Consider the following 57208-nt stretch of genomic DNA (forward strand, 5'->3'; position numbering starts at 1 on the left):
ACGGCGCGGCGGATGGCGCGGCCCAGGTTGAAGCAACGCTGGCCCGACGGCACGGGGTACTGCACCACGTTGACGGCAAACGGAATCACCGGGCAGGGCCAGGCGCCCGTGCGCGCGTCCTGCTCGCCGCACATCAGCGACAGCGGCACGGTCAGGCCGTGGTCCACGTCCATCTTGTTGACGATGGTCAGGTCGAAGTCCTGCTGGATCACCGACTGCGCAATGTGGCTGGCCAGCTCCGGATGGCCGACGACCTTGGGCACGGGGCGCGGGCCCCAGCCTTCGTCGGCGGGCTGGTATTCAGCGGCCGTGCCGATGGCAAACGTCGGAATGAAGTCCAGGCTGAACGCGGTCGCGTGGTCGTTGTAGACCAGGAAGATCACGTCGGGCCTGTTGTCCTTGAGCCATTGGCGCGAGTGCCCGAAGCCCTTGAACAGCGGCTGCCAATAGGGGTCGCCCGCCTTGCCCAGGTCCATGGCCGCGCCGATGGCGGGCACATGCGAGGTGTAGACGGATGCGGTGATGCGCGCCATGTCAGTTGCCTTTTTCCTGTCGTTCCTGCTCATGCAGGTAGCGGTTTCCATTGATGCTGCGTCCGCCGCCCAGCATCATCTGGCGGTAGTCCTCCTCGTTCATGCCACTCATGGTCGAGACCATGTTCTGCACGCTGACGCCGTCGGTGGCGCCGATCTTCACGAGGAAGTAGATGTTTCCGCCCAGCGCAATGCAGCGGTTCAGGTCGCGGTCCAGCACGGCCTGTCTTTGCTCGGCCGTCATGGCCCATTCGCCCAGATAGGCGCGCTCGTCAGCCCGAAAGCGCTCGCGGTTCTCGGCCTTCATCAGCGACATGCAGAACTGGTTGAGCCAGTAGCCCTGGCGGGATTGCTCGGCGTCGAAGACCGTGGTTCCCGGTACGTCGAGATAGGGTTTGTCCAATGCCATGGAAGTGTTTCTCCTGCGCTTGAGCGCTCGGGCGCTCGGGCGCTCGGGCGCGTGCTCACGGATAGGGGTTCAAGGATCAAGCACCAGGCGCTCGCAGCGCGCCACCCATCGGCGCCAGGGTGCGGCCGGCGCCAGTGGCCCACACGGCCAGCGCAGCGGCAATCAGCGGCAAGGCAAAGACGTAGTACAGCGAGGCGGGCTGCCAGCCACCGTCCAGCAGCAGGCCGGCCATGGTGGGCGCCACGATGGCGCCTATGCGCCCAATGCCTATGGCCCAGCCCATGCCGGTGGCGCGCACCTGGGCCGGATAGGTGGCCGGCACCAGCCCGTACAGCCCGGCCATGGAGGCGAACAGGAACACGCCCACGCCTACCGCCGCGGCAAACGCCCAGCCCAGGCTGGCCGAGGCCAGGCCGAACAGCGCGGTGAACAAGGCATTCAGCAGCAGGCTGCCCATGGCCAGATGCCGCAGCCTCACCTTCACTGCCAGCAGGCCGAACAGGCTGCCGCCGGCAATGCCTCCCAGGTTGAGCAGCACGCCGCCCGTCACGCCCTGCTGTGCCGACAGGCCGGCCTGCACCAGCAGCTTGGGCGTCCAGCTCAGCGAAAAATAGACGCTGAACATCAGCAGGAAGAAGCCGGCCCAGAGCATCAGCGTGGGGCGCGCCAGGCCGTTCCTGAACAGGGCAGCCACGGTGTTGCCCTGCCGGACTTCGCCGCCGGCCTGTACAGGCAGCTGCAGCAAGGCAGGATGGCCCATCAGCGCCATCAGCCGGTTGAGCTTTTCCAGCGCACGTGCCGGGCGGCGGCCCAACAGAAAGTCCACCGACTCCGGCAGCCGCCACAGCACGATGGGCACCATCAGCGCCGTGGCCAGGCCGCCGAACACGAAGACCGAGCGCCAGCCATGGTGTGCCAGCAGCCAGGCGGCCATGAGCCCGCCCAGCGTGGCGCCAATCGGATAACCCGTGGCCTGCAGCGCAATCGCCGTGCTGCGCCATTTGTTCGATGAATACTCCGAGGTGATCACCCCCACGCTGGCCAGCATGCCGCCAATGCCCACGCCCGTCATGGCGCGCAGGGCTGCCAGCTCGACATGGCTGCGCGCTGCCGCAGACAGCAGCATGCCCACGGACACCAGCACCAGGCACAGCACGATGATGGGTTGCCGGCCGCGGCGGTCGGCCACGGGCGCCAGGAACAGCGAGCCCAGGGCCATGCCGATCAGACCGGCGCTGAACAGCACGCCCAGCTGCGCCCCGTTGAGCTTCCATTCGGCAGCGACGGCCGAGGCGGTGAAGGCCATCACCAGCACATCGAAGCCGTCCAGCATGATGAGCAGGGTGCAGATGGCCACGGCCAGCCACTGGAACGGCGCCATGGCGCCCTCGTCCATCGTCTTGCGGATATCTTTCATACAAGTCCTTGTCGGAGCAGGTTGTCTCTTTGCCCTGGCAGGCGCTTTGCGCCCAGGCCAGGTTCTTTTGTGGGAAAACTGGGGGCGGCCTGCATTCGGAGCGCACAGCGCCGACATTCCCCAGTGCAAAAAGTATCTCCACGCCAGCCTTTCCAGGCCAATGCCGACGGACGCGCAAGCTATGCGTTCTATTGATGGCCACATGCAAAAAGGCCGGCCACCCAGAGGTGACCGGCCTTCGTTCATCAAGAATCCAGGGCCTGAGCGGGCTGCCTCAGGTGCAGTCCCCTCTCATGCCAGCTTCCCCAGTCCTGCCAGCAGCTTGTCCAGCGTGATCGGGTAGTCGCGCACCCGCACGCCCGTGGCGTTGTGGATGGCGTTGGCAATGGCTGCGCTCACGCCGCAGATACCCAGCTCGCCCACACCTTTGGCTTTCATGGGCGAGGCCATGGGATCGACCTCGTCCAGAAAGATCACTTCCTGGTGCGGGATGTCGGCATGCACGGGCACCTCGTAGCCTGCCAGGTCATGGTTGACGAAATAGCCCAGTCGCGTGTCCACGGCCAGCTCTTCCATCAGGGCCGCTCCCACGCCCATGGTCATGGCGCCGATGACCTGGCTGCGGGCCGTCTTGGGATTGAGGATGCGGCCGGCCGCGCAAACGGCCAGCATGCGGCGCACGCGGACTTCGGCAGTGAATGCGTCCACGGCGACCTCCACGAAGTGCGCGCCAAAGGTGGACTGCTGCATCTTCTTGTCGAGCACGCCGAATTCGATGGCATCCTCGGCCGTCAGGTCGGCGTCGCCGGCAGCGCTGGCCAGGGCCCGGCGCTTGCCGCCCGCCTGCACATGCCCATCCGAGAATTCGGCCGTCGCCGGGTCCATGCCCAGCTTGCGCGCCACGGCCTCGCGCAGCTTCACGCAGGCGGCATAGACGCCGGAGGTGGCACTGGCCGCACCCCATTGCCCGCCCGAACCGGCCGAGACGGGATAGCCGGAATCGCCCAGCCGCACGCGCACCTGCTGCAGCGGCAGGCCCAGCATCTCGGCCGCCGTCTGGGCAATGATGGTGTAGCTGCCCGTGCCGATGTCGGTCATGTCGGTTTCCACGGTGAGCATGCCCTGCCTGTCCAGGCGCACGCGGGCGGCGGACTTCATGACAGGCGCGCCACGGTAGGCGCCGGCCATGCCCAGGCCGATCAGCCAGCGCCCTTCGCGTCGTTGGGCCGGCTGGGGATTGCGCTGGCTCCATCCGAAGCGCTCGGCGCCCGTGCGCAGGCACTGCACGAATTCACGCCGGGAAAACGGCTTGTGCTCCTGGGCAGGGGTGCCTTCCTTCGCCTTGGCTTGCGGCTTCTTGCCGCTGTCCGGCACCACCTGGGTGTCGTTGCGGATGCGCAGCTCCACGGGATCGATGCCGAGCTTTTCCGCCAGCTCGTCCATGGCAACCTCCAGTGCCATGTGCCCCGTGGCCTCGCCCGGGGCACGCATGGCATTGGCCTCGGGCAGGTCCAGCACGGCCAGGCGCGTGGCGGTCATGCGATGGGTGCCGGCATACATGCGGCGGGTCTGGTCCACGGCACCGTCCGCCGATCCTCCGGTCTGGTCTCCCGACCAGCTTTCATGGCCGATGGCGGTGATCCTGCCGTCCCGCCCTGCCGCGATGCGCACACGCTGGATGGTGGCCGGGCGGTGCGTGGTGTTGTTGGCCATCAGCGGGCGCTGCAGTGCGACCTTGACGGGCCGGCCTGCCGCGCGGGCCCCCAGCGCGGCCAGCAGCGCATCGGCCCGCAGGAACAGCTTGCCGCCAAAACCGCCGCCAATGAATGGCGAGACCAGGCGCACTTTGTCCTTGGGAATGCCCAGCGTCTTTGCCAGCTCGCCCTGGCCCCAGGCAATCATCTGGTTCGAGGTCCATACCGTGAGCTGGTCGCCCTTCCATGCGGCCAGCGTGGCATGGGGCTCCATCATGGCGTGCGACTGGTCGGGCGTGGTGTATGTGGCGTCCACCTTCACGGGGGCCGAAGCGAAGGCGCCCTCGAAATCGCCAATGGCCGTATCCGGCGCATCGCCATTGATGCTGTCGGGTGGCACGGCGGAGTCCTTGGCCTTGGCCAGGTCATAGGCGCCAGCCACGGGTTCGTAGTCCACACGGACCAGCTGCGCGGCAGCGCGCGCCTGCTCGAAGGTCTCCGCCACCACCAGGGCCACGGCCTGGTGGTAGTGGGCCACCTGGGGGCCTGCCAGCAGCGGCGCGGTATTCATCTTGCCCTGGCCCAGCTTGCCAGCGGTCTGTGCCGTGACGATGGCGAGCACGCCGGGCGCGCGGCTTGCCTGCGCCAGCCCGATGCTGCGGATGCGGCCCTTGGCGATGGCCGAACCCACCACATAGCCATAGGCCGGGTGCTGGACCACGTCATGCCGCTCATAGGCATACGGCGCCGTGCCGGTGGTCTTGAGCAGGCCGTCGATGCGGTTCATCGGCTGGCCGATGATCTTGAGCTGGTCAATGGGGTTGACCGTTGCGGGGGTGTCGAATTTCATGGCGTCAGTTCCTGGCCTGGTCCAGCACGGAGGCAAGCGTGCGCTCGGCCAGCGTGAGTTTGAAGGCGTTGTCGTGCGTGGGCCGGGCGCCTGCCAGCAGGCGGTCGGTGACGGCCTTGGCGCCCTGCGGCATCAACGCTTCGGCAGCCTCCAGACGCCACGGCTTGTGCGCCACGCCGCCCAGGGCCACGCGCCCGCTGCCGTCGCGCTGCACGATGGCGGCCACAGACACCAGCGCAAACGCATAGGAAGCGCGGTCACGCACCTTGTGATAGATGTGCGTGCCGCCCGGCGGCGGCGGCAGGGTGACGGAGGTGATCAGTTCGCCGGCCTGCAAGGCCGTCTCTACATGCGGCGTGCTGCCGGGCAGCCGGTGGAAGTCGGCAATGGGGATGACGCGGGCCTTGCCGTCGGCCTGGACGGTTTCCACCGTGGCGTCCAGCGCGCGCAGCGCCACGGCCATGTCGCTGGGATGGGTGGCAATGCAGGCCTCGCTGCCGCCGATCACCGCATGCTGGCGGCTCACGCCGGCAATGGCCGAACAGCCGCTGCCCGGCACGCGCTTGTTGCACGGCATATTGGTGTCGTAGAAATACGGGCAGCGCGTGCGCTGCAGCAGATTGCCGCCTGTGGTGGCCATGTTGCGCAGTTGGCCCGAGGCGCCGGCCACCAGGGCGCGCGTCAGCACGCCGTAGTCGCGGCGCACGCGCACATGGGCGGCCAGGTCGCTGTTGCGCACCAATGCGCCAATCCGCAGCCCGCCTTGCGCGGTGGACTCCACGGTATCCATGCCGGTGCCGTTCACATCGACCAGATGCACGGGGGTTTCTATCTGCAGCTTCATCAGGTCCAGCAGATTCGTGCCCCCGGCGATGAAGCGGGCGCCCGGCCGGGCCGCCACGGCGGCGGCAGCCTGCGCGGGGGATTGGGCGCGTTCGTAGGTGAAGGCAATCATGTGCGCCCCTCCCCCGCCACTTCGGTGATGGCATCGACGATGTTGGAATACGCCCCGCAGCGGCACAGGTTGCCGCTCATGCGTTCACGCAGTTCATGGGCCGACACCAGGGGCTGGGCCACGATGTCTTCGCTGGCATGGCTGGGCATGCCTTGCCGGATCTCGTCGAGCATGCCCACGGCCGAGCAGATCTGCCCCGGCGTGCAGTAGCCGCACTGGAAACCGTCGTGCCGCACGAAGGCGGCCTGCATGGCATGCGGGGATTGCGGCGTGCCAAGACCTTCGATGGTGGTCACGGCGGCGCCCTGGTTCATCACGGCCAGGCTCAGGCAGGACACCACGCGACGGCCATTGACCAGCACCGTGCAGGCCCCGCACTGGCCATGGTCGCAGCCTTTCTTGGTGCCGGTCAGGTGCAGATGCTCGCGCAGGGCGTCGAGCAGCGTGGTGCGGGTGTCCAGGTCCAGGCGGTGTTCCTTGCCGTTGACTTGCAGGGTGACGGGCAGCTGGACCCCTTCGGGGATGGAGGGAGGCTGCACTTGCGCGCCGGCCGATCGGGGCACGGCCGTTGCCGCAGCCGTGGAGGCACCTGCAATCAGCAGGTCCCTACGCGAAACGGAAAGCTGGGTGTTGTGTTCCATGGGGCGTCCATCGTGTTGGCTCTTCGTGGGGCGTGCGCACTGCTGCGGACACGCCACTCCAAGCATCGGTTCGGGACGCGCCCCGGGTTGTAGGTGATGGTCCAACGTCCGGGACATCGGGTTGTCCGATGACGGATCAGCGCATGCAGACGTGCGAGGGCCCCCGGCCCATGCAAAGGCAGCGCCAGCAAGGCGCCCCAGCCTTTGCCGATGTGCCCTGCCCCGGTTTTGCCCCGGCTTTGCCCCGGCGTAGCGCCTAGGCCGCAGGCGGCACGTCGCCGCGCTGCATGCGCTCGAAGGCCTTGTCGATTTCCTCGGAGCGTATGGCGCCCGCAGCCGGCACGGGGCGGCCCGCGCGCTGGGCATCGATCTGCTCCTGCATGCGCGTGGCCACCTGCATCAGCACGCGGTGCAGGCCCAGCTGCTGGCGGCGGGCCTGGTCCAGGTGCGTGACCACGGGCTCCAGGGACTGGGCCAGCGACCGGGTCAGCAGTTGGCCCAGCATGTGGACCAGGGCCTGACGGTCCTGGGCGGCCTGCACCTCTGACGGGGTGCCGGCCTGGGTGCTGGCGGGCTCGCTGGCCGCCCTTTGCGCCATCAGCTCGCGTATGCCGTGCAGCGAGTCGCCTGCGGCGCTTTGCGTCTGCAGCAGCCGGGCCAGCAGTGCCTGCAGCGCTTGCAGGAGCTGGGACTGTTCAGCGGCGCCTTCCTGCATCGCCTGCTGCTGGGGCTGGGCCACCGACTGGGCCACCTCGCGCGTGGCGGCGACCAGATCGACCAGCTGCGCCGTCACGCGCGTGGCGGCGTCGGCATTGGCGCCGCCTGCGGCCTGGCGGCGCAGGAACTGCTGGCGTATCTGCTGCCAGCGGGCGCTGTCCTCGTCGCTCATCTGCCCGCGCAGCTCGGCGAGCTTGAGCAGGTTCTCCTCGGCGCCCGTGGTCAGCATCTGCGCTTCGCCCTGGTAGTGGTCGGCCAGCATCTGCTGCATTTCCTGGTCGTTCATCACCGGGGTGATTTTTTCGGCCAGCTTGTTCATGTTGCGGTAGCTGCCCTGCAGCCTGAAGGCCGGCTCGGTGCGGTAGCCGTCGTCCTGCGCGGCGCTCTGGATGTACTGCTGGTTGACCTTGAACACCAGCTCGCGCACCTGCACCATGCGGGCCAGCACGGCCTCGATCTCGCGCAACTCGGCCGATGAATAGTCGTGCGACAGCGCGTTGCCCGAGACATCCCTGCCCTGCGCCTTGTCCAGCAGCAGGTACAGGTCCTGCAGGCTGCGCGTGGCCATCGGCGCCAGCACGGCGTTCGAGGTCATGCTGTTTTCGATATAGCTGAGCTTGAACACCTCCTGCATGCCGCCCAGCACATCGCCCAGGTTGTAGATGTCGGCACGGTTGGCCAGCATGTCGGGGATCTTGAAGACCTCGCCCGACTCGGTGTACGGATTGCCCGACATGACCACGCAAAAGCGCTTGCCGCGCATGTCGTGGGTGCGGGTCTGGCCCTTCCACACGCCCTCGATGCGGCGCGTGCCGTCCGACAGCGAGATGAATTTCTGCAGGAACTCGGGGTGCGTGTGCTGTATGTCGTCGATGTACAGCATCACGTTGTTAGCCATCTCCAGCGCCAGGTTGAGCTTTTCCAGCTCCTTGGCCGCCGTGGCGTCCGGCGCCTGGGCCGGGTCCAGCGAGCGCACGGAGTGGCCCAGCGCCGGGCCGTTGATCTTCATGAAGATCAGGCCCAGGCGGTTGGCCACGTACTCCATCAGCGTGGTCTTGCCGTAGCCGGGCGGCGAGATCATCATCAGCAGCCCCATCTGGTCGGTGCGCTTGTTCTCGCCAGCCACGCCGATCTGCTTGGCCAGGTTGTCGCCGATCACGGGCAGGTAGATCTCCTTGATGAGCCGGTTGCGCACAAAGGACGACAGCGGCCGGGCCTTGAATTCGTCCACCCGCACGCGCGAGCGCCAGTCCTGCAGCAGCTGCTGGCGCAGCGCCTGGTAGCGGCCGAATTCGGGGACAAAGCTGCGGAAATGGCGCGCGGCGCGCTGGCCCAGGTCGTCGATCTGCAGCCACATGCGGCCGTCCGCAATGCGCGGATGCTGGCCCAGCAGGCCCGGCACTTCATGGCGCAGGTCCACATTGCTGACCTTGCAGGGCAGTGGGCCGGCGCAGCACAGCCAGGCGGCGGCTTCGCCGCAATAGGCCAGCCAGGCCTGCCCTTGCCCGTCGTCCAGCGCGCGGCAGGCGGTCTGCAGCCAGTGCAGCGCGCTGCGCCAGCGCTGGTCCAGCGGCGCCAAAGGCTTGTCGTGCCGATCCTCGCCCTGCCAGTAGGCCTGCATTTCCTCCCAGCGCTGCAGCGGCTGGGCCTGCTGCTGCACGGCGGCCTGCAGTGTGGCAATGGCCGACTGGCTGTAGCTGGAGAAGGAAAAGCGCACGGCCTTTTGCGCCAGCTCGGCCTGCAGGTAGTCGGCGGCGCCGTGGATGAGGCTGTCGATATCGCTGTCTGCGGGCGCCGCCTGTCCTGGCAGCAGGTCGCGCAGCAGGCCCCGCTCGTCGGCATAGGCGCGCAGGCGCTCGGCAATGTCGGCGCGCAGGCTCAGCTGTTCGGCCTCGCTGCCGAACATCTGCTGCATGGCCTGGGCCTGCTGGGCGCGCAGCGGCCACTGCGCCATGGCGGCAGCCAGCTGCGGCTGCTGCACCTGGGCATGTGCGCTCCAGAACAGCAGGGCCAGCGCGCGGGCACCGGGCGCAAAGCGCAGCACGCCGGCGGCATCGCGCAGGGGCAGCAGTACCTGCAGGATGCGGGCCGCATCATGGTCGTGGATACCGCGCTCATAGCCTTCGCGGTAGCGCGGCGCGGAGAATTCGCGGATGGCCTGGGTCAGTGCCGCCTCGTCGGGCAGCAACTGGGCCAGCCGGGTCTCGCTCCAGCCGTCGCGGCGCTGGCGTGCGGCCTGCACCACTTCCAGGGCCAGGTATTCACCGCGATAGAAGTCTGTCGATTCGGCCGGCGTGGAGGCATCCCAGTAGGCCTGCAAAGCGGCCAGCTCGGGGTTGTCCACGGGCTCGAAATACTCGGTGCCGACCAGGTGCAGGAACAAAGCGCCGTTGCGCGGCAGCAGGGTCAGGTCCAGTTCCTGGTTGCCCACGCTGAAGCGGTGGCGGCCCAGGCGGATGATGGCGCCGCCGCCTTCGTACAGCTCGCTGCGGTCCTGCAGCGCGCGAAACGCCTGGTCGCGCAGGTTCTTGACGCGGCCGTCGATATCGTCGGCCTTGACCGGGTCGTGCAGCTGCTCTCGCAGGCGCTGGGACAACTCCTTGAGCTTGCCGATCAGCGGATCGCCTGCAAAGAACGCATGCAGCGCGTCGGCACTGGCCAGTTTCTCGGTGCGCTTGGGCAGGCTCTGCACGATGCGCAGGGCCGCGTCCAGCACGCCTTGCGCCTTGCGCTGGCGCTCGTCCTGCAGCGACTGGCGGCGCGCCTCGAAGCTCTCCAGCACCTCCTCGCGCTTGGCCATGATGTCGCCAAGGAACTGCTCGTGCTCGCCGAAGCGGCTTTCGATTTCCTCCAGCTGCACCAGCAGGCGCGCCAGCTGCTCGTCGCATTTCTCGGGCGTCTGCGCCAGGCCCAGGGCGCTGACGATGCTTTGCGAGAACAGCGCCAGCTGGGCCGCGAACTGGGCCACGTTCTCGGCGCCGCCCAGGCCCGACCTGCGCTGCTCGGCGCGTGCACGCACCTGGTTCAGGCGCGCATAGACGGCCGAGATGCGGTCCACCACCTGGGTGCGCTGCGTGGCGTCGTCGATGGACAGGCTGCCCATCAGCTCGGACAGCATGTCCAGCGCAGCCGCCATGTCGGCCATGCGCGCCAGCGGCTCGTTGATCTGCGCCACCGTGGCTGCCGCCTGCGCAGCCTGGTCCAGCGCCTGCAGCTGCTCGGCATAGGGCTGCATGGCCTCGTCGGTGGCAATGAAGGCGGCCGTGCGCTGGGAGACATCGGCCTGGGCCTCGTTGACGCCCTGCACCATGGTGTCGATGGCGACCTGGTCCACATAGCGCAGGTCGCGCGTGGCCATGAGCTGGCCGCGCAGCTGGCCCAGCTGGGTGAGCGCATCCACGTATTCGCCAATGCCTTTCCAGTCCGCCAGGCGCAACTGCTTGAGCAACCGGCCATGGCGGCCGGACACCTCGCCCATGGCCTTTGCCGAGGCATTGCGGATGCTCTCGACCTTTTCGTACTCGTCGATGACCGCATCACCCGTGGCGACGATGCCCAGCAGGGTCTCGTGCACCCCCTTGAGCTGCGGCGCGCCCAGCCAGTGGTAGCGCTCGAACAGGCGGCGCGCGGCGTCGATCAGGCGCTCGTAGCGCGGCAGCGAGACCTCGGTGGCCGCGATTTCCTTGCGCACGCTGTACAGGTCCGAGATGCCGCTGACCAGCTCGGCATTGCCTATGCGGCCCAGGAAGCTGTCGCGCTGCGGCTGGCGCGCCGCGTAGTCGTCCGAGGCAAAGGGCGTGCGCCAGACCTGCATGGGGTGCACGCGCGAGGCTTCGTTGCTCTCGGCCGCGAAGATGACGATGCGCCCGTCGTCCATGCGCGCATGGCCGTGGCCGATGATGGGCGGCTGCAGGGCGCGCTCGATCAGGTTGTACTTGAACAGCGCCATGCGTCCGCTCTCGGGCTCGTAGAACACGTAGAGCACGTCCTCGCCGTTGGGCGATCGGATGCTGCGCCGGTAGCGCATGCCCTGCATGTTCTGCTCGAACGAGCGGTTCTCCCCGCTTTGCAGGTAGTAGCCGCCCGGGAAGATGATGCCGTGGTCCTGCGGCAGCTGGATGCAGGCCGCGCCGATGGCATCCATGCGCAGCACCTGGCGGGAGACGGTGTTGAAGATCAGGTAGCGCCACTGCTCTTCGCGGTAGGGCAGGATCTTCAGCAGGATCAGGCTGCCGACGGCGGCGTACTCGAACACGGCGTCGTCCAGCGACTGGTTCTTCTCCTGCACGGGCTCGCTGTAGATGCCCAGTCCGTCGTTGGTGTTGTTCTCGACCTTGATGGTCAGCGTGCCGCCCAGGGTCTCGACGAAGACCTTGTCCAGCACGTTGATGTGCGGGTGGCGCCCCTGCACCAGTTGCTCGCGCCCGGCGCGCTGCCATTCGAAGTCATGGGGCGCAGGCAGTTCGATGTCGCGCTCGCCGCGGTTGTCTATGTAGCGTATGGGCTGGCCGTCCACGGGCACGGACCAGCGGAACACGCGCACATCGGACAGGCGCTCGCCGATCTGGAAGCTCGCCAGCAGCTTGCCGTCGCGCACGGCCAGCTGCATCAGCCGCGTGTTCTTGTAGTAGGCGTACAGCTCCTGGAAGTCCTGCACGAAGCTCTGTATGCCCAGGAAACTGTCCTTGAGGTCCACGGGAGTGACTTCGTAGCCCTGCTCTCCCTCGTGCAGGCGATACAGGCCGAACACGTCTTCCACGCGCGTGGACTGCTTCAGGCCCATGAAGACGTTGTAGCCGAACAGCAGGTAGCCGCCGACCTGGGCGATGTCGCGGCCCAGGCAGTTGTTTTCGGTGCGCACGCGCATGCGCCCGATGACTTCCATCTGGCTGCGGCCGAATTCCTCCAGCCGCTCCTCGTTGAGCTGGCGCACCAGCGCCTCCAGCGCCTGCCCCTGGCCGTCCAGGCGCTTGGCCAGCACTTCGTAGGAGCCGCCGCTGGCGACTGCCTGGTCCACGGCGGAGGCGGCAGTGTCGGGGGAGAGGGGCGGTGAGGACGGTGTGGACGATGGGGACGGTTGGGACATGGGCGTCACGGGCTTTCGCTTGTCAGGGACCATTCACGCCTTTCCCTGCCGGCCGGCAGACGGGCGGACAGGCGAAGACGAAGGCGGATGCGGATGCGGGAGGCTGGGCAGCCGGCGGAGGGAGCGGCCGGGCGGCCGCCCCGTTCAGTCGGCCGTTCAGTCGACCCTCTGCGTGGGCGGCAGGCCCTTGCCGTCGCCCAGCGCGTTGAGCAGCGATGCGCCGCCCTTGCCGCTGAGGAACTTGCCGATCAGGTCCTGCACGATGGGGCTCTTGCCCGCCACGCCTTCCACGGCCTTGCCCACGGACAGCGCCTTGGCGAAGTTGTCGAAGAAGGCGCCCTCGCCCCCCACGATGTCGATGTTGGCCTTGCTGAGCGCGGCCGACAGCACCTCGGACTGGTCCTTGGCCACGCTCTTGTTGGCTTCGATAGCGGCCAGCGCCTGCTCGAAATTCTTTTCCAACTGCATGCGGAACTCCTCATGCGAGCGCGCCTGGTCGGACAGCGAGGCCAGCGCGGTGAACTTCTCGGTCAGGCCCTTGGCCTCGGCGAAGAGCTTGTCGCGCAGCACATCGGCCTCGGACGTGCCCACGTCGCGCGTGACCAAGGCCTTGGTCGCGCCCACCTGGGCCTCGCCGCGCGCCTGGGCCAGCAGGCGTTCTTCCAGCACCTTGGCATCGGCCAGGCCCTGCTTTTCGTTGGCGTCGGCCGTGGCCTCGATGACGCGCGCCTCGGCCAGGCCCTTTTCCTGCTGGCCCTTGGCCTCGGCCATCATCTTCTCGGCGATCACCCTGGCCTGCGCCAGGCCTTCCTTTTCCAGGGCGGCGGCCGTGACTTCGCGCACCTTGGCATCGGCCAGGCCGGGCGCGGCGCGCTCGACCTCGATGGCCTCGGCCAGCTTCTTCTTGGCCTCGGCGGTCTTGCTGGCCGCCTCCAGCTCGGCCTGGGCCATGGTCGTGACTTCCACGGCCTTGTGGCGCGAGGCGGCCTCTTCGGCCTCCGCCTTCTTGACCTGGCGCACCAGGTCTTCCTCGGCCTGGGCCTGGGCAGTCAGCACGGTGACCTGCTTCATGCGCTCGGCCTCGGAGACCACGCGCACTTCCTTGATGCGTTCCTCTTCCTGGGCCACGGACTTTTCCACCACCACGCGCTCGCGCACCACGTTGGCGATGTTGGCCTTCTCGACCTCGATGGCCTTTTCCTTCTCGATGCGCTGCAGCTCCACCTCGCGCTGGCGGGCCACGATCTCCAGCTCCTTGGCGCGCGTGACCTTCTCGACCTCGATCACCACCGCACGCTCACGGTTTTGCTGGGCCACAGCCACTTCGCGCTGGCGATTTTCCTCGCGGATGTCCAGCTGCTCCTGGGTCTGGATGCGGGCCTGCTCGGCCTTCAGGCGCTCTTCTTCCTGCACCTTCTGGGTCTCGGCCTGCTCGCGCGCCTGGATGGTGGCGATCTCGCGCTTTTGGCGGGCCTCGGCGTCGGCCTGCTGGCGCTCCAGCGCCAGCATGGCTTCCTTGGTCTCCACGTTCTTCTTGGTGATGGCCAGGTCGGAGTTGCGCTCGAGCTCGTTGGTGACGATGTTCTGGTTGGCCGTCAGCTCGGTGATCTTGCGGATGCCTTCGGCATCCAGGATGTTGTTGGGGTCCAGCGAGGACTTGGGAGTCTGCTCCAGATAGTCGATGGCCACGTCCTCCAGCACATAGCCGTTGAGGTCGTTGCCGATGACATGGATGATCTGGTCGCGGAAATCCTGGCGGTTCTCGAACAGCTTCACGAACTCGATCTGCTTGCCCACGGTCTTGAGCGCCTCGGAGAACTTGGCGTTGAACAGGTCGTTGACGGCCGTCTTGTCCGAGGCCCGGTCCACGCCGATGGCCTTGGCCACCTTGAGCACGTCCTCGGCCGTTTCATTGACCCGCAGGTAGAAGGCCACGGTGATGTCGGCGCGCATGTTGTCGCGGCAGATCAGGCCTTCCTTGCCGCGCCGGTCGATCTCCAGCGTCAGCAGCGAGATCTGCATGAATTCCTTCTTGTGGATCACCGGCAGCACCAGGCCGCCCGTGAACTTGACCTTGGGCTGCGAGGTGGTGTCGTTGATGATCAGTGCCGTGCCCTGCGGGACCTTGATGTAGAAGGCCTTGACCAGGGCGAACAGCCCGAGGATGACGACGAAGACGGAACCGATCACCACCCCGGCGACGATGTACCACTCCATGTTGCTCATGTTCATGCGAATCTCCCCTGTGAATTGCTATCTGTGAAAACGCTGAAAAACGCAAAGGCCGCGCCCGCCGCACGGGCCAATGGGAATCAATGGGAACGAATAGGAAGGAATTCCTGGAAATTCCTGGAGCTAGCGCGGCAGCTCGGTGCCGTCGAACTCGGCCTTGCTGACCACGCGCCAGGCGTTGTGCTCGGGCAGGTGCTCGATGAGCACGATCTCGGTGCCCCGGCCCAGTGCGCGCTCGGGCGAGCGCATCTGCACGTTCAGGCCGGCGCCGCCGTCCTCCACGCTGCCGTAGCCCTGCGTGCCGTCCACCACGGCGCTGCGCACCAGGCCGGTGCGGCCCAGCAGCACCTTGGGCTCCTCTGCAGGCGCCACCTTGTTGACGATGCCCCGCAGCGGGCGCAGCACCAGCACCGTGGCGGCAAAGCCCAGCACGGCAGCCGCCACGGCCACCAAGGTGCCGGTCAGCAGGTTCACCAGGGTCCAGCCCTGGGGCATGGGCACGAAATGGCACAGCACATAGGAAGCCAGCCAGGACAGCAGGAACAGCGCGGTGAGGATGACCGTGAGCGGAATGCCGCCCAGGCCCACCTTGAGCAGCAGCCCGGCCAGCGCGCTGGCCGAGTGCTCCACGCCGTGCGCATGGTCGCTGCCGTCGAACAGCACCCAGTGGTCCAGCGAGTCCACCTCCAGCAGGCCCAGCATGGCGATCAGCCAGTACAGCAGCATGAACAGCAGCAAAGCGCCGAAGATGAAGGTCGGAAAGCCGAACGCGTATTGCAGGAATGCAGACATGTTTTATCTCCTCCCTTCAAACCCGGCAGCCAGGACGGCGGGCACGACGCGGCCTGCCCGGACCACGGCCGCGCATCAAGCGCTTTTTCCGCCAGCGGCTGCGCGCTGCGCCTTCAGGCGTTCCAGTACCGATTGCGCATTGCCCGCCTGGGGCGTGATGCCGGCGGCGCGCAGCTTGGCATCCAGCGCGTCTTCGCTGCTGTCGCGCGCCAGCTCGGCCGCGCTTTCCATGCGCGCACCGCGCTCTGCCTGCTTTTGCTTGATGCGTTCCAGCGAGTCCAGCGCGCTTTGCACGCGCGTCTGCGAGCCTGCATAGCGGCCGGCCACCGTGGCCTGGGCGCGCTGCACGCTTTCCGTGGCCTTGACGGTGTCGGCCTGCTGCTTGAGACGCTTGATATGCGTTTGCGCCGTCTGTATGGCCACGCGCAGCTGCTCCACGCTTTGCGTGTAGGCGTCCAGCTGGGATTGCTCCTCGTCGCGCTGCGTCTCCAGCACGGAGACCTTGCCGGCCACTTCCAGCGCCAGCGCCTCGTCACTGGTGTCCAGCGCCTTGACGGCATAGCCCTCGTACTCGGCAATGCGTTCCTGGGTCTGCTTGAGCTTGCCGGCCGCCAGCTTTTGCTTGGCCATGATGTCGGCCAGCGCTTCCTTGGACTTGTTCAGGTCGCTGTCGGCATCGCGGATTTCCTGGTCCAGGATGCGCAGGGCCTGGCTGTCGGTCACCGCCTCGCCGGCCTCGTGCGCTGCGCCGCGCAACGCGGTCACCAGCTTGTTCCAGATGGTCATGATGATCTCCTTGGGGCTCAGTGTCTTCAACGGGCAGGCTTCAGGCCTGCACTGGCGCGGGCACCGGCGCAGGGGTCAGATAGTGGGCCAGCGCCTCGGTGGCCTGGATGACGCTGTCGGCCAGGGTGAGGATTTCGGAAATGATGTCGCCCTCGCTGCTGCTGGCATGCAGGGCGGCGAACATCACATAGCCCTCGCCGCCATGGGCCTGGGGTTCCAGCGCCATGGTGGTGAAGGGAAACAGCTTTTGCAGGCGCAGCATCTGCTCGTTGAGGCCGGCGCGGTCGTGCACCTGGTCGGCGGGCCAGAGAAAGGCCTCCACCACCAGCTGGTCGCCCGACAGGGCCACGTGGACCGGCAGATCGCCGAATTCGGGCAGGCTGATGAGCAGACTGGCGTCCGCGCCTTCAAGCACCTCGATATGGAGCCGGCCGCCCTGCACCAGCGTTGATTGCTGCAGATCGCCCGCCAAGGCGTGAATATCCCGATATGCCTGTCTGCTGTTGTCCATGCTGCCCCCCTTGTGGATGAGAACCATTGAATCCGGTTGCAAGCCGGACACGCGCATTTGCTTTTCCAATTGCTGCAATGCAGCACCGTACTCTGGAAGAATCCAGACCTCCTTTTTCACCAGCCCCTGCTCGCGCAGCCGTTGCCGGTGCAGACGCTGGTAGTGGGCTGATGTCTTTTGTTCCATGCGGATACCATAGCGACCATTACATGTGATGTCTACATGTAATGAAGATCAATTTGTAAACGGATATGTAAAAGGAGTGCCGCAATGGAAGGCATTGCAGACGCACTGACCATGCCTTTGCGTTGCGGCAAATGCCCGTTCATTATTCATTTTTTCTACTGAAAATCATTTATCGACAATTTTTCCTATCACCCACGGGAGAGCTCCTGCACAGGGGGCGACAGCTGCCGCGAAAGGCTGCCGAGGCACTGCACAATGGCCGCTGTCGCAGGCAGACCCGGCCCTTGGCTGCCCGGCGCACGCTACGGAAACCTCTGCATGCCCGCCTTTCGGCTCTCACTTCGCACGGCAGTCACGGCCCCCTTCATTGCGGTGTTTGTGGTCACGGCCGGGCTATTGGCGGCTTGGCAGCAGCGCCAGGTGGACCAGCTCATCAATCGCGAAAGTCTGCGGCTGCTCGACTCCCTGTCCACCACCACGCGCCACCAATTAGCCGACTATCTGGAGACTCCGCTGCGCGTGCAGCAGGCCCTGGCCGAGACCGTGGCCCGGCAGGCGCTTTACACCCCCGGAGACCTGCGGCCCATCTATGGCTATCTGACACGCTCATTCACCGAGCTCTATGCCCAGCACCACCAGATCAGCCTGTTGAGCTTTGGAGGCGTGCAAGGCGAATACACGGGGGTGCGGCTGGAGCCCGATGGCCACTACCGCCTGATTCTTCAGGACCGCAGCACCCAGGGAACCTTGCAGATTTTCGAGGGACTGCAGCCGGGCCCGCCCATGTCCAGCCTTGCCGGCTACGACCCCCGCGTGCGTCCCTGGTACCAGCCCGCCATTCGCGAAGACGGCCCGCACTGGTCGCCCATCTACACGGTGACGGGGGACCGGGGTGATGCCACGATTTCCGCAGCCACTGCGGTGCGTGTGTCCGGCCAGTTGGCCGGCGTGCTGGCCGCCGATGTGCGGCTGAGCAGCATGAACCGCTTTCTGCGCGACGAGCCCCTGCGCGGCAATGGCCATATCGCCGTGGTCGATGCGCAGGGCTACATGGTGGCGCACTCCTCCGAGCTGTCGGTGCTGAAACGCCGCGAAGGCCCCTATGACCCGCCCGTGCGCCTGCGCCTGTCCGAAAGCCCCGACCTGGCGCTGCGCTCGCTGGCAGCCCGGCTTCCCGAGCACCTGCCCGGGCATGCGCGCGAGGGCTCGACGCCAGCCCGGACAGGCCCTGACCGTGTCATCAACCTGAGCTTCACGGAGCAGGGCCAGATCTACCACGGGCAGGTCACCCCCTTCCACGATGTGCGCGGCATCGACTGGCGGATCCTGGTGCTGCAGCCCGAGTCCGATCTGGTCAGCAGCATGCGGGAGGACAGCCGCCAGACCCTTTTCCTGGCTGTCGGCCTGGCCTTGCTGGGGCTGGCGCTGGGCCTGTGGTGCCTGCGCAGGGCGCTGCGCCCCCTGGCCGTGGCGGCCGACGCGGCCAACCGCCTGGCCCAGGGTGACTGGAGGGCGGTGAAGGCGCTGCCGGACACGTCCGTGGTGGAAACCTCGTCCCTGGTCTCGGCATTCCACAACATGGCGCAGCGGCTGCAGGAATCCTTCGAGCACATGCGCACCCTGCTGCAGTACGACAGCCTGACGCAGCTGCTCACGCGCGCCGGCCTGATCGAGCGGGCCGACGCGGCCGCCAACGCCGGCGCGCCCGTCCCTGCCGCGCTGTGCCTGCTGGAGCTGCAGAACTTCCGCAGCGTGCGCGACGATGTGGGCCATGGCACGGGCGAGCAGTTGCTGCGGGCCGTGGCAGAGAGGCTGCTCAACCACCATCTGCAATTTCCGGCCCTGCTGGCGCGCACGGCCAGCAATGAATTCGCCGTGCTGTGGCTGCACGAGTGCACGCCGCTGCAGGTACAGGACAAATGCCGCCATCTGCTGGAGATCTTCGACCAGCCATTTTCCGTGGGCAAGGACGACATCGTGCTGCGCGCCTGCGCGGGCGCCGTCAGCGGCGAGCTGCTGCCGGGCGCGCTGCCCGAGTGGCTGCGCAACGCCAGCATTGCGCTGGGTGAGGCGCAGCGCGGCTCGCACCCCTTCCTGCTGTTCGAGCCCAGCCTGGCGCAGAAAATGCTGGGCCGCACCCAATTGGCCATGGAATTGCGCCAGGCGCTGGAGCGCAACGAACTGCGCGTTTTCTACCAGCCCGTGGTGGATCTGGCCACGGGCCGCATGGTGGGTGCCGAGGCCCTGGTGCGCTGGGAAAGCCCGACGCGCGGCAGGGTGCCGCCGGGCGTGTTCATCCCGGTGGCCGAGGAGTCGGACCTGATCCTGAGCGTCGGCGAATGGGTGCTGCGCACGGCGGCGCACGATATTGCCCTGCACCTTGCGCACCTGCCGGCCGACTTCGAGCTGCACGTCAACATGTCGGCGCGCGAGCTGATCCAGTCCGACTTCGCCTGCACGCTGGAGCAGGCGCTGGCCACCAGCGGCCTGCCCGCCCGGGTGCTGACCCTGGAGCTGACGGAGTCCATGCTGCTGGACGACAGCGACGCCACGCTGCAGCGCATTGCCGCCATCCGCGCGCTGGGCGTGAAGATCGCCATCGACGACTTCGGCACCGGCTACTCGTCCCTGGCCTACCTGAGCCGCCTGCGCTTTGACTGCATCAAGATCGACCAGAGCTTTGTGGGCCAGTTGCCGGCCTCCGAGTCCGACAAGGCCATCGTGACCGCCGTGCTGCGCATTGCCCAGGGCTTTGGCGTCAAGGTGGTCGCCGAAGGTGTGGAAGAACAGGCCCAGGCGCAGCTGCTGCACGAGCTCGGCTGCGAGCATGCGCAGGGCTATCTGTTCGAGCGGCCCGTGCCGCTGGCGCAGATGCTGGACTACCGCGCCCCCTGGCGCGAGTGAGCCGGTACAGTCAGCAGCCCGCAGACTGTCGGCTTTGGCTGACGCGCACCGCTTGCATGATCCGGTGCACCGGCAGGTGCCATCCACGGAACAATCGGCGCCTGTTCCAGCCCGCTTCCTTCCATGACGCCCTCATCTTGCGACAACCAGCCGCCCAGGCTTGATCCCGCCGGCCCCATCCACCTGATCGTGCCGCTGCGCCCCGGCGCCGACCTGGAGCAGCTGCGCGCCCGCCTGACCGGCGTGCCGGCGCTGCAGCAGCGCAGCGTGCATTGGCATGTGCCGGGCGCAAGGGCCGACATCGTGCAGTTGGCCGCCAGCGCCGTGGACAGTGCACGCAGGGACGGCGGCCTGGTCGTGGCCGCCGGCGGTGACGGCACCATCAATGCCGTGGCCTCGGCTGCCTGGTCGCGTGGCGTGCCCATGGGCGTGGTGCCGCTGGGCACCTTCAACTACTTCGCCCGCGAGCAGGCGCTGTCACTGGAGCCCGCCCAGGCCGTGCAGGACATTCTCCAGGCGCTGCAGGCCGGCCAGATGCGGGCCGTGAACGTGGGCCTGGTCAACGAACGGCTTTTCCTGGTGAACGCCAGCCTGGGCCTGTACCCCCGCCTGCTCGACGAACGCGAACGCGCGTCCACCCGGTTCGGCCGCACCCGGCTGGTGGCCATTGCCGCCTCCATCTGGAGCATCCTGCGCGGCGGCAGCGTGCGCCGCTGGCGCGTGGCCCTGCGCCCCGACCGGGATGCGCCGTTGCAGCAGCAGGAGCACCTGGCCACCACCCTGTTCGTCGGCAACAACCCGCTGCAGCTGGAGCGCGTGGGGATTGACGAGGCCCGCGCCGTGGCCGATGGCCGGCATCTGGCCGCCGTGCTGCTGCTGCCCCAGGCCAGCGAGGCCCCGGCGCGCGTGGTCTGGAATGCGGTGATGGGACGGCTGGCCCAGGACGATGCCGTCGCCAGCCTGGCCTGTACCGAGCTGGTGGCGGAGCCAGCAGGACGGCGTCCTCGCCGCATGAAGGTGGCCTTCGATGGCGAACGCGAATGGATGGCGCCGCCCATCCGCTTTCGCCTGGGCGAGAAGCCGCTGTGGCTGGTGGTGCCTGCCCCGGCAGAGCCCGCCTCCTCCTGACCGCCGAGTGAGGAACAAGGAGCGCCCATGGCCTTGCTCATGCATTTGTCGGACCTGCATTTCGGCGCCCACGATCAGGCCGTGTGCGCCGCCGTGGCCAGACTGGCGGCCCGGCTGCCGGTAACGCTGCTGGTGGTCTCCGGCGACCTGACCCAGCGCGCCACGGCCGCGCAATTTGCCCAGGCGCGGGAGTTTCTCGACAGCCTTTCCGTGCCCCGGCGACTGGTGGTGCCCGGCAACCACGACCTGCCGCTGCTCGCCTGGTGGGAACGGCTGGGTGGCCACGCCCACGACCGCTATGTGCGCTGGATCGATTCCGAACTGCAGCCCTGGTGCGCCGTGCCAGGCTTTTGCGTGATCGGCGTGGACACCACACGCTGGTGGCGCCACCAGCGCGGCAGCCTGTCGGCCGGGCAGATCCTGCACGTGGCGCAGCGCCTGGAGCAGGCCAGCCCCGCCGACTGGCGCATCGTCGTCAGCCACCACCCGCTGGCTGCGGCCCACGAAGAGGACCGCAGCCACCGTCCTCACCGCGCCGCGCAGGCCCTGGCCCGCTGGCGCGATGCCGGAGCGCAACTGGTGCTCTCGGGCCATGGGCATGACCCCGGCCTGGTCCAGCCCCTGCCCGGGCTGTGGGCAGCGCAGGCGGGCACCGCGGTCTCGGTGCGGCTGCGCGCCCATGCGCCCAACAGCCTGTTCACCCTGGAGCATCGGGATGGCGCCACAGGCCAGGACTGGCGCCGGCAGCTCACGCGCTGGGACTATTCGCGGCAGGCCGGTGAATTCCTGCCCGTGCAAAGGCATGTGCTGGATCCCCTGCCCACTGCCCAGACTTGAGATCGCACAGGCCGTTCGTGGGACTTGCCTTTGTATTGCACAATCCATCGCCTGGCGCGCACAGAAGGCAACCGTCGACCAAGTTTGCATGCTGTCCTACGTGATGGAGGGCGGCGGGTGTGGATGATCAGCCCTCGTCCATGCTGCCTTTTTGATAGCAGCATGACGCACTGCAACAAAGAGATATGCGAATCCTGTACGTTGAAGACAATGCCGACCTGCGAGAAACCATTGGCCTGCTGATGGAGAGCGAATCCCGTTTCGTGACCAGTTGCGCCACTGCCGAGCAGGCCCTGGAACTGGATGCGGGCCAGCCTTTCGACGTGGTGGTCTCCGATGTCAGTCTGCCGGGCCTGTCCGGCACCGATCTGGCGCGGCAGCTGCTGCAGGCCGATGCGCAGCGCTGGATCATCCTGTGCTCCGGCTACGACCTGGGGCCCTACCCCGCCGCCTGGGGTCCCCAGGTGCGGACCTTGCTCAAGCCCTTCGAGATCGAGGACCTGGAAACGCTGCTGGACTCCATACAGGAAGCGCTGCACACCAGGCCCGTCCACTGAGCCCATTTTCCCGAGACCGGCCTGCCGGTCCATCGGCTCCCGCCGTCACAGCACGGCCTTGGAGCCTCCCGCTGCCATCTCGCGCGGCAACTCCACCCTGAAGCTGGTCACGCCATCGGCGGAGTGCACATCGATGCGCCCGTTGTGCGAACGCACGATCTGGTGCGCGATGAAAAGCCCCAGGCCCAGGCCCTGGTGCTGGCCCGGCTTGCGCTCTCCTCCGCGAAACGGGTTGAACAGGGTGGGCATCAGCTCCGCAGGAATGGTGCCGCCGTTGCGCACCGTGATGACCACGCAATGGTCCTGCCTGCCATCGGCCGTCACCTGCACAGGCTGCGCCGGATCGCCATGGTGCATGGCGTTGCCCACCAGATTGGTGAGCACCTGGCACAGGCGTTCGCCATCCCAGGTGCCATCGAGATTGCCCAGCATCTCGCTGTCCAGGCGCCGCTGCGGAAAACCCGTCTCCACTTCCTGCAGCGTGCGCTGCAGCAGCGCTTGCAAGCTGGTAGGCCGCGGTGACAGCGGCAGGCCTTCCGCCTGGCGGATGCGGGTGACGTCCAGCAGGTCCTCGATCATGCGCGACATGCGCTGGCTGCTGCTGAGCATGCGCTCGGCCATGCTGGCCACCTTGCCCGTATCGGGCTGGCGCGTGAGCAACGTGGCGGCGGCCTTGATGGATTGCAGCGGCGTGCGCAGGTCGTGGCTGAGCACGGCCATGAACATCTCGTTGATGCGCAGCGCCTCGGTGCGTTCCTGCAGTTGATGGGCCAGTGCCTGCTTGCGCTGGTGCAGCTCGAAGAACACATTGGCCTTGGTGGTCAGCATGTGGGGATCGATGGGCTTGTACAGGAAGTCCACGGCGCCGCTCTCATAGCCACGGAACTGCCAGTTGTGCTCGCGCGAGCCGGCCGTCATGAAGATGAGCGGGATATGGCGCGTGCGCTCGCTGCCGCGGATCAGCTCGGCCAGCTCGAAACCGTTCATCTCGGGCATCTGCACATCCAGCAGGGCCAGGGCCACGTCGCTGTGGTTGAGCAGCAGCTCCAGCGCCTCGGGGCCGGACTGGGCCTTGAGGAATTCGATGCCGTCGCGTTGCAGCAGCGCCTCGATGGCGATCAGGTTCTCGGCGATGTCATCGACGATCAAGCATTTGACGCGATCTGTATGGGGCATGGATTCTCTCTCGGTATTTAGTCTTGTGGGGGCGTGCCGGCTGGACATTCAAAGCCTTCCCTGGCGGTGCAGCGATGCAATGAGGGAGGCAATGCCTTCGGGCGCCAGCGCCTGGGCCTGCGGCACGCGGGCCAGCGCCGCCAGCGGCATGGTGGGCATGCGGGCGCCGTCGGGCGCCTGCACCACGGCCAGGCCACCGGCGGCGTGCACACTGGCCATGCCCTGCGCGCCGTCGTCATTGGCGCCGGACAGCAGCACCGCCAGCAGCCGCTCGCCATAGCAATCCGCAGCGGACTCGAACAGCACGTCGATGGAGGGCCGCGAAAAATGCCAGGGCGCATCCAGCGACAGCGCCAGCCGGGGGCCGCTGTCCACCAGCAGGTGATAGTCGGCCGGGGCGAAGTACAGGCACCCAGGCTCGATCCATTGCTGGTCCTGCACCTCGCGCACCGGCACGGCGCAGCGCGGGCCGAAGAGCTGGGCCAGCAGGCTGCGGCGATCGCGCGGCAGGTGCAGCACCACCAGCACCGAGGCGCGCAGGCTGGCCGGCAGCGCGGGCAGCACCACCGATAGCGCATCGAGCGCGCCGGCCGAGCCGCCGATCACGATGGCCTCGTAGGCTGTGGCGGCGTCGGAGGCGGGTGTGTTCGTGGTCACGGGCATCACAGCCCGGCCTTCTTGCGGTAGATGCGGTCCTCGAGCACGAAGTCCTCGAAGGCCTCCGAATGCCCTGAAAACCGCAGCGACTCCTTGGAGCCCAGCCCCAGGAATCCGCGATGGCACAGCGCATCGCGGAACAGGCCCAGCGCCCGGTCCTGCAGCTCGCGCTCGAAATAGATCAGCACGTTGCGGCACGACACCAGATGCATTTCGGCGAACACGCTGTCGGTGGCCAGGCTGTGGTCGGAGAACACCATGTGCTCGCGCAGCCCCTTGTCGAAGACCACGCGGCCGTAACGCGCCGTGTAGTAGTGCGACAGCGAGCTGTGCCCGCCCGAGCGCGCATGGTTGTCGGTGAAGGCCGCCACGCGCGACATGTCGAACACGCCCTGCTCGGCCGCGCGCAGCGCATGCGGATTGATGTCGGTGGCATAGATCAGGGTGCGGTCCAGCAGGCCCTCCTCCTCCAGCAGGATGGCCAGCGAATACACCTCCTCGCCCGCGCTGCAGCCGGCCACCCAGACCTTGAGCGAGGGATAGGTGCGCAGCAGCGGCACCACCTCGGTGCGCAGCGCCCGGAAATAGCTCGGGTCGCGGAACATGTCGCTGACCTGGACCGTGAGGTATTCCAGCAGCGCCGGGAACACGCTTGCATCATGCAATACGCGGTCCTGCAGCTGCGACAGCGTCTGGCAGCCGAACTGCACCAGGGCCGTCTGCAGGCGCCGCTTGAGCGAGGCCTGGGCATAGCCCCGGAAGTCGTAGTGGTAGCGGTGGTAGATGGCGTCGATCAGCAGGCGCTGCTCGATGTCGGCGGTGCGGGCTTTTTTCAGCTGAGGCATCGCGTCCTCCTTGCTACTTGGGCATCCACACCCGCACCAGCGACAGCAGCTTTTCCACGTCCAGCGGTTTGGCGATGTAGTCGTTGGCACCGGCGGCCAGGCATTTCTCCTGGTCGTCCTTCATGGCCTTGGCGGTCAGGGCGATGATGGGCAGGCGGCGCCATTGCGGCCGGTTGCGGATCTCGCGCATGGCGGTGTAGCCATCCATCTCGGGCATCATGATGTCCATCAGCACCAGGTCGATACCGGCCTGCGCTGCGCCGCGAGACTCCAGCGCCTCCAGCGCCTCGCGCCCGTTGCGCGCGATCTCCACGCGGATGCCCGTGGGCTCCAGGATGCTGGACAGCGCAAACACGTTGCGCACATCGTCTTCCACCACCAGCACCGTGCGCCCTTCCAGCGCAGACTCGCGGCTGCGCGCGACCTGCAGCATCTGGCGGTGCTCGGCCGACAGCTCCGACTCCACCTGGTGCAGGAACAGCGTGACCTCGTCGAGCAGGCGCTCGGGCGAGCGCGCGTCCTTGATGATGATGGACTTGGAAAAGCGCCGCAGCTGCTGCTCTTCATCGCGCGACAGCGCCCGGCCCGTGTAGACGATGACAGGCGGGAAGGAAACATCGTCCTGGTCCGTCATGCGCTGCAGCAGCTCGTAGCCGCTGATGTCAGGCAGGTTCAGGTCCATCACCATGCAGTCGAATGTGGAGCCGCGCAGATGATCCAGCGCGGCCGCCGCCGTGCCCGCGCAGACGATGTCCACATCGCTGCGGCTGAGCAGGTGGCGCACGCTCTCGCGCTGGCGCTCGTCATCCTCCACCACCAGCACGCGGCGCAGGTCCTGGGTGAACTTGGCCTCCAGCCGCTGCAGGGCGTGGACCAGTTCCTCGCGCTTGACGGGCTTGAGCGCGTAGCCGACGGCACCCCGCCCCATGGCTTCCTGCGAATAGTCCGCGACCGAGACCACGTGCACGGGAATGTGGCGCGTGGCCGGGTTGCGCTTGAGCTGGTCCAGCACGCCCAGGCCCGAGAAATCGGGCAGGTTGATATCGAGCACGATGGCGTTGGGCTGATTGTCGGCCGCCATGGACAGGCCGTCGGACGCCGTATTGGCCACGTCGCACTCGAAATCCATCTCGCGTGCCAGCTCCGACAGGATGTCCGCGAAGCGCAGGTCATCCTCGATCACGAGGATGCGGCGCCCGCTCTGACCCCTCTTGCGCAGGGCGTCCGTTGCCGCCGACGCGGCAGGTGCCATGGCAGGCGACATGGGCGGCGCGAACGCAGGTGCGGCGGGCGCAACGTTGGCCGTTGCGAGCACGGGCACGGACGACGCTGCCAAGGCCTCTCGCAGCCCCTGCGGCTGAGGCTGCGGTGCGGCAGTCGCGGCCGTGGCCGGGCCGGACTCGGCCGACTCCAGGCTCACGGGCACGGTCAGTGTGAAAACGCTGCCCTGGCCAGGCGTGCTGGAGACGGTCAGCGTGCCGCCCAGCAGCCCCGCCAGATCACGCGATATCGACAGGCCCAGGCCCGTGCCGCCGAACTTGCGGTGCGTGCTGCCATCGGCCTGGCGGAAGGCATCGAAGATGAATTGCTGCTGCTGCTCGGCAATGCCGATGCCGGTATCGCGCACCGCGAAAGACAGCATGCCCTGGGGCGCGCAGGACACCTGCAGGCCCACCGAGCCCTTGGCCGTGAACTTGAGCGCGTTGGACAACAGGTTCTTGAGCACCTGGGCCAGCCGCATGGGATCGGTCTGCATGGTGGCGGGCACGCCCGGGTCCACGGTCCAGGACAGCTCCAGGCCCTTTTCGCGGGCAATCGGGCGCAGCGGCTCCATCAGCGTCTGCAGCGCCGTGGCAATGGTCACGGGCTCGGCGACCACGGTGACCTGGCCGGCCTCGATCTTGGACAGGTCCAGGATGTCGTTGATCAGCGCCAGCAGGTCGCTGCCTGCGGCGTGGATGGTCTGCGCGTACTTGATCTGCTCGGCCTGCAGATTGCCCGGCCTGTTGTCGGCCAGCAGCTTGGCCAGGATCAGGGTGGAGTTCAGCGGCGTGCGCAGTTCGTGGCTCATATTGGCCAGGAACTCGCTCTTGTACTGGCTGGCCAGCTCCAGCTCGCGGGCCTTGTCGGTCAGCGCGCCCTGGGCGCGCAGCAACTGCTCGCGCTGGTACTCCAGCTGCTGGGTCTGCTCTTCCAGGTGGGCATTGGTCTGCTCCAGCTCGGTCTGCTGGTGCTCCATCTGGGTCTGCGACTCCTGCAGGATGCGGCTTTGCTGCTCCAGCTCCTCGTTGCTCACGCGCAGCTCTTCCTGCTGGGCTTGCAGCTCTTCCGACTGGCGGCGCGTTTCCTCCAGCAAGGTCTCCAGGCGCGAACGGTCCAGGCCCGAGCGAATGGCCACGGCCAGCGATTCGGAGGCGCGCTCCAGCAGGCTGCGCTCGGCTTCGCCCACGGGGCGCAGAAAGCCCAGTTCGATCACGGCGAACACTTCGCCGTTTTCCATGGCGGGCACCAGCATCAGCTGCAAGGGGCTGGACTGGCCGGTGCCCGAGGAAATCTGCAAATGCTGGGCAGGCACATCGCTGACATGCAGCAGCTTGCGCGACGCGGCCGCCTGGCCCGCCAGCCCCTCGCCGGGCAGCAGCTTTTGCTGCAGTCGCTCGCGCGGCAGGGCATAGCCGCCGAACAGGCGCAACCCGCCATCGGCGCAGTCCACCACATAGCCGGCGCCCACATCGGCACGCAAATAGTTGGCCAGGTACTCCAGCGCCTTCTGGCCCAGGTCTTCCAGCCGGTGGTCTCCCTGCAACTGCTGCCCCAGGCCGGAAAGACCGGACGTCACCCACGACTGGCGGGCCTTGACGCGGTACTCGCGCACCGTCAGCGCGGCCGATGCCAGGATCAGGCCCAGCAGGATGAGGGAGCCGCCCCAGGAATAGTAGGTCGAGGTGGTGGATGCCTCCACCCACAGCTGGCGACGCTGGGCCAGCTCCCGTGTCTGGTGCGTGTAGAGGTCGTCGATCAGCTCGCGCAGCCGGTCCATGGCGTTCTTGCCCACGTCCAGGCGCACCAGGGCCATGGCGGCGTCCAGATCGCCGGACTTGCGCAGGTCTATGGTCTCCTGCAGCTCGCGCAGCTTCTGGGCCGATATCTCCTCGATCTGCGCCAGCAGCCGGTGCTGGTCGGAGTCATTGGAAGTGCGCGCCTTGAGCGCCTCCAGCTGCTGCATCAGCACATCGCGTGCCTGCTGGTAGGGCTGCAGGTAGGCCGGGTCGCCCGTGAGCAGAAAACCGCGCTGCCCGGTCTCAGCGTCCTTGAGCGAAGCATTGAGCTGGCTGAGCTGGCGCATGGCCAGTGTCGTGCGGTCCATGGCCACCACGGCCTGGCCTCGCGTCTCAGACGCCCTGAAATTGACGAAGGCAATGACCAGGGTGGCCAGTGCCGCCGCGCCAAAGCCGGCAACAAGTGTCCATGGAATGGCAAAGCGCTGGGTGCTCTGATTGCGGGAGGATCGTGGCATGCAGTGGAGTTTCTGGCAGGAAGGGACGGGGAAATCCGCCAAGGACTGTAAACGTTTTGCGCAGCCCTCGGCAGCACTGTGGCGCAGCTTGCGCTGGTTTCGGCGACGCGCGACGCCCGCAGGCGCCATTGCAGCCGTTAACATGGCCCGATACTTTCCTTCCGACACCCCGCTGCGGGCGTCGGCCCACTTTCCAGGACCCATTGCATGAAAACCTTTGCCATCACCGTCGCATCGCTGGCCGCTGCCGCTTCGCTGGTGTCCACCAGCGCCAGCGCTGCGGCTTCGATCTTCCTCAACGACACCATCGCCGCGCGCATTCCCGCCAGGGACCTGCCCGATGCCAAGGCCACCGTGGCCAAGGTGCTCAACGAGGCCGCCGACGGCTCCCTGACCGAATGGACCAGCGGCCCGAACCGTACCAACCAGCGCGTGACGATGGCCTTGCAGCCGCAGCAGACCGTGCAGACCGGGACGGCCGGAAGCTGCCGCCTGCTGTCGGCCGATGTGCGCCTGAAAAAGACCTCGGAAAATTGGCGCTTCTGGTTCTGCAAGCAGTCCGACGGATCGTGGAAGGCCAGCGGCAGCCAGCCCTGAGCAAGGATTGCGGTGGTCGGCGACCGGGAATCCGGCATGGACCTACGCCACCAGCCCTGGGCGCGTGGGAGCATGTCGGCCGGAAGATAGACCACCGGAGAACAACCATGCCCCATGAATTTGTGCATGCCACGACACTTGCCAGACGGCTGGCCCTGGCCGTCGCCGCAACCTCTTTGCTGACGCTGGCCGCCTGCTCGGGCGAGACCTCGTCGCAGCGCGCGGGATTTCCCATGGCCGAAGTGCCGCGCTTCAACCAGCCGCCACCGGACAAGCCCCTGCTGGGCCAGCCCGTGATCACGGCCGAGCAGGTCATGCCCCATGCCAAGGGCGACCCGCATGAGCCGTTGCCGGCTGCCGCGCCGCTGCCCGCCCGGGCGTCTGAACCGGCAAGCGGGTCAGGTGCCACCAACAAGGAAGATGCAGGCGGCGTGAATCCGGCCGCCGGCCAGGCCGCCGCCATCACCGACGGCCAGGGAGAGGGCTCCAAGTACGAGCTGGGCGCCCCCAAGTAACCTGGCCGGGCTCAGAACGAGGTCCAGTCCCCATCGTCCTTGCCAGTGGCAGGCACGGACTGCCGGGAGGCCGGCAGCTTGGCGGCTGCAGGCTTGGCGGCGGGTGCGCCCGGGGACGCAGCAGCCGCAGGCGCGGCCAGCGGCCTGGCAGGAGCGCGCATCTGCGCTGCCGCAGGCTGTGCACGCCCGGCAGGGGCCGGGGCTGGGGCCACCGCCGGACGAGCGGACGCCACGCCCTCGATACGGAATACGCTCACTGCAGCGGCCAGCTGGTGCACCTGGGATTTGAGCGAGCCGGTTGCAGCGGCCGCCTCCTCGACCAGCGCCGCATTCTGCTGTGTCACCGTGTCCATCTGCGAAATCGCCTGGTGCACCTGGTTGATGCCGCTGCTCTGCTCCTGGCTGGCGGCGGTGATCTCGGCCACCAGGTCGCTGACCTGCTGCACGCTTTGCACGATGCCGTCCATGGTGCGTCCGGCCTCGGCCACCTGGCGCGTGCCCGCCTCCACCTTGGAGACCGAGTCGGCAATCAGGTCCTTGATGTCCTTGGCCGCCGAGGCGCTGCGCTGCGCCAGCGCGCGCACCTCACCGGCCACCACGGCAAAGCCGCGGCCCTGCTCGCCGGCACGCGCCGCTTCCACGGCGGCGTTCAGCGCCAGGATGTTGGTCTGGAAGGCAATGGAGTCGATCACGCCGATGATGTCGGCAATCTTGCGGCTGGACTCGCTGATGCCGCCCATGGTGTCCACCACGCCCGCCACCACCTTGCCGCCCTGCACGGCTGTCTGCGACGCCGAAGCGGCCAGCTGATTGGCCTGGCGCGCGTTCTCTGCGTTCTGCTTGACCGTGCTGGTCAGCTCCTCCATGGCAGCGGCCGTCTGCTCCAGCGAGCTGGCCTGCTGCTCGGTGCGCGAGGAGAGGTCCTGGTTGCCCGCGTCGATCTCGCCCGAAGCCGTGGCAATGCTGTCGGCACCCGAGCGCACCTGCCCCACGACCTGGGCCAGGTTGTCGTTCATCTGGCGCAGCGCCTGCAGCAACTGGCCCGTTTCATCGCGCGAATCGACGGTGATGCGGCTGGTCAGGTCGTTGTTGGCCACGGTGCGCGCCACGCGCAGGGCCTCGGCCAGCGGCCTGGTGATGCCGCGCGTGATCCACCAGGCGGCCAGCGCGCCCAGCACAAAGGCCAGCGAGACCACCGTGATGATGGCGGCTCGGCTGGCCGAGAAGCGCACCAGCACATCGGCGGCGGAGCTGTCGATGGCCGCGCGCTGCATGTCCAGCAGGCGCTGGACCATGTCGATATAGCGCTGCGTGGCGGGCTGGTATTGCTGGGTGAACAGGCGCTCGGCGTCTTCGGCGCGGCCCTCGGCCTTGGCTTTGGTCACCACGTCGCGGCCCGCCAGATAGCCGGCGCGCGCCTTCTTGATCTCGACCCAGATGTCCTTTTCCTCCTGGGTCTGCAGCAGCGGCTCGATGCGGTCCTGCAGCTTGCTGGACTGGCGCGAGGACTCGGCTGCGTCTTCGGCGAAGAAGGTGGCCAGCGAGGGATCGCTGCTCTTGGCAATGGCCGTTGTGCGGCGCGAACCCGAGTGGATGTTGCGGAACCAGTCGCTGATCATCCGCTCCTTGGCCAGGGCCACCTCGGTGATTTCCGTGGTCGAGCGGGCCATGTGCCCCATGCTGACGATGCTGGTGACACTGATGAGCAGCATGATCAGCAAAAGAATGGTGAAACCGCCTCCGAGACGAAGGCCTATGCGCAGATTTTTCATGATGGGGAAACAGGATGCGGGACGGAAACGCGGCAAAAACTAGTTCTTGAGGTAGGCGTCCAGCACCATGCGATTCCAGTTGGCCGAGCCGACCAGGGAATCGCCGAGCTTCTCGGCCGTCGCCACCACGGCGCTTTGCTGCTGCTGCAGCGCCTTGACCCGGTCGCCCAGGCTTGCCATGGACGAACTCAGCCGGCTGCCCGTGGACAGTGCATCGTTGGCGCTGTTTTCCACCGCCTTGCCAATGCCGGCCAGAGCCGAGGTCACGCCTGCGGGATCTGTGGCCATGGACTTTTCCAGGGCCTTGGCGTCCACCGCCAGCGTGCCGTCCTGGCGCTGGACGATGCCGATCCTGGCCAGGCTGGGCGAAGTCGCGCTGCCCGTGACACTCATGATGGCCGCACGCAACTCGCGCAGCGCGCGGGTGGCACCCACATCGGTGGTGGAGCCGGCGGCCGCGCTGGCATTGCCCTTGGCCGCGCTGGCGTTGTAGCGCGCCACCAGCTTTTCCAGCGCACCTTGGACCGACTGGGTGGTGCTGGTCGCCGTGAGGGCCGCCATCTCCTTGCCCGCCGTGGCCAGATCCACCAGGGACGACTTGAACTGCCCCAGCGCCGACAGCGAGGTAGAGCCCGCCTGGGCCTGGGCCGCAATGCGCTCGTGCGCCTTGGACAGCGAAGGCGCCAGCTTGCGGACTTTCTCCGCTTCGGTGGTCTCCGTCTTGGTGCTGTCCGTCTTCGTGGCGCCGGCCTGCGCATCGCTCTTCTTGATGGCCGAGTCCGAAGCCGTCTGCGCCGTGGTGCTGCTGTTGAGCCTGGACTGGGCTCGGGCCAACAGGCTTTGCACATTCAGGTTGTCGGTTCTGATGCTCATGTTCTCTTCCCTGTAAGTTTGCGGATGGTGCGGGCGCAGGGCCCGTCCACGGTTTGGCAGGGAGACTACCGGGACGCCGCCGCCGCAATGCAGGGATAAGCGGGCCGCTTACCCGCGACTTGCAGCCTTTGCCGGGCCGGATGCACGCCCGCCTTCGCCCAGCGGCCCGTGCGCCCATGAAAAAGGGCCTCCGAAGAGGCCCGTTCCACCCATCCCGACCATCAAGCCGTCTGCTGCAGGGCTCCGTAGCGCTCGCGCGCCGTCTGCAGCATGTAGAAGGTGATGCGCTTGACCTCGGCACGGCTGTCGGCGATGTGCTGCTTCAGGCAGGACTGGGCCAGCGCGGCATCGCCGGCCTCGATGGCGGCAAGAATGGCGGCATGGTCGTCATAGGTTGCCGAGACGCGCGGCAGCTTGATCACATCCAGGCGGCGGATGATGCGGATGCGCTCTGTAATGTCCAGGTGGATGCGCGCCATCTCCTGGTTGCCGGTCGCGGCCACCAGGCCGGTATGGAAGGCCTCGTCCAGCGAGGCCACGACGGCGGGGTCGGTCTCGCGCTGCTCCTCGGGCACGCACCAGACTTCGCGCAGCGGCTGCAATGACTGCAGCGATTCGCCCACCAGGCTGGCCACGGCGCTGGTCTCCATCAGGGTGCGCACCTCGTACAGATCCTCGAAGTACTTGAAGTCGAAGGCCTTGATCTGCCATCCGCTCTTGAAGTGCACATCCACATAGCCATCGCGCTGCAACCAGAACAGCGCCTGGCGCACGGGCGTGCGGCTGACCTGCATGCGCGTGGCGATCTCGCCTTCGCTGAAACGGTCGCCAGGCAGCAGGCGGAAATCGAAGATGTCGTTCTTCAGGCAGGCGTAGATCTGCGCAGCCAGCGAATGCGCGCTGCTTGCAGGCCCCTGGCGCGTCTCGCACACCGGCGAGGAAACAACCGCGATGCTCATGCGACTGCCACGCCTGCTGGAGCACGCAGGCCTTGCCGCTGGCCGCCGCCAAGGCCTGGCAACGACATGCCCGGAGCCCTGAAGAAGGGCCAGGCCTTGCCTTCGACACCGGACTCGCGCATGGCCGAAGACAGGGTATACGCCGACCGCAGCAGCAATACCATTGCCTGATTTGCTATCAGGCAATGGCCAATGGTCCATTCACGCATTTAGTACTCTTTCTTGTACACAAGTTGGCAGTGGGATTTATTAAAGAAACGAATTGCGTTTTAATAATTGGACCTACAAGAATATCCTCGACAACGGCCGATCTTCGTGTATGCTCCGCGACTTGCCGCCGCAAAGGCCATACACACCATAGCGTTTGGCAGCCCCCGGCACCAGACATTCAAAGTGACTGGACCAACACCGACAGGAACCCACTCGCGGTAATCCTGCGCATATTTGCGCCAATCCATTTTTTCCAGAGAGTTTCCGCACACACCTGGTGCAAAGAGCGCATCAATCTCCCCATGCCTGCGGCCATGGGTTTGTGTATTTGTTAAATATTGCAAGATATTGAGGCATTCAGCCTCTGGCAGGAACGGAAGGCGGCTTTCTGTCAAGGAACTGACATGTGAATCTGCTATCAGCGGCCTTTGCATGCAGAGACAAGGCACGTCCTGCCCGATATTCGATCCACCGCTCGATTCCAGCTTTCCATACTGGAAAGCCTCCATCGATGGATGGAGGCCATATTCCCGCGCATCCACGGCAAACCCACGCCGGATGCATCCGACGCGGGTTTGCCGCAGCAGCAAGCCTGCGCAAGAAGACTCAGGCTTCGCGGTTTTCCTTGATGTTGAAGCCCATCTGGCTCTCGGCGCCCTTGCCGCCCTGGTTGGTCTGCTCCCAGTACTGGGTCTTGACCTTGGCAGCCTGGAACGAGTAGTTGACAGTCACGGTGTCAGAGGAGTTGGCGCCGCTGACGGTCACGTTCGTCACCATGACGTCGGTCAGGGTGATCTTGGTGAACTCGATCTGCGAGCCGCCGGCCTTGCACAGCGAGATGTCGACCTGGCCCAGGTGCTTGCCCGTGGCGCAGTGCTTGAGCACGGCGGGGTAGCACTTGTCCACCTTGGCGATGACGTTCAGGTCATGGAAGCTCACCTTGCCGGCGCCGGCACCGCCGCCGCTGGCCATGGTGTTGGGCTGGGTCGCGCCCCAGGTGAAGGAGTCGATGTCGGTCCAGCCCTTGTGGTTGGAATCCTGGGATTCGCCACTGGCGCCCTCGACCTTCATGAACATATCAACGGACATTGCACACCTCTCGAATTAATGGATTAAACGTTCGCATGCAACCCAATAGACCGACTGCATCGGATGGTTCACACGCGAACAAAGGGGAAAACCACTCCCGGGCAGAGCGCACGAAACCGATTCACTGAACATGTGATTCAGATCAGTGCGGCGCATACCCTGGATGGTCAAGGAATGTATTGACAATCGCCTGCAATCCTCACTGTCGTGAACCGCCCTCCTTTGTTGGAGCCGCGATGATAGTGGATAAGATCGGAAAAATACAAACAATTGGCCCGACTGAATTGTTACGGCCGATACATCTGAAAAAAAATGTATCCATCGCTTATCCATTCGATACGTGTCATGGCTTTTTGCAGAACTCAAGCTACACTCACGCCGCATTCGGAGTCCGATTGAAATACGATCTTGTATTCATGACGAGTCCATGACGTTCGTCTTTGGCCCTCGGCTTCAGACAATTGGCTGATCGAGGAAAACCAGCGGTTGCATAGACAGATTGCCGGTGCGATGCCGGCTTTGTGCTTGTCCAATGGCCTCGAACAGATTCGGCACCCTGGCACTGCGACAGACCTCGCCCGCCAGCGTGTGAAACAACATCTTGGGTGGGATTGCATGGATAGCGAAGCAGCATGTTCGACCAACTGCCTTCCGGCAGGTGTCCAGATTGGCGAATACCGCGTGCTCGATGTCATCGGCGAAGGCGGTTTCGGCATCGTCTACAAGGCCCGTGACCTCTCGCTGGACCGCGAGGTCGCGATCAAGGAGTACATGCCTTCGGCACTGGCCGGTCGGCAAAGCTCCCATCAGGTGCATGTGCGCTCGCAGCATCGTGGCGCCTTCGACGCCGGGCTGCGCAGCTTCATCAACGAGGCCCGCCTGCTGGCGCGCTTCTCCCACCCCACCCTGGTGCATGTCTACCGATTCTTCGAAGCCGGCGGCACGGCCTACATGGTGATGCGCCACTACGAGGGCCAGACGCTGGGCCAGGTGCTGAAGGCATCGTCCGGCCGCATGGATCAGGCCGGGCTCAGCGCGCTGCTGATCCCCTTGCTGGACGTGCTGGAAGTGCTGCATGCGCAGGACTGCTTCCACCGCGACATCGCGCCGGACAACATCTTCGTGCAGCGCGATGGCAGCCCCGTGCTGCTGGATTTCGGCGCCGCGCGCCGCATCATCGGCGACATGACCCAGGCGCTGACCATGGTGCTCAAGCCCGGTTTTGCGCCCATCGAGCAATACGTGGACGACGGCGCCATGCCCCAGGGCGCGTGGACGGACATCTACCAGGTCGGCGCACTGATCCACCAGGCCGCCACGGGCCGCATCCCGGCCACCTCGGTCGCGCGCATGGTCACCGATCCCATGCAGCCGCTGACCTCCGAACAGGTCCCGGGCTACTCCGACGCTTTTCTGCAGGGCATGCAACGGGCGCTGGCCGTTCGCCCCCAGGACCGCCCCCAATCCATTGCCGAGCTGCGCAGCCTGCTGGGCCTGTCCACCGACGCCCGGGCAGCGCCTGCGCCGGGGGAGCCCAGCCCCATCTACATCCCGATCACGCCGCCTGCGTCCGTACAGGCCGCCATGGCCACCCAGTCGGCAGCCGTGCAGGCGCCGCGCTTCGTGCCGATCACGGAAATCTTCGTTCCTGCAGCAGCGCCGCAGGCAGCGCCCGCGGCCACAGCCATGCCCGTGCCTGCGGTCCCGCCTGTTGCATCTGTTGCATCGGTCCCTCCTGTCGCCACGGTCGCACCGGTGCCGCCCGCTCCCACCGCGCCTGGGGGTTTGGCAACAGGCGGCCCTGTCCAGCCATCTGCAGCCGCAGCCGCGCCCCAGATGACGCCTCAGGCATCTGCCGCCGATCCCATGGGCCTGGACAACGGTCCGTACATCGACATCGACCAGGCACTGCCCCCCGCTCAGCCTGCGCAGCCCCCGGTTCAGGCGCAGGCGCCTGCATCCCAACAGCCCGCCTCCGCACCCGCCGTTCAGGGCGCGCCCGCAGGGGTGCAGCCTCCGGCCGCTGCCGTCCAGGCAGTGCCCAAGGCCAGGCGCAGCGGCATGGCCGTGCCGATGGCCATCGGCGCCCTGGTGCTGGCGGCCATCGCGGGCGGCGGCGTGCTGTGGTACGACCATTCCCAGGACCAGGCCCGTGCCAAGACCCTGGCAGCCCGCGACAGCCTGGCATGGCAGCAGGCGCAAAGCCAGTCCAGCCTGGCCCGCCTGCAGGACTACCTGGACAGCTTCCCCGAAGGACAGCACCGCACCGAGGCCCAGGCGCTGCTCAAGCAGTTGCTCAACGAGGCCTCGCTGGCCTCCACGGAGCAGGTGCAGCCGATGTCCCCGCCGGAGCAGGCCGCGCTGGCTGAACTCCCCCCTTCCCAGCCCGAGCAGGGCGCGCCCGTCGCCCCCGTCACGGTGGCCGCGGTGCCCGAGCCGTTGCCCACCGAGCCGCCCAAGACCGAAGCCCGCCCCGCCAAGCCCGCAGCGGCCACAGGCAAGGTGGTGTTCCGGGTCGTGCCCTGGGGCTATGTCTCCGTGAACCGCGCCCCGGCACGGACCAGCCCGCCGCTGACCCAGATGGAGTTGCCGGAGGGCGAGTACCGCATCGACATCAGCAACCCGGGTGCGGCCTCTACGGTGACCAAGACCATCACGGTCACCAAGGGCGAGTCGGTGACCGTGAACCATCTTTTCGAATGAGCGCGGCGCATGGCTCGACTGATGAACCACCGCTGGCGATGGATGCTGTGCACTGCAGTGCTCGGCCTGCCCTGCCTGGCGCATTCCCAGGCGGCATGCGAGGAGGCCGCGCCGGCCCAAACCGGCTCGGCAGGACGCCCGCAGCTGGCGCAGGGCATTGCGCTGTTCGAGGCGCGCGACCTGGCCCAGGCCGAGCGTGCGCTGCAGGCTGCGCTGTTTGGCGGGCTGGCGGATCCCATGGAGCGGGCCTCCGCCCACAAGTACCTGGCCTACACCTATTGCACGCACAAGGAATGGGCGCGCTGCGAGGCCGCCTTCGACGCCGCGTTCGCCGCCCACCCCGGCTTTGCGCTGCAGGCCTACGAGACCACGGGTACGCCGTGGCGGGACGCCTACAGCCGCGCCCAGGAACGCTGGACCCAGCGCTGCCCTGCCGCCCAACGGCTGCGCGTGGCAACCGCAGCGCCCACGGCCGGCGGCTTTGCACTGAACAGCCGCGTGATCACATCGATCACCGCACTGACATCGGGCTCGGCCCCGGTGCGCTCCGCCGCACTGGCCGCACGGCCTGAGACGCCACGGACAGATCACAACCTGCGCCTGAGGGTCAGCCCCTGGGCCAACGTGCTGATCAACGGCAAGCCGTCCGGCGTCACCCCTCCCGTCGTGCTGCTCAAGCTGGCGCCAGGCTCCCACACGGTGGAACTGCGCAACCCCGGCTTCGAGAGCTATCGGCAGGTGATCCGCATCACCGACGGCCAGTCGGTGACCCTTTCCCATGACTTTGATGCCCGATGACCATGTCCATGCATATCCCTCACTCCCTCCAGCGCCTGACCCTTGCCCTTGCCGTTGCCTTCGGGCTGGCCGCCTGCGAAACCGCACCCAAGCCGGTGGAGCCCGAGCCAGCACCGCCCGTGGTGCAGGCGCCTGTCGAGCCCGTCAAGCCCGTGGACCCGGTGGTGATCAAGGAGCAGGAGCTGGTCGAGGCCATCCAGCTCTACGTGGATGGCCGCTACGAGGATGCCATCACGGCCCTGACGCCCCTGTCCACCGCGCAGGAGCTGCCGATGAGCAGCCAGGTCAAGGCGCTCAAGTACATCGCCTTCAGCCACTGCGTGGAAGGCCGCCGCAAGCCCTGCCGGCAGCACTTCGACATGGCCCTGGCCCTGGACCCCACCTTCCAGCTGACCGAGGCCGAAAAGGGCCATCCCACCTGGGGCCGGGAATTCAACAATGCCCGCGCCGCGCTGCGCAACAAGCGCCCGGCGCCCGCGCGCAAGGCCTCCTGAGGCCTGCCGAGGCCCCCGACGCTTCCTGAAAACTGCCTAGCCTAAGACTCCATGGACAAAATCGAACTCAGGGTCGTGGACCACGATGGCGTTGCGGTCGACCGCCACTGGCATGCCGTATTCGGCATGGCAGGTGGCACGATCGGACGCAGTGGCCAGAACAAGCTCATCATCTCGGATCCGGACGCTTCCGTGGCGCGCGTGCACGCCATGGTCAGGCTCGATTCCGAGGGAGCCTTTGTTGCGAACCTGAGCGAGCGTGATCCCATCTGGGTGGCAGACCAGCCCGTGCGCTCGGGCCAGGAAGTGGCCCTGACACTGGGCGCGCGCATCCGCATCGGCGCCTACACCCTGGCCGCCGTGGCGCCGGGCACCCCTTTCGAGGCACCGGCCTCGCCCGGTGCAGCCGTGCCGGCGCCTGCCAGCGCAGCATTTGCAGCGGCTGTGACGCCCTCAGCACCTTCTGCGCCCTCAGCACCCTCAACGCCATCGGTTCCCTCGCTGGTCACGGCAATCCCGCAGCCACCGATCCAGCAGCCCCTCGCAGTTGACAGCCCGCTGCAGCCGCAAGCAACGGGGCCGGCAGAAGCTGCGCCACTGGCAGACGTTCTGCCTCCAGCCGCCGCCGGCATCGCCGATCCCTGGGAAGGCCTGACGGCGCTGAGCCTGGATGACATCCAGACCCCGCCTGCGCCTTCTGCCGAGAGTGCAATCCCCCCCGAGCAAGCGGCCATGGCGATGCCGCAGCCGGCCAGGCCGCAGCACCGCCCGCTGCTGATTCCCAATGATTTCGACCCCTTTGCACCGCCGCCCGAGCAGGCTCGGCAGCAGGAAGAAGGCTGGGCCGGCCTGCCCTCGCACGGCAAGGGCGAGCTGATTCAGCAGCGCCATGACGGCATGGTCCAAACGCTTCCCCTCAAGGGCCTGAGCACCGAGGCACTGCATGACGCCTCCCATACCGGCCTGCCTTCGTGCTTCGAGGCATCGCAAAAGCTCGATCCGCTCGCGCTGTTCGACCAGGGCGGCCTGCCCGGCGACGCAGCGCCGCTGCAACAGGCATCGGGCCGGGGCTCCGAGCTGGGCCAGGCCTTCAACCTGCCGCGCATGCAGCCGCCTGCGCAGCCTGCTGCACAGGGTGCAGCGGCGCCGGCCCAGCCGGCCGGCCTGGAGCAGTCATTGGCGCCTGCGGCGCAGACACAGCAACCTGTACAGGTTCAGGCCGCACCAGCTGCCGTACCAGTTGCCGTACCAGCTCCCTTACCTGCCGCTGCACCAGTTGCTGCACCGATGGCCACGGCCCCCGAAATCCCCGCCGAGCCCGTCGTGCTCGACGGACTGCTGCCCACCAACGGGCTGGACCTGGACATCTTCCAGTCCGGCGCAGGCCAAGCTGCGCCAGCCATCGTTTCTGCCGCAAGCGCTGCCACCGCTCCCGCCAACACCAGCTCCAGCGCCCACTTCAACGCAGCCTCCAGCATCCTCGGCCAGGGCGCCGCCGCCATTCCCGTCGGCACCCTGCCCTGCACCGCCGCGCCTGTCGATGCTCCGGTGCAGCCCCAGCCGGCCGCCAGCGCCGCCCACGCCGACCTGCAGGCCCTGGCCACGGCCTTCATGGAAGGCGCGGGCCTGAACCCGGCCAAGACCCATTTCGAGGTCACGCCCGAATTCATGCGCACCTTCGGCGAAGCCCTGCGCATTGCCGTGCAGGGCACCATCGACCTGCTGGCGGCGCGCTCCGAGATCAAGCGCGAGTTCCGTGCCGGCGTCACCATCATTGCCACGGGCGCCAACAATCCGCTCAAGTTCCTGCCCAATTCCGAGGGCGTGCTCATGCAGATGGTCCACCAGACCTTCCCGGGCTTCATGAAGCCGCTGCCCGCCATGCAGGACGCCTTCCAGGATCTGCACGTGCACCAGCTGGCCCTGATGGCCGGCATCCGCGCCGCCTATGCCGAGGCCCTGACCCGGTTCGATCCGACCGAGCTGGAGCGCCGCACCGAAACCAACCCCGGCCTGCTGGACAAGCTGCTGACCAATGGCCGCAAGGCTGCGCTGTGGGACGACTACAAGCACAACTTCGACGTGCTGCGCCGCCATGCCGAGGACGATCTGATGGCCTTCTCGGGCCGCACCTTCGTCGAGGCCTACGAAAACGCCGAGCAGTCCGTGAAAGGCCAGCCGTGATCGCCTACCTCGACGGAGACGGCCACCGCTACAGCATCCAGGTGGCCAGCGCATCGCACAGCGGCAGGCGTTCCAGCAACGAAGACGCCATGGGCCTGATGGACCTGGGCGCCGGCGGCCTGTGCTGCACCCTGGCCGATGGGGCTGGCGGGCACGGGCATGGCGAACTTGCCGCCCAGCTCACGGTCCAGGCCGTGCTGGAGGGCTTCCGGGAGAACCCGCTGTTCGCCCCTGCCAGCCTGGCCTCCCTGATTTCCCAGGCGGAGCACCGCGTCAGCGGCCAGCAGTCCACCTCGGCCTCGCGCATGCACATGAGCGCCACCGTGGTGGTGCTGTGCATCGACCCCGGACAGGGCCGCGCCCTGTGGGCGCACTGGGGCGACTCGCGCCTGTACTGGTTCCGCGCAGGCCGCATGCACCTGCGCACCGAAGACCACAGCCTGGTGCAGCAGCTGCTGCACGCCGGCCTGTACGAAGAGAACGACCCGCGCCGCCTGCCCAACCGCAACGTCCTGGCCGGCGCCATCGGTGCCGAAGGCCAGGTGCCGCCCAGCATCCGCTCCGCCGCCGTGGCCCTGGAGCCCGGCGATGTCTTCCTGCTGTGCTCGGACGGCCTGTGGGAAGGCATGCACGAGTCGGAAATGGAGCAGCTGCTGGCCGCGAGCCAGCGCCCCGACGAATGGATACAGCGCATGGTCGGCCGCGTCGTATCCAGCGGCAATCCGCACCAGGACAACCTCAGCGCGCTGACGGTGTGGATCTGCCCGCGTGACACCAATGACTGATATCGAGACAGGAGAAGCCATGTGGAAATCGCATGCACCGCATGTACCGCAAGCGCGCCGTCAGGCGCTGCAAACGCTGGGCGCCTTGGGCCTGGGCACGGCAATGGCGACCGGCCTGGCCGGCTGCGGCTCCCTCAATCCCCTGAGCCGCGCGCCTGAAGTGGCGCCCACGGCCGTGCCCGCCGCCGTGTTCGAGGTGGTGGCCGACATGGACATCAACCCCGACCGCGAAGGCATCCCCAAGCCCGTGCTGCTGCGCATCTACGAGCTGCACGCCTCCGCCGCCTTCGACCGCGCCGGCTTCTTCGACCTGCAGGACAAGGACGACGGCCAGCTGGGCAGCGACTTCGTGCGGCGCGAGGAATTCCTGATAGCGCCCGGCCAGCGCCAGGTGATTGAGCGCAAGGGCAACCCCGATGTGCGCGCCTTCGGCCTGTTCGCCGCCTACCGCGATCTGGAGCGCAGCACCTGGCGCGCCTCGGCCGCCGCGCCCAACTCCGTGGAGCTGCGCAGGCGCTGGTGGGGCATGGGCTCCACCGAAAAGCTGCAGCCCGTGCGCTACCAGGTGCACCTGACCCGCGAGGAGGTCACCGTGCGCATCCAACCCGCATCCCAATAAACGCACATCTATCCACCATGGTCTGGCAACGCAAAGTCATCTGGGCCGAAGGCATGTTCCTTCGGCCCCAGCACTTCCAGCAGCAGGAGCGCTTCCTGTTCCGGCAACTGCAGTCGCGCAGCCTGCCGGGACAGCCCTTTTTCTGGGGCTTCTCGGAACTGGAGCTGGACACCGATCTGCTGCGCATGGGCAAGCTGGGCATACGCTCGGCACACGGCGTGCTGCCCGACGGCACGCCGTTCCAGCTGCCGGGCGACGACGAGGCGCCCACCCCGCTGGACATCGGCAAGGACCTCAAGGACGTGGTGGTGCACCTGGCTCTGCCGCTGCGCCGCCTGTCGGGCAGCGAGGTCACCTTTGGCGAAGGCACGCAAAGCCCCGCGCGCTATCTCAGTGACGTGACCGAAGTGGCGGACAGCAACGACGTGGGCGCCCAGCCCGCCGAGGTGCAGCTGGGCCGGCTGCGCCTGAGCCTGCGCCCCGCCCACGAGCTGACCGAAGGCTGGGTCAGCCTGCCCGTGGCCCATGTGGTCGAGCGCCAGGCCAGCGGAGGCGTGCTGCTGGAGCCCGGCTTCATTCCCACCGTGGTCAACAACGGGCCCAGCTCGGTGCTCAATACCTTCTGCAAGGAAATCCACGGCCTGCTGCGCCAGCGCGGCGAGGTTCTGGCCCAGCGCATGATCCAGCCCGAGCGCGGCGGCATCGGCGAGGTCGGCGACTTCCTGCTGCTGCAGCTCATCAACCACTGGACGGGCGCCGCCCAGCACTGGGTGCGCACCGGCAGCATCCACCCCGAGCGCCTGTTCGAGGAACTGCTGCGCCTGGCCGCCGAGCTGACCACCTTCGACCACGAGCGCCGCCGCCCCGAGGTGCTGCCCGCCTACGACCATGACGACCTGCGGCGCAGCTTTCCGCCACTGATGCTGGAGCTGCGGCGCAGCCTGTCCTCGGTGCTGGAGCAAAACGCCATCCAGATCCCGCTGCACGACCGCCAGTACGGCGTGCGCGTGGCGCTGATCCCGTCCACCGAGCTGCTGACCACCTGCGACTTCGTGCTGGCCGCCCATGCCCAGACCACGCCGGAATTCCTGCGCACCCACTTCCCCACCCAGACCAAGCTGGGCCCGGTGGAGCGCATACGCGACCTGGTGAACCTGCACCTGCCCGGCGTCACGCTGCGGCCGCTGCCCATCGCCCCGCGCGAGATCCCCTACCACGCGGGCTACAACTATTTCGAGGTGGACACCACGCACGACCTGTGGAACCAGCTGCAAAGCTCCGGCGGCCTTGCCATGCACGTCTCCGGTGAATTCCCCGACCTGCAGCTGGAGTTCTGGGCCATCCGCCGCTGACGGCGCGACGCATCTTCCGACATGAACAGTTCCAACATCAGCCACCAAATGCCCTGGGGGAGAGACGGCGACGCGGGCCGAGCCGAAGGCGCAGCCAGCGGCGCAACCGCGCCTGCCGGTCAGGAGCCGCTGCGCTCCAACCTGCCCGACGTGGTCAGCGGCGGCAACCCGCTGGTGGCCGCCGCCAACCAGCTGCTGAACCTCATCCCCCAGATCCGCGCCATGGTCACCAACGAAGACCCGCGCGCGCTGCAGCAGCTGCTGCTCGAACACATACGCGAGTTCGAGCAGCGTGCCGGCGCCAGCGGCGTGCCCATGGAAACCATCATCGGCGCGCGCTACTGCATCTGCACCGTGCTCGACGAAACCGCCGCCCAGACGCCCTGGGGCAGCGCAGGTATCTGGCCTCACTACAGCCTGCTCGTGGCCCTGCACAACGAAACCTGGGGCGGCGAGAAGTTCTTCCAGCTGCTGGCCCGGCTGGTGCAGACGCCGCACCAGCACATCGACCTCATCGAGCTGCTGTACTACTGCGTGATGCTGGGCTTCGAAGGCCGCTACCGCGTGATCGACAACGGCCGCGCCCAGCTGGAGACGCTCAAGGCGCGCCTGCTGCAGCTCATCGAATCGACGCGCGGCGACCGCAGCAGCCTGCTGTCCGTGCACTGGCGCGGCGTGCAGCGCCTGGCCTCGCCGCCCTGGGCCATGGTGCCGCTGTGGGTGGCGGCAGCCATCACGCTGCTGCTGGCGTTCTTCATCTACCTGTGGTTCAGCTACCGGCTGTCCAACAGCTCGGACGATCTGTTCGCCGCCATCAACGAGATCCGGTTCCCGCGCACCTCGGCGGCTGCCACCGTGGCCACCATCAAGCCGCGGCTGCGGCAGTTCCTGGAGCCCGAAATCCGCGAAGGCCTGGTCAGCGTGCGCGACGAAGCCGACCGCAGCACCGTCATCCTGCGCGGCGACGGCCTGTTCGACCCGGCTGCCACCGTCGTCAAGCCCCGCTACGTGCAGGTCATCCACCGCGTGGCCGCGGCGCTGGACGAAGTGCCGGGCAAGGTCATCGTCAATGGCTACACCGACAACCTGCCCATACGCACGGCGCGCTTCCCGTCCAACTGGAACCTGTCGCAGGAGCGCGCCCAGGCCGTGTCCCAGATGCTGGGCGGCTCGCTGCGCGACCGCCAGCGCCTGCATGCCGAGGGCCGTGCCGACAGCGACCCCGTCGCCCCCAACAACACGGCCGAAGGCCGGGCGCTGAACCGGCGGGTGGAAATCGTCCTGCTGGTCGCGCCCCAGCAGCGTGACCAGCAACTGCAGGCCCTGCCTGCCGCACCCGAGACCAGGAACTGACCCCCATGATCCGTCGCATCGCCTCATGGCTGTTCAACCGCTACATGCTGGAGCTTCTGGGCCTGGTGGCCCTGAGCCTGCTCATCTGGTTCGTCGGCCCCCTCGTCTTCATCCAGCCCTACCAGCCGCTGGGCAGCCCCACCGTGCGCTGGTGGTTGATCGCCGGCCTGTTCATCCTCTGGTTCCTGCGCCTGCTGCTGAAATGGTGGCGCGCACAGCGCATGAACGAGCACCTCATGACCGGCCTGTCCCGCCTGACCTCGCCGCGCGAGGCGGACGGCACGCCCGCTGCCGGCTCCGAGGAAGTGGCCGAGCTGGAGTCCCGCTTCAAGGAAGCCCTGGACACGCTGAGCAAGACCCGCTTCGGCCAGACCGAAGGCGGCCTGTTCGGGCGCTGGAACAAGCGCTACATCTACCAGCTGCCCTGGTACCTGATCATCGGCTCGCCGGGTTCGGGCAAGACCACGGCCCTGATCAACTCGGGGCTGGACTTCCCGCTGGCGGCCCAGTTCGGCAAGCGCGCCATCCCCGGCATGGGCGGCACGCGCAACTGCGACTGGTGGTTCACCGACCAGGCCGTGCTGCTGGACACGGCCGGCCGCTACACCACCCAGGAAAGCGATGCGGAGCAGGACAAGGCTGCCTGGAAGGGCTTCATGCAGCTGCTCAGGCGCTTTCGCGGACGCCAGCCCGTCAACGGCGTCATCGTCACGCTCAGCGTGCAGGAACTGCTCAGCGCCAGCGACGCCGAGCGCGCCCAGCTGGCCCAGCTGATCGGCCTGCGCCTGAGCGAGCTGTGCGAGGAGCTGACCATCCGCTTTCCCGTCTACGTGCTGGTCACCAAGAGCGACCTGCTGGCGGGCTTCAACGAGTTCTTCGGGGCCATGAGCCGCGAGGAGCGCGCCCAGGTCTGGGGCTTCACCTATCCCTATGACGAAAAGACCCAGCGCTCGCCCGCCAGCGACCCGCAGGCCGCCAGCGCCCTGTACATGGAGGAATTCGACGCCCTGGTCGCCCAGATCAACCGCCTGTTGCCCCAGCGGCTGATGACCGAGCCCGATCTTGCGCGCCGCAGCCTGCTCTACGCCCTGCCCCAGCAGTTTGCCGGCCTCAAGGACGTGGTGCGCGACACGCTGGATGCTGCCTTCTCCGCCTCGCGCTTCAAGGAAAAGCCGCTGCTGCGCGGCGTCTACTTCACCAGCGGAACGCAGGAGGGCATGCCCTTCGACCGCGTGATGTCGGCCCTGTCGCGCCGCTTTGCGCTGCGCGGCCGCCTGCCGGCCGATGCCGTGCCACAGCAGGGCCGCAGCTACTTCCTGGAGTCGCTGTTCAAGGACGTGATGTTCAACGAGTCCGGCCTGACCGGGCGCAACGCCAAGAAAGAGCGCCAGCTGCGCCTGCTGCAGGCCGCCGGCCTGTGCGCCCTGCTGCTGGCCCTGGGCGGCGCGGCGCTGGCCTGGACGCTGAGCTACGAGAACAACCAGCGCTACCTGAACGAAGTGGCCGACAACGCCGGCACGCTGCGCCAGGCCGTGGAGGAATCCAAGGCCACTGATCCCGACAACGTGGTCGCCCTGGTGCCCATGCTCAACCACGCGGCGCGCGTGGCGCAGAGCAGCCGCTTCGAGGAATCGGCCCCACTGGGCTGGCGCTGGGGCCTGCTGCAGGTGCCCAAGGTGCAGACGGCCGCCCACGCCACCTACCTGCGCCTGCTGGAAGACGCCTGGCTGCCGCGCCTGAGCAGCCATGTCGCGCGCTCGCTGCGCCAGGTCAGCACCGGCAGCCCCGAGGCCAGCTACGAAACGCTCAAGGCCTATCTCATGCTCTACGAGCCCGACCACTTCGACGCCACCTTCGTCAAGGCCTGGCTGCGCAGCGATTGGGAAAACACCCTGCCCCAGCATCTGGTGCAGGCCGGCCTGGTGGACCAGCTGTCCGAGCACCTGGACCGCCTCATCGACGGCCGCGTGGTGGTCTCCGCCCAGCCCATCGACGCCAACCTGGTCGCCGAGGTGCGCCAGCGCCTGGCCCAGATGTCGCCCGCCCAGCGTGCCTACAGCCGCCTCAAGCAGCTGCTGAACACCGGGGACAAACTGCCGCCCGACTTCAGCGTGGTGCGTGCCAGCGGTCCCGAGGCGCCCCAGGTCTTTGCGCGTGCCAGCGGCAAGCCGCTCACCCAGGGCATCAGCGGCCTGTTCACCTATGACGGCTACCACGGCCTCTTCCTGCACGAGCTGCCCAAGGTCACCACCTTGCTGGCCAAGGAGGAAACCTGGGTGCTGGGCCAGGCCGAAGGCCGTCGCAGCGTGGCCCAGGAAGTGCTCACGGGCCAGCTGGCCAACGAGGTCAAGCGCCTGTACCTGATGGAGTACGCGCGCCTGTGGGAAACCTTCCTGGCCGACATCCGCCCCATACGCACGGCCTCGCTGGAGCAGGCCGGCGAGCAGGCCCGCCTGTACTCGTCCGCCAACTCCAGCCTGGAGCAGTTCATCCGCGCCGTGGCCCGCGAGACCACGCTGGCCCGCCGCCCGGACCAGCAGGAAGGCGGCAGCTCGGGCAGCACCAGCAGCTGGCTGGGCGAGAAACTGCAGCGCATCCGCGAGGAACAGCACCAGCTCAGCCGCCTGACCGGCAAGCCGCTGAACGTGGGCGGCATGCTGGCCACCGGCACGCTGGAGGCCGACATCGTGGACTTCCGCTTCCGCGAATACCGGCGCCTTGCCACCAGCAACGGCTCGGGCCCGGCGCCCATCACCGCCAGCCTGCAGGTGCTCAACGAGGCGGCGGCCGTCATCGCCTCGGCGCGCCAGCAGGTGATCCAGGGCGGCGGCGTGCCTCCCTCGCTGAGCGGCACGCTGGAGAAGGTGCGCTCGGAGGCCAAGCGCGTGCCGCCTCCGCTCAACAGCATGTACGAGGCCCTGGCCACCTCCACCTCGTCCTTCGTGGGAAGCAGCGTGCGCAGCACCCTGGGCGGCAACCTCAACGCCACCATCGGCGACTTCTGCCGCCGCGCCATCCTGGGCCGCTACCCCTTCACGCGCAGCTCCACGCGCGACGTGACCACGGACGACTTCGCCCGCCTGTTCGCCACGGGCGGCACCATGGACGAGTTCTTCCGCACCCAGCTGCAGACCATGGTGGACATCTCCACCGTGCCCTGGACCTTCAAGCAGGGTGTGGACGGCACGCCGGTGGGGGGTTCTGCCTCGCTGGCCGCCTTCCAGCGCGCGGCCTCCATCCGCGACGTGTTCTTCCGCGCAGGCGGCAACACGCCCGGCATCCGGCTGGAGATCAAGCCGCTGGACATGGACGCCTCCATCTCCCAGATGGTGCTGGACGTGGACGGCGAGATCGTGCGCTACCAGCACGGCCCGCAAATCCCCAAGGCCGTCTCCTGGCCCGGCACGCGCGGCACCGGCCAGGCCCGGCTGCAGATCACGGCGGCCGGCGCGCAGAACACCGGCATCGTGACCGAAGGCCCCTGGGCCCTGCACCGCCTGTTCGACCGCGCCCAGATCCTGCCGGGCAACTCGCCCGAGCGCTTCACGGCCATCTTCACCATCGACGGGCGCAAGCTGCGCATGGAAGTCACCACCAGCAGCGTTCTCAACCCATTCCGGCTCAAGGCCATGGAGGAATTCGAATGTCCGGACCGGCTGTGAACGCCATGACTGTCCAGCGGCCCTGCGCCGCCTGGTGGGGCAAGCTGCCCAGCCAGGGCGATTTCGTGGGCCGACGCATGCCCCACGCACTGACCATGCGCTGGGACGAATGGCTGCGCAACGGCATGGACCAGTTGCGCAGCGATGCGGCCGACGGCTGGTCCACGCGCTTCGTGCACTCGCCGCTGTGGTTCTTCCTGTGCCCTGCCTCCATCCTGGGCCAGTCCATGGTGGGCGTGATCGGCCCCAGCTCCGACCGCATCGGCCGGCTCTTTCCGCTGGCCATCATGGCCACGGTGGACGGCAGCTCCGGCATACCGGCGTCGGACCAGGACATCGAACGCTTTCTGAGCGGCGCACGCGATGCGCTCATCGACGCGCGGCGCCTGCCCCTGTCGGCCCAGCAGCTCGACGAGCGGCTGGCCACCCTGCAATGGCCGTTCCAGCAGGAGCGCAGCGCGCCGGACAGCACCTCCATCCACAGCCTGCTGGCCGACCTCGACATGGGCGCCTCGCAGGGCAACGCCGCGCGCCTGCCCCGCATGGACTGGCGCGCCTGCATGCGCCCGGGCTCCACCACCTCCGTCTGGTGGATCTCGGCCACGCCGCGCCACGCACCTGACGAAGTGGTCCAGCACGAAGTGCTGCACCGCCGCCTGTTCACCCGCCTGTTCAAGGGCGCCTGAACCCGCATAGAGCGCACTGCCCCTGCACACCAAACCCCAAGCCACATCGAATCCCGCCCATGGCCAATATCCAGGACCTGCTGACCGAGACCTCCGCCGAGCCCCCCTGCGGCCCGGACCTCACCTATGACAACGACTTCCAGTCCATGGAAAGCGCTGCGCAGGGCAAGGTCGAACAGCAGTTCGGCGACACCGTCATCCCCGCCGAGCCACCGGACTGGCGCGACGTGGAGCGCCAGGCCTCGGCCCTGATGCAGCGCACCAAGGACCTGCGCGTGGCCGTGCTGCTGTGCCGTGCCTGGACCATCCTGCACGGCCTGCCCGGCACGCTGCAGGGCCTGCAGCTGTGCGCCGCCCTGCTGGAGCGCCACTGGGAGCATGTCCACCCCCTGCCCGAGGACGGCGACGACTACTTCATGCGCATGAACGCCCTGGGCACCCTGTCGGACGTGACGGGCTTTGTGCGCGACCTGCGCAACGCCGACTTCCTGCGCGGCGCCCTGGGCCAGATCAGCGTGCGCGACGCCGAACTGATGGCCAGGGGCAACGTGCCCGAGGACCTGCCGCACCTGACCGCCGACGAATTGCGCATGGCATCGGCCCGCGCACATGCCGAGGGCCACGAGACCCTGCTGGCCGTCACCCCTGCGCTGCAGGAACTCGACCGGATCCGCGCCTGCTGCGAACAGCACCTGCCCAGCCACCAGCAGCCCGAGCTCGACGGCCTGCGCCAGCTGCTGCTGGCCCTCGGTCAATGGCTGCCCCAGACCACAGGCGACGCCGACACGACCGCTGAAACCGATCCGGCCACACAGGTCGGCACCGGGGACGGCCTGGCATCCCAGCCCGCGCCCGGCACCCCCCACACCCCGGCACGCAACCGCGAACAGGCGATTGCCCAGTTGCTGGAGATCGCCGCCTTCGTGGAGCGCACCGAGCCCTCCAACCCCGCCCCCCTGCTCATCCGCCGCGCCGCCCGCTTCATGCGCATGGGCTTCATGGACATCCTGCGCGAACTGTCGCCCGACAGCCTGGCCCAGGTGGAAGTGATCACGGGCGCCCACCTGCAGGAGCAGCAGACATGAAGGCCAAATGCTGTTTCATAGCCCTGGGCGTGGGTCTCTCGACGCCAGCCTTCGCAGATGCCGGTGCACGGCATGCAAACGCCATCGAGCGCATCACGACCCGCGGCGGCACCGCCAAAAGCGAAGACCCCCGCATCCATTGCGATTCACTGCGCATTGACGAAAAGCGTGTGCGCTATTTCCTGCGCCACGCCAGGTCCAGCAGCCAGTTCAATTACGCGCGTGCCTATGAAACCGGTAGCTGCAGCGCCAGTGCCGTCGTGCGCTTCAAGGGTGGCCGCGAATTCCGGCTGGCCATCGATGACGGCACCGGCTGGGGAACCACAGAGAGCAAACGCTCTGTGTCCTACCTCTATTGCGAAGCCTGCACTGATCTGCTGGAGCCGGACTTCGACTTCAAGGAGCCAGCGTCCCCATGACATCTGCGCCTTTCCACGGCTTTGACCGTTTCCAAACGGCCTCTTGCGCCCTCAGCCCTTCGGTCCGCCGCAAGGCGGGACTCCAGGCTTTTTACTTCTGCGACCTATTTTTTTCTTGAAAGGAACACCCGCATGTCGCTCACCAAAACCGGCAAGAGTGGTCAGAAATTCATCGCGCGCAACCGTGCGCCGCGCGTGCAGATCGAGTACGACGTCGAGATCTACGGTTCGGAAAAGAAGGTGCAGATCCCCTTCGTGATGGGCGTGCTGGCCGATCTGTCGGGCAAGCCCGTCGATCCGCTGCCCGAGATCGCCGACCGCAAGTTCCTGGAAATCGACATCGACAACTTCGATGCGCGCATGAAGTCCATCAAGCCCCGCGTCGCCTTCCAGGTGGACAACACGCTGACGGGCGAGGGCAAGCTCAACATCGACCTGAGCTTCGAGAGCATGGAGGACTTCTCCCCCGCCGCCATCGCGCGGCGCGTGGGCGCGCTCAACTCGCTGCTGGAGGCACGCACCCAGCTGCACAACCTGCTGTCCTACATGGACGGCAAGCAGGGCGCCGAAGAGCTGATCGGCAAGGTGCTCAAGGACCCTGCGCTGCTCAAGTCGCTGGCCGCCGCGCCCAACATCACTGCCCCGCAGGCCTCGGGCCCTGCATCCGAGGCTTGAGGCAGCACATCAGGAAGGCAAGCACGTCATGAATACCGCAACCCAACTCGAACAATCGACCCAGGCGCTGGCCGGCAGCGAATTCGGCAGCCTGCTGCAAAAGGAATTCAAGCCCAAGACCGACCAGGCCCGCGAAGCCGTGGAAGCGGCCGTGCAGACGCTGGCCCAGCAGGCCCTGGGCTCGGCGATCACGCTGTCCAACGATGCCTACCAGACGGTGCAGGCCATCATTGCCGAGATCGACCGCAAGCTGTCCGAGCAGATCAACCGCATCATCCACCACGACGACTACCAGAAGCTCGAAGGCGCCTGGCGCGGCCTGCACCACCTGGTGACCAACACCGAGGTGGACGAGATGCTCAAGATCCGCGTCATGAACATCTCCAAGAAGGAGCTGCACCGCAACATGCGCCGCTTCAAGGGCGTGGGCTGGGACCAGAGCCCCGTCTTCAAAAAGGTGTACGAAGAGGAGTACGGCCAGTTCGGCGGCGAGCCCTTCGGCTGCCTGGTGGGCGACTACCACTTCGACCACAGCCCGCCGGACGTGGAGCTGCTCGGTGAAATGGCCAAGGTGGCCGCCGCGGCCCACTGCCCCTTCATCTCGGGCGCGGCGCCCGCCATCATGCAGATGGAATCCTGGCAGGAGCTGGCCAACCCGCGCGACCTGACCAAGATCTTCACCAACACCGAGTACGCCGCGTGGCGCAGCCTGCGCGAGTCCGACGACGCCAAGTACATCGGCCTGGCCATGCCCCGCTTCCTGGCACGCCTGCCCTACGGCGCGCGCACCAACCCGGTCGATGAATTCGATTTCGAGGAAGAAACCGACAGCGGCGACCACGGCAAGTACTGCTGGGCCAACTCGGCCTACGCCATGGCGGTCAACATCAACCGCTCGTTCAAGTACTACGGCTGGTGCACCTCCATCCGCGGCGTGGAATCGGGCGGCGCGGTGGACAACCTGCCGGCCCACACCTTCCCCACCGACGATGGTGGCGTGGACATGAAGTGCCCCACGGAAATCGCCATCAGCGACCGCCGCGAGGCCGAGCTCGCCAAGAACGGCTTCATGCCCCTGGTGCACCGCAAGAACTCGGACGTGGCCGCCTTCATCGGCGCCCAGTCGCTGGCCAAGCCCGCCGAGTACTACGACTCCGACGCCACGGCCAATGCCAACCTGTCGGCGCGCCTGCCCTACATGTTCGCCTGCTGCCGCTTCGCGCACTACCTCAAGTGCATCGTGCGCGACAAGATCGGCTCCTTCCGCGAGCGCACCGACATGGAGCGCTGGCTCAACGACTGGATCATGAACTACGTGGACGGCGACCCGGCCAACTCCTCGCAGGAAACCAAGGCCCGCAAGCCCCTGGCCGCCGCCGAGGTGCAGGTGCAGGAAGTCGAGGGCAACCCCGGCTACTACACCTCCAAGTTCTTCCTGCGCCCCCACTACCAGCTGGAAGGCCTGACGGTGTCGCTGCGCCTGGTGTCCAAGCTGCCTTCCGTGAAGCAGGGCGCGAAGTAAGACTGCCCGCCCACCTGGCTCCTGGTGCCGACACGCTCGCACCAGGGCCAGGCCCCATAACAAGAAACAGGCCTGGAGAAGCTTTCCCCTCCAGGACCCAACTCAGAGAGGCTTTTCATGCCCTGGAATGTAGACAACGCCGTCGCCACCCTGCAGACCAATGCCCGCGCCAGTTCTGCCGGCTACTGCGCGCGCTATGTGCGCGATGCGATCGGCGCTGGCGGCATCGCACTGCAGCGCACGCGTGATGCCAAGGACTACGGCACCAGCCTGGTGGCCGCCGGCTTCACACGCTACGACGCCATGCCCGAAGGTGGCTACAAGAAAGGCGATGTGGCGGTGATGCAGGGCTTCACCTCCTCGCCCGCCGGCCACATGCAGATGTTCGACGGAAGCGTCTGGATCTCGGACTTCAAGCAGAACGGCTTCTGGGCAGGCCCCGGCTACCGCACCCACAAGCCCGCTTTCAAGATCTACCGCCATCCCTGATGAGCCTGATGCGCCCATTGAGCCACGCCATGAACGCCTGTTCCAAAACCTTCTTCACCCTGCTGCTGGCCGGCACGGCCTGCGCCACGGTGCAGGCCGCCCCCGCCACGACAACGACGGCGGCAGCGGCAGCGGACATCTCCACCCTGTTCACCGACGCCCTGCATTGCCGCATCGAGTTTCCCGATGGCCGCGACGAAGCGCTGGCCCAGCGCCTGCGCGCGCAGGGCGTGACCGTGGTGGACCGCGCGCCCGGCGAAAGCCTGGACCTGCTCTACCTGTTTGCCACACCGCTGGAGATCGATGGCACGCAGGTGTCCTCCATCACCGTGCGCGGCGGCAGCGGCAGCATTGTCGCGGCGCGCGCCACGGGCAGCCTGCAGGCGCTGGTCCAGCGCACCAAGGCCCGGCCGCAGGCGCGCAGCAGCTGGGATCTTGAAGGCTTTGGCGAGCTGCCCGCCCAGTACGCACGCGCCATGCCGCTCAGAAAGGGCCTGGACGAGACGCCACCGCGCATCGTCATCGGCCATGTGGCCGGCGAGGCGCCCGACGCCGTGCGCTGGGGCTGCCGCTCCTACGACGACTGACCGGGGCGCAGCCGCACCCCGCCCCTCTCTTTTTCCTGCGTTTTCACCATGCCCCTGCCCAGCTTCACCTCACAGCTTTCCCTGGACGAGCAACTCAAGGCCCTGAAGGACCAGATCCGCCAGGCACCGGCCTCGGCGCCCCTGCGCGTCTACTACTTCCAGCTGCTGTGCGTGCTGGGCGAATGGCAAAAGGCGCTGGAGCAGCTGCAGCTGTGCGCGCAGCTCGACCCTTCGTGCGAGCCCATGGCGCGCGCCTACCGCGAGGCCATCCGCTGCGAGGTGCTGCGCGCCGAGGTCTTCGCCGGCAAGAAAAAGCCCTTTCTCATGGGCGAGCCCGCGCAATGGCTGGCCTGCCTGATCGACGCCCTGGCCCATGAAGGAGCAGCTGCCCAGGACCTGCGCGCCCGCGCCCTGGACGAGGCGCCCGCCACGGCCGGCCACATGGGCGAGCACCGCTTCGAATGGCTGGCCGACAGCGATACCCGCCTCGGCCCTGTCTGCGAGCTGCTGGCCCACGGCAGCTACTACTGGCTGCCCTTCGACGCCATTGCACAGATCGGCTTCGAGCCCGTGCAGGACCTGCGCGACCTGATCTGGCTGCCCTGCGAGGTCACGCTGCGCGAGGGCGGCGCGCTGCAGGGCTTCATGCCCGCGCGCTATCCGCTGGCGCCCGGCGATGACGACGCCGTCCGCATGTCGCGCCGCACGCAGTGGAGCCCGCTGGACTCAGGCTCCTCCGAGCCTGACGAATCCTCGGGCCACGTGGCCGGCCACGGCCAGCGCACCTGGGTCACCGACTCCGAGGACTTTCCCATGCTGCAGGTGCGCCAGCTCACGCTGAGCACCGCTGCCTGATACCCCGCCCCTTTTTCATCACCCGCAAGACCAGACACCTGCCCACAATGTCCGCATCGATTGCCTTCACCCTCTTCCAAGTCAACTACGCCAAGTCCATCGCCGATGAGATGGAAAGGCGCCAGCTGGATGTCCTGGTGCTCACGCCCCTGGAGTACCTGGGCATCCTCGTGGACAAGGCACGCATCGACCCGCGGCTCGCCTCCCGGCTGCACGCCATCCTGGCGCAGACGCCGCTGGGAGAGTACTGGACCAAGGTGATGAGCCCCAACGTGGGCGAGCCCTGGGTCGCGCCTGCGGCCCTGGGCTCCATGGATGCCTACATGATCGCCAGAACCCTGCAGGCCCTGGGCATGGCCGGCGTGGGCTCCTATGTCAAGACCACGTCCAGCGGCACCTACATCATCATCAGGGGCCATGCGGGCCTGCGCGGCCACCTGCTGCGCGGCACGCGCTACCTGGCCTCCAACCCGCGCATGGTGCAGATGGGCCTGGGCATGCGCGGGCTGCAGAACGTGGCCAGGGGCGGCTTCATCCTGGGCGTGGTGGTCTCCAGCCTCATCGAGTCGCTGGACTTCATGTTCAACGACGAAAAGACCATGCACGACCTGGTCGGCGGCATTGGCGTGGAGGCCGTCAAGGCCGGCCTGGCCACCATGGTTGGCCTTGGCATAGGCGCTGCCGTGGCTGGCGCCACCGCCGTGGCCGTGCTCCCGCTGGCCGCCATGGCCGTGGTCGTGCTGGTCACAGGCATGGCGCTGAATGCAGCCGACCAGAAATGGCAGATCAAGCAAAAGGTGATTTCCGCCCTGAAATCCCTGACCGATGACACGCCCCAGGGCCTGTACCGCGTCAACACCCAGTCGCCCGAATGGAAGAAGCTGAACCAGGACAACGGTCAGCAGCCCGACGGCGACATCACCTGCGCGCCCGGCCCCGGCAGTACCGGCCTCTTGTGCAGCATCAACCGTCAGAAGTGACAGGGACCGAATACTCCATGCAAGACCGCGTCCGCCAGAACCGCAGGAACGCCATCTGGGCCATCCCCCTTGGCATGGCCCTGCTCGCGGCCAATGCGTACCTGGTGCTGGCGGAGATTGCGCCCGACATCCGGGGCCTGCTCGATCGCGCGCCCGCCGTCAGGATCACGCCGCTGTCGCCACTGGCCATCACAGCGCTCGCCTTCCCGCTGGTGATGGTTGCAGCGGTCATCGCCAATGCCATTCCCTGCAGCAAGACCGTGCTCAAGAAGGTGGAGTACGCACTGATGGGCGTCCTCGCCATCAATGTGCTTTCCATTGCCGTGTCCTTTCTGGTGGTTGCGCCACTGCAGCACTACGCCATGCCCCGGATGGGATACGAGCGCTGCAACATCCTTCAAGGCCATCCCAGCATGTACTTCACCGACTGGGTCAGCAACCCCGCATGGTGCGTGCGCGGCAAAAGCCGTGAATGGGTGAATGAGCAGGCGCTGCCGGCCGGCGCGGCAACCGCTTCCGAAGGGGGCCGCGATGCGCATTGAAATGCCGCAGTTCCAGCAGCCAGGCCTGATCGCGGCATTCGTCCTTGCGATGGCATGTCTGAGCCCCTGGGCTGCCGTTGCCGCCACGCCCGGCACCCTGCGCTGCGGCTGGTTCGACAATCCCACGCCCGCCAATGCCTCGCTGACCGATCGCGATACCGACTGGACCGTTGGCGTGCAGGGCGGCCATCAGGCCCAGGGTGACTGGCCCCGCTTTGCAAACCGTGACTGGGTGCGTACCGGCCATGGCAGCCACGGCTATGGCTGCGCCTGCATGAAGGTGTCCACCGATGACAAGGAGCAGATCGTTCAGATCTTCTCTGCCCGTTCGCGCCCTCTTTCCGCCTGCCGCCAAGACCCGGCGTTGAAGGCAAAGGAGCCCGTGAACCCCCTGGCGGCTGCCCGGCCGGCCGGTTCCTGAAGAAACAAGCCATGCGCCCCAGTCCCCTCAACCCCATGCCCACGCTGCGCACGCGCCAGAACCAGGCGACCGCAGCCAAGGACCGGCTGCAGCCCGCCCTGCTGGACCGGCTGACCGACCATGAGCCCCATCTGCGCACCGAGCGGCCCGATGCGGTCTTCGTGAACGAATCCCGCCTGCGCGAGGCCCTGCTGCGCGACCTGGGCTGGCTGCTCAATGCGCGTGATGCCTGGGACCACGTGGAGATGGAGGGGCTGGAGCATGTGCAGCGCTCGGTCATCAACTACGGCATGCCGCCGCTGGCCGGCCAGCTGCTGTCCGAGCTGGACTGGGGCCATGTGGAACGCAGCATCCGCGAAAGCATCCTGGCCTTCGAGCCGCGCATCCTGCCAAAGACGCTGGCCGTGACGCTGCTGGCCTCCACCGAGCAACTCAACCACCACAACACGCTGCAGTTCGAGATCCGCTGCCAGTTCTGGTCCATGCCCTATCCGCTGGAGCTGCTGCTCAAGACCAGCCTGGACCTGGAGACGGGCCAGGTCTCGCTGCAAA

The 57208-nt window shown here is 67.2% G+C and carries 46 protein-coding genes (1 of these 46 cut by a window edge); 27 read left to right on the plus strand and 19 right to left on the minus strand.

Features of this window, described 5'->3' with window-relative positions:
• The 11 genes from ACF8LI_RS02965 to ACF8LI_RS03015 all read right to left on the minus strand — a co-directional run.
• Positions 1-533, minus strand: a 533-nt coding sequence (locus ACF8LI_RS02965) for a class III extradiol dioxygenase subunit beta (RefSeq protein WP_392411972.1), incomplete at its 3' end; no start/stop codon positions are given.
• A 1-nt stretch (position 534) separates the two neighbouring features.
• Complete coding sequence (gene ligA / locus ACF8LI_RS02970; protein WP_047328087.1) at positions 535-942, minus strand: protocatechuate 4,5-dioxygenase subunit alpha; 408 nt, start codon at positions 940-942, stop codon at positions 535-537.
• A gap of 76 nt (positions 943-1018) precedes the next feature.
• A complete protein-coding gene (locus ACF8LI_RS02975; protein WP_392411975.1) occupies positions 1019-2359 on the minus strand; it encodes an MFS transporter in 1341 nt (446 codons plus the stop codon).
• A gap of 291 nt (positions 2360-2650) precedes the next feature.
• On the minus strand, positions 2651-4903 hold the full coding sequence (paoC, locus tag ACF8LI_RS02980; RefSeq protein WP_392411977.1) for an aldehyde oxidoreductase molybdenum-binding subunit PaoC: 2253 nt from the start codon (positions 4901-4903) through the stop codon (positions 2651-2653).
• Between the two features lie 4 nt (positions 4904-4907).
• Positions 4908-5858, minus strand: a complete 951-nt coding sequence (locus tag ACF8LI_RS02985; protein WP_046988194.1) for a xanthine dehydrogenase family protein subunit M — start codon at positions 5856-5858, stop codon at positions 4908-4910.
• Entirely contained in the window at positions 5855-6499 is a 645-nt protein-coding gene (paoA, locus tag ACF8LI_RS02990; RefSeq protein ID WP_209801741.1) for an aldehyde dehydrogenase iron-sulfur subunit PaoA, read from the minus strand. The genes ACF8LI_RS02985 and paoA overlap by 4 nt, the downstream gene beginning before the upstream one ends.
• A gap of 256 nt (positions 6500-6755) precedes the next feature.
• Complete coding sequence (locus ACF8LI_RS02995; RefSeq protein ID WP_392411979.1) at positions 6756-12302, minus strand: DNA repair ATPase; 5547 nt, start codon at positions 12300-12302, stop codon at positions 6756-6758.
• A 156-nt stretch (positions 12303-12458) separates the two neighbouring features.
• Positions 12459-14534, minus strand: a complete 2076-nt coding sequence (locus ACF8LI_RS03000) for a hypothetical protein (RefSeq protein ID WP_046240080.1) — start codon at positions 14532-14534, stop codon at positions 12459-12461.
• A 123-nt stretch (positions 14535-14657) separates the two neighbouring features.
• Positions 14658-15326 carry a hypothetical protein gene (locus ACF8LI_RS03005; RefSeq protein ID WP_016446961.1) on the minus strand — a complete coding sequence of 223 codons (669 nt, stop codon included), beginning with the start codon at positions 15324-15326 and terminating at the stop codon, positions 14658-14660.
• 75 nt (positions 15327-15401) lie between these two features.
• Complete coding sequence (locus tag ACF8LI_RS03010; protein ID WP_016446962.1) at positions 15402-16112, minus strand: PspA/IM30 family protein; 711 nt, start codon at positions 16110-16112, stop codon at positions 15402-15404.
• 40 nt (positions 16113-16152) lie between these two features.
• On the minus strand, positions 16153-16623 hold the full coding sequence (locus ACF8LI_RS03015) for a YjfI family protein (RefSeq protein ID WP_227469518.1): 471 nt from the start codon (positions 16621-16623) through the stop codon (positions 16153-16155).
• Positions 16624-17064: 441 nt separating this feature from the next.
• On the opposite strand from ACF8LI_RS03015, the gene ACF8LI_RS03020 reads away from it, so the two are divergent.
• The 4 genes from ACF8LI_RS03020 to ACF8LI_RS03035 all read left to right on the plus strand — a co-directional run bounded on the left by ACF8LI_RS03020 (position 17065) and on the right by ACF8LI_RS03035 (position 22235).
• Complete coding sequence (locus tag ACF8LI_RS03020; RefSeq protein ID WP_392411981.1) at positions 17065-19713, plus strand: EAL domain-containing protein; 2649 nt, start codon at positions 17065-17067, stop codon at positions 19711-19713.
• 123 nt (positions 19714-19836) lie between these two features.
• Positions 19837-20841 (plus strand): diacylglycerol kinase family protein, encoded by a 1005-nt coding sequence (locus ACF8LI_RS03025; protein ID WP_016446965.1) that lies wholly within the window; start codon positions 19837-19839, stop codon positions 20839-20841.
• A gap of 27 nt (positions 20842-20868) precedes the next feature.
• Positions 20869-21678 (plus strand): metallophosphoesterase, encoded by an 810-nt coding sequence (locus ACF8LI_RS03030; protein WP_016446966.1) that lies wholly within the window; start codon positions 20869-20871, stop codon positions 21676-21678.
• A 185-nt stretch (positions 21679-21863) separates the two neighbouring features.
• On the plus strand, positions 21864-22235 hold the full coding sequence (locus ACF8LI_RS03035) for a response regulator (RefSeq protein ID WP_016446967.1): 372 nt from the start codon (positions 21864-21866) through the stop codon (positions 22233-22235).
• A 45-nt stretch (positions 22236-22280) separates the two neighbouring features.
• On the opposite strand, the gene ACF8LI_RS03040 is transcribed toward ACF8LI_RS03035, so the two are convergent.
• The 4 genes from ACF8LI_RS03040 to ACF8LI_RS03055 are packed head-to-tail and all read right to left on the minus strand — an operon-like array spanning position 22281 to position 28430.
• Positions 22281-23411, minus strand: a complete 1131-nt coding sequence (locus tag ACF8LI_RS03040; protein WP_016446968.1) for a hybrid sensor histidine kinase/response regulator — start codon at positions 23409-23411, stop codon at positions 22281-22283.
• A 48-nt stretch (positions 23412-23459) separates the two neighbouring features.
• Positions 23460-24074 (minus strand): chemotaxis protein CheB, encoded by a 615-nt coding sequence (locus tag ACF8LI_RS03045; RefSeq protein WP_016446969.1) that lies wholly within the window; start codon positions 24072-24074, stop codon positions 23460-23462.
• Positions 24074-24913 carry a protein-glutamate O-methyltransferase CheR gene (locus ACF8LI_RS03050; protein WP_074923196.1) on the minus strand — a complete coding sequence of 280 codons (840 nt, stop codon included), beginning with the start codon at positions 24911-24913 and terminating at the stop codon, positions 24074-24076. Before ACF8LI_RS03050 ends, ACF8LI_RS03045 begins: the two co-directional genes overlap by 1 nt.
• Positions 24914-24926: 13 nt before the next feature.
• Complete coding sequence (locus ACF8LI_RS03055; protein ID WP_016453387.1) at positions 24927-28430, minus strand: response regulator; 3504 nt, start codon at positions 28428-28430, stop codon at positions 24927-24929.
• 207 nt (positions 28431-28637) lie between these two features.
• On the opposite strand from ACF8LI_RS03055, the gene ACF8LI_RS03060 reads away from it, so the two are divergent.
• Positions 28638-29027, plus strand: coding sequence for a hypothetical protein (locus tag ACF8LI_RS03060; RefSeq protein WP_392411984.1), 390 nt, complete (start codon positions 28638-28640; stop codon positions 29025-29027).
• Between the two features lie 107 nt (positions 29028-29134).
• Complete coding sequence (locus ACF8LI_RS03065) at positions 29135-29542, plus strand: hypothetical protein (protein ID WP_126311361.1); 408 nt, start codon at positions 29135-29137, stop codon at positions 29540-29542.
• Positions 29543-29553: 11 nt separating this feature from the next.
• Here the strand turns inward: ACF8LI_RS03065 and ACF8LI_RS03070 are convergent, their stop codons facing one another.
• The 4 genes from ACF8LI_RS03070 to ACF8LI_RS03085 all read right to left on the minus strand — a co-directional run bounded on the left by ACF8LI_RS03070 (position 29554) and on the right by ACF8LI_RS03085 (position 34445).
• Positions 29554-31314 (minus strand): methyl-accepting chemotaxis protein, encoded by a 1761-nt coding sequence (locus ACF8LI_RS03070; protein ID WP_034367177.1) that lies wholly within the window; start codon positions 31312-31314, stop codon positions 29554-29556.
• A gap of 39 nt (positions 31315-31353) precedes the next feature.
• The gene (fliD, locus tag ACF8LI_RS03075; protein ID WP_017407064.1) at positions 31354-32187 is read right to left on the minus strand and encodes a flagellar filament capping protein FliD; all 834 of its coding nucleotides are present in this window, start codon (positions 32185-32187) and stop codon (positions 31354-31356) included.
• 221 nt (positions 32188-32408) lie between these two features.
• Entirely contained in the window at positions 32409-33146 is a 738-nt protein-coding gene (locus ACF8LI_RS03080) for a GntR family transcriptional regulator (RefSeq protein ID WP_016453385.1), read from the minus strand.
• An 816-nt stretch (positions 33147-33962) separates the two neighbouring features.
• The gene (locus ACF8LI_RS03085; RefSeq protein ID WP_016446977.1) at positions 33963-34445 is read right to left on the minus strand and encodes a type VI secretion system tube protein Hcp; all 483 of its coding nucleotides are present in this window, start codon (positions 34443-34445) and stop codon (positions 33963-33965) included.
• Positions 34446-35060: 615 nt separating this feature from the next.
• Between ACF8LI_RS03085 and ACF8LI_RS03090 the strand changes: the two genes are divergently transcribed.
• The 21 genes from ACF8LI_RS03090 to tssE form a co-directional block, all read left to right on the plus strand.
• Positions 35061-37148 (plus strand): protein kinase, encoded by a 2088-nt coding sequence (locus ACF8LI_RS03090; RefSeq protein ID WP_392411985.1) that lies wholly within the window; start codon positions 35061-35063, stop codon positions 37146-37148.
• 9 nt (positions 37149-37157) lie between these two features.
• On the plus strand, positions 37158-37946 hold the full coding sequence (locus tag ACF8LI_RS03095) for a PEGA domain-containing protein (protein ID WP_016446979.1): 789 nt from the start codon (positions 37158-37160) through the stop codon (positions 37944-37946).
• 8 nt (positions 37947-37954) lie between these two features.
• Positions 37955-38440 carry a TssQ family T6SS-associated lipoprotein gene (locus ACF8LI_RS03100; RefSeq protein ID WP_223275220.1) on the plus strand — a complete coding sequence of 162 codons (486 nt, stop codon included), beginning with the start codon at positions 37955-37957 and terminating at the stop codon, positions 38438-38440.
• A 51-nt stretch (positions 38441-38491) separates the two neighbouring features.
• Complete coding sequence (gene tagH / locus ACF8LI_RS03105) at positions 38492-40624, plus strand: type VI secretion system-associated FHA domain protein TagH (protein ID WP_392411986.1); 2133 nt, start codon at positions 38492-38494, stop codon at positions 40622-40624.
• Positions 40621-41409: a PP2C family serine/threonine-protein phosphatase gene (locus tag ACF8LI_RS03110; RefSeq protein WP_046240040.1), complete on the plus strand. Its 789-nt coding sequence runs from the start codon at positions 40621-40623 to the stop codon at positions 41407-41409. The genes tagH and ACF8LI_RS03110 overlap by 4 nt, the downstream gene beginning before the upstream one ends.
• A 19-nt stretch (positions 41410-41428) precedes the next feature.
• Positions 41429-42028 (plus strand): type VI secretion system lipoprotein TssJ, encoded by a 600-nt coding sequence (gene tssJ / locus ACF8LI_RS03115; protein ID WP_392411987.1) that lies wholly within the window; start codon positions 41429-41431, stop codon positions 42026-42028.
• Positions 42029-42045: 17 nt separating this feature from the next.
• Positions 42046-43380 (plus strand): type VI secretion system baseplate subunit TssK, encoded by a 1335-nt coding sequence (gene tssK, locus ACF8LI_RS03120; RefSeq protein WP_016453380.1) that lies wholly within the window; start codon positions 42046-42048, stop codon positions 43378-43380.
• 21 nt (positions 43381-43401) lie between these two features.
• Positions 43402-44733, plus strand: a complete 1332-nt coding sequence (locus ACF8LI_RS03125; protein ID WP_043790650.1) for a DotU family type VI secretion system protein — start codon at positions 43402-43404, stop codon at positions 44731-44733.
• A gap of 5 nt (positions 44734-44738) precedes the next feature.
• The gene (gene tssM / locus ACF8LI_RS03130) at positions 44739-48395 is read left to right on the plus strand and encodes a type VI secretion system membrane subunit TssM (protein ID WP_392411990.1); all 3657 of its coding nucleotides are present in this window, start codon (positions 44739-44741) and stop codon (positions 48393-48395) included.
• Positions 48377-49081 (plus strand): type VI secretion system-associated protein TagF, encoded by a 705-nt coding sequence (gene tagF / locus ACF8LI_RS03135; RefSeq protein WP_016453379.1) that lies wholly within the window; start codon positions 48377-48379, stop codon positions 49079-49081. Before tssM ends, tagF begins: the two co-directional genes overlap by 19 nt.
• A gap of 59 nt (positions 49082-49140) precedes the next feature.
• A complete protein-coding gene (tssA, locus tag ACF8LI_RS03140; RefSeq protein ID WP_016453378.1) occupies positions 49141-50166 on the plus strand; it encodes a type VI secretion system protein TssA in 1026 nt (341 codons plus the stop codon).
• Positions 50163-50585, plus strand: coding sequence for a hypothetical protein (locus ACF8LI_RS03145; protein WP_392411992.1), 423 nt, complete (start codon positions 50163-50165; stop codon positions 50583-50585). The genes tssA and ACF8LI_RS03145 overlap by 4 nt, the downstream gene beginning before the upstream one ends.
• A gap of 132 nt (positions 50586-50717) precedes the next feature.
• Entirely contained in the window at positions 50718-51260 is a 543-nt protein-coding gene (gene tssB, locus ACF8LI_RS03150) for a type VI secretion system contractile sheath small subunit (protein WP_012205675.1), read from the plus strand.
• A gap of 28 nt (positions 51261-51288) precedes the next feature.
• Complete coding sequence (tssC, locus tag ACF8LI_RS03155; RefSeq protein ID WP_012205676.1) at positions 51289-52782, plus strand: type VI secretion system contractile sheath large subunit; 1494 nt, start codon at positions 51289-51291, stop codon at positions 52780-52782.
• 117 nt (positions 52783-52899) lie between these two features.
• Complete coding sequence (locus tag ACF8LI_RS03160; RefSeq protein ID WP_013802359.1) at positions 52900-53271, plus strand: hypothetical protein; 372 nt, start codon at positions 52900-52902, stop codon at positions 53269-53271.
• Positions 53272-53300: 29 nt separating this feature from the next.
• Positions 53301-53858: a hypothetical protein gene (locus tag ACF8LI_RS03165; RefSeq protein WP_034347842.1), complete on the plus strand. Its 558-nt coding sequence runs from the start codon at positions 53301-53303 to the stop codon at positions 53856-53858.
• A gap of 48 nt (positions 53859-53906) precedes the next feature.
• Positions 53907-54713: a type VI secretion system accessory protein TagJ gene (locus ACF8LI_RS03170; RefSeq protein ID WP_392411994.1), complete on the plus strand. Its 807-nt coding sequence runs from the start codon at positions 53907-53909 to the stop codon at positions 54711-54713.
• 47 nt (positions 54714-54760) lie between these two features.
• Entirely contained in the window at positions 54761-55693 is a 933-nt protein-coding gene (locus ACF8LI_RS03175; protein ID WP_392411996.1) for a hypothetical protein, read from the plus strand.
• A 17-nt stretch (positions 55694-55710) separates the two neighbouring features.
• Positions 55711-56235 (plus strand): hypothetical protein, encoded by a 525-nt coding sequence (locus tag ACF8LI_RS03180; protein ID WP_017405322.1) that lies wholly within the window; start codon positions 55711-55713, stop codon positions 56233-56235.
• Positions 56225-56656 carry a DUF4087 domain-containing protein gene (locus ACF8LI_RS03185; RefSeq protein WP_017405321.1) on the plus strand — a complete coding sequence of 144 codons (432 nt, stop codon included), beginning with the start codon at positions 56225-56227 and terminating at the stop codon, positions 56654-56656. Before ACF8LI_RS03180 ends, ACF8LI_RS03185 begins: the two co-directional genes overlap by 11 nt.
• Positions 56657-56667: 11 nt before the next feature.
• Positions 56668-57208, plus strand: partial view of a type VI secretion system baseplate subunit TssE gene (gene tssE, locus ACF8LI_RS03190; RefSeq protein ID WP_016453373.1) — the 5' portion only. 14 nt of this gene lie beyond the right edge of the window; only the first 541 of its 555 coding nucleotides appear in the window; the start codon lies at positions 56668-56670; its stop codon lies beyond the right edge, outside the window.

The organism is Delftia sp. WSY_12 (genome assembly GCF_043104645.1).
GTDB lineage: Bacteria > Pseudomonadota > Gammaproteobacteria > Burkholderiales > Burkholderiaceae_C > Comamonas > Comamonas tsuruhatensis.

What these genes read in the sequence shown, in the direction of transcription:
- ligA (WP_047328087.1), bottom strand. Translation starts at nt 942, where the DNA reads ATGGCATTGGACAAACCCTATCTCGACGTACCGGGAACCACGGTCTTC.
- ACF8LI_RS02975 (WP_392411975.1), bottom strand. Translation starts at nt 2,359, where the DNA reads ATGAAAGATATCCGCAAGACGATGGACGAGGGCGCCATGGCGCCGTTC.
- paoC (WP_392411977.1), bottom strand. Translation starts at nt 4,903, where the DNA reads ATGAAATTCGACACCCCCGCAACGGTCAACCCCATTGACCAGCTCAAG.
- ACF8LI_RS02985 (WP_046988194.1), bottom strand. Translation starts at nt 5,858, where the DNA reads ATGATTGCCTTCACCTACGAACGCGCCCAATCCCCCGCGCAGGCTGCC.
- paoA (WP_209801741.1), bottom strand. Translation starts at nt 6,499, where the DNA reads ATGGAACACAACACCCAGCTTTCCGTTTCGCGTAGGGACCTGCTGATT.
- ACF8LI_RS02995 (WP_392411979.1), bottom strand. Translation starts at nt 12,302, where the DNA reads ATGTCCCAACCGTCCCCATCGTCCACACCGTCCTCACCGCCCCTCTCC.
- ACF8LI_RS03000 (WP_046240080.1), bottom strand. Translation starts at nt 14,534, where the DNA reads ATGAACATGAGCAACATGGAGTGGTACATCGTCGCCGGGGTGGTGATC.
- ACF8LI_RS03005 (WP_016446961.1), bottom strand. Translation starts at nt 15,326, where the DNA reads ATGTCTGCATTCCTGCAATACGCGTTCGGCTTTCCGACCTTCATCTTC.
- ACF8LI_RS03010 (WP_016446962.1), bottom strand. Translation starts at nt 16,112, where the DNA reads ATGACCATCTGGAACAAGCTGGTGACCGCGTTGCGCGGCGCAGCGCAC.
- ACF8LI_RS03015 (WP_227469518.1), bottom strand. Translation starts at nt 16,623, where the DNA reads ATGGACAACAGCAGACAGGCATATCGGGATATTCACGCCTTGGCGGGC.
- ACF8LI_RS03020 (WP_392411981.1), top strand. Translation starts at nt 17,065, where the DNA reads ATGGCCGCTGTCGCAGGCAGACCCGGCCCTTGGCTGCCCGGCGCACGC.
- ACF8LI_RS03025 (WP_016446965.1), top strand. Translation starts at nt 19,837, where the DNA reads ATGACGCCCTCATCTTGCGACAACCAGCCGCCCAGGCTTGATCCCGCC.
- ACF8LI_RS03030 (WP_016446966.1), top strand. Translation starts at nt 20,869, where the DNA reads ATGGCCTTGCTCATGCATTTGTCGGACCTGCATTTCGGCGCCCACGAT.
- ACF8LI_RS03035 (WP_016446967.1), top strand. Translation starts at nt 21,864, where the DNA reads ATGCGAATCCTGTACGTTGAAGACAATGCCGACCTGCGAGAAACCATT.
- ACF8LI_RS03040 (WP_016446968.1), bottom strand. Translation starts at nt 23,411, where the DNA reads ATGCCCCATACAGATCGCGTCAAATGCTTGATCGTCGATGACATCGCC.
- ACF8LI_RS03045 (WP_016446969.1), bottom strand. Translation starts at nt 24,074, where the DNA reads ATGCCCGTGACCACGAACACACCCGCCTCCGACGCCGCCACAGCCTAC.
- ACF8LI_RS03050 (WP_074923196.1), bottom strand. Translation starts at nt 24,913, where the DNA reads ATGCCTCAGCTGAAAAAAGCCCGCACCGCCGACATCGAGCAGCGCCTG.
- ACF8LI_RS03055 (WP_016453387.1), bottom strand. Translation starts at nt 28,430, where the DNA reads ATGCCACGATCCTCCCGCAATCAGAGCACCCAGCGCTTTGCCATTCCA.
- ACF8LI_RS03060 (WP_392411984.1), top strand. Translation starts at nt 28,638, where the DNA reads ATGAAAACCTTTGCCATCACCGTCGCATCGCTGGCCGCTGCCGCTTCG.
- ACF8LI_RS03065 (WP_126311361.1), top strand. Translation starts at nt 29,135, where the DNA reads ATGCCCCATGAATTTGTGCATGCCACGACACTTGCCAGACGGCTGGCC.
- ACF8LI_RS03070 (WP_034367177.1), bottom strand. Translation starts at nt 31,314, where the DNA reads ATGAAAAATCTGCGCATAGGCCTTCGTCTCGGAGGCGGTTTCACCATT.
- fliD (WP_017407064.1), bottom strand. Translation starts at nt 32,187, where the DNA reads ATGAGCATCAGAACCGACAACCTGAATGTGCAAAGCCTGTTGGCCCGA.
- ACF8LI_RS03080 (WP_016453385.1), bottom strand. Translation starts at nt 33,146, where the DNA reads ATGAGCATCGCGGTTGTTTCCTCGCCGGTGTGCGAGACGCGCCAGGGG.
- ACF8LI_RS03085 (WP_016446977.1), bottom strand. Translation starts at nt 34,445, where the DNA reads ATGTCCGTTGATATGTTCATGAAGGTCGAGGGCGCCAGTGGCGAATCC.
- ACF8LI_RS03090 (WP_392411985.1), top strand. Translation starts at nt 35,061, where the DNA reads ATGGATAGCGAAGCAGCATGTTCGACCAACTGCCTTCCGGCAGGTGTC.
- ACF8LI_RS03095 (WP_016446979.1), top strand. Translation starts at nt 37,158, where the DNA reads ATGGCTCGACTGATGAACCACCGCTGGCGATGGATGCTGTGCACTGCA.
- ACF8LI_RS03100 (WP_223275220.1), top strand. Translation starts at nt 37,955, where the DNA reads ATGCATATCCCTCACTCCCTCCAGCGCCTGACCCTTGCCCTTGCCGTT.
- tagH (WP_392411986.1), top strand. Translation starts at nt 38,492, where the DNA reads ATGGACAAAATCGAACTCAGGGTCGTGGACCACGATGGCGTTGCGGTC.
- tssJ (WP_392411987.1), top strand. Translation starts at nt 41,429, where the DNA reads ATGTGGAAATCGCATGCACCGCATGTACCGCAAGCGCGCCGTCAGGCG.
- tssK (WP_016453380.1), top strand. Translation starts at nt 42,046, where the DNA reads ATGGTCTGGCAACGCAAAGTCATCTGGGCCGAAGGCATGTTCCTTCGG.
- ACF8LI_RS03125 (WP_043790650.1), top strand. Translation starts at nt 43,402, where the DNA reads ATGAACAGTTCCAACATCAGCCACCAAATGCCCTGGGGGAGAGACGGC.
- tssM (WP_392411990.1), top strand. Translation starts at nt 44,739, where the DNA reads ATGATCCGTCGCATCGCCTCATGGCTGTTCAACCGCTACATGCTGGAG.
- tagF (WP_016453379.1), top strand. Translation starts at nt 48,377, where the DNA reads ATGTCCGGACCGGCTGTGAACGCCATGACTGTCCAGCGGCCCTGCGCC.
- tssA (WP_016453378.1), top strand. Translation starts at nt 49,141, where the DNA reads ATGGCCAATATCCAGGACCTGCTGACCGAGACCTCCGCCGAGCCCCCC.
- ACF8LI_RS03145 (WP_392411992.1), top strand. Translation starts at nt 50,163, where the DNA reads ATGAAGGCCAAATGCTGTTTCATAGCCCTGGGCGTGGGTCTCTCGACG.
- tssB (WP_012205675.1), top strand. Translation starts at nt 50,718, where the DNA reads ATGTCGCTCACCAAAACCGGCAAGAGTGGTCAGAAATTCATCGCGCGC.
- tssC (WP_012205676.1), top strand. Translation starts at nt 51,289, where the DNA reads ATGAATACCGCAACCCAACTCGAACAATCGACCCAGGCGCTGGCCGGC.
- ACF8LI_RS03160 (WP_013802359.1), top strand. Translation starts at nt 52,900, where the DNA reads ATGCCCTGGAATGTAGACAACGCCGTCGCCACCCTGCAGACCAATGCC.
- ACF8LI_RS03165 (WP_034347842.1), top strand. Translation starts at nt 53,301, where the DNA reads ATGAACGCCTGTTCCAAAACCTTCTTCACCCTGCTGCTGGCCGGCACG.
- ACF8LI_RS03170 (WP_392411994.1), top strand. Translation starts at nt 53,907, where the DNA reads ATGCCCCTGCCCAGCTTCACCTCACAGCTTTCCCTGGACGAGCAACTC.
- ACF8LI_RS03175 (WP_392411996.1), top strand. Translation starts at nt 54,761, where the DNA reads ATGTCCGCATCGATTGCCTTCACCCTCTTCCAAGTCAACTACGCCAAG.
- ACF8LI_RS03180 (WP_017405322.1), top strand. Translation starts at nt 55,711, where the DNA reads ATGCAAGACCGCGTCCGCCAGAACCGCAGGAACGCCATCTGGGCCATC.
- ACF8LI_RS03185 (WP_017405321.1), top strand. Translation starts at nt 56,225, where the DNA reads ATGCGCATTGAAATGCCGCAGTTCCAGCAGCCAGGCCTGATCGCGGCA.